We start from the raw sequence: 54,294 nt of genomic DNA on the forward strand, positions 1-54,294 counted from the left end.
AGACCATGTTCACTTACTGGTGAGACTTCCGCCAAGCTTGAGTGTTTCGGAGTACGTAGGTTTTTTAAAGGGAAGAACGGCGATAAGACTGTTTAACAAATTCCCTTACTTACGAAAGCATAAATTATGGGGTAACCACTTTTGGCAAAGAGGCTACTTAGTAGATTCAGTGGGAGCAAACGAAGAGATCATTCGTCGATATGTAAGGTATCAACAGAAAGTAGAGGCAGAGGAATCAAACGGTCAGATCAAGCTTGGTTTGGATGGGTGATTCTTTTAGCCCCCTTCTAGGGGGCTGTTCAAAGCCACCTGCTATGCAGGTGGATTTTTTACACCTCAGATAAGATGATAAAAGCTATGGAAGCTATTCGTTATCCCATCAAGGGCAGTTGCCAGTGCGGCGCTGTCAGTTATCGCTTGTTGGCGCCGCCGCAGATGGTGGTGGCCTGCCACTGCAAGGAATGCCAGAAGCTGTCCACCAGTGCCTTCAGCATCACGGCGATTGTCAGAGCCGAAGATATAGAATTCAGTGGCGAACTGAGCCATTGGCAGCGTGGTTCGGCCAGCGGTAATATCAGCGCCGCCAAGTTTTGTGGTCGCTGCGGCAATCGTATCTATCACTACAACCCGGCAGAGCTGCAGAGTATCAAGCTCAAGCCCAGCAATCTGGAAGATACCCGTATCATTCAGCCGAGTGCCCATGCCTGGGTCAGTGAAAAGCAGGAGTGGTTTGTTATCCCGCCCGGAGTCAAGCAATACACCGGCCAGCCTTGAGAAAGCCCAGCCCTGAAAAAGAATTCAAAAAGCCGTTCACTGAGTGAACGGCTTTTTGATTGCGCTGCTGGACATTGCTAATCCGGCAAGCGTTTATTCCGCCAGCAGGCCGCGACTGCGCAGCAGTGGCTCAATGGCGGCTTCCTGACCACGGAATGCCCTGTAAAGCGCCATAGGATCTTCACTGCCACCGCGCTCAAGGATGTTGCTGCGGAACGCCTTGGCGGTAGCCGGGTCAAAAATACCGTTTTCCTTGAAGGCCTCAAAGGCATCGGCGCCGAGAATATCAGACCAGATATAGGAGTAATAACCGGCCGAATATCCTCCGGAGAAGATGTGGCTGAAGTAGGTGGAGCGATAGCGCGGCGCTATCTCGGGGATCAGCCCCATCTTGCTCAGCGATTGCTGCTCGAAGGCGGCCGCATCCTGAGGTTCGGTGACGCTGCTGCTGTGCCAGTCCAGATCCAGCTTGGTGGCTGCCATGTATTCCACCGTGGCGAAACCCTGGTTGAACTTGCTGGCGGCGCGGATCTTGTCTACCAGGCTCTGGGGGATCACCTCACCGGTTTGATAGTGCTTGGCAAAATGCGCCAGCACATCCGGTTGAGTCATCCAGTTTTCCATCACCTGTGACGGGAACTCCACATAGTCGCGGGGCACGGAAGTGCCGGACTGGGAACGATACTCCACCTTGGACAGCAAGGCGTGCAGCGCATGGCCGAATTCATGGAACAGGGTACCGGCTTCATCGAAGGTCAGCAGCGTCGGCTCATCGCCACTGGGGCGAGGGTAATTGAGTACGTTGACTATGATGGGCTGCTCGTTGACGCCATCAACCACCGCCTGGCGGCGATAGGCATTGGACCAGGCGCCGCCGCGTTTGCTGTCACGCACATAGTAATCGCCAAAGAAGATACCGATAACGCTGCCATCTTTATCTTTCACCTCGAAGGTGCGTACATCCGGGTGATACTTGGGCAGATCGTCACGCTCGGTGACACTGATGCCATAGAGGCGGTTGGCGGTGTAGAACACGCCCTTGAGGGTGTTTTCCAGCGAGAAGTATGGCTTGGTCTGCTGTTCGTTGAAGCTGTACTTGGCGACACGTATCTTGTCGGCATAGTACCACCAGTCCCAGGCGGCCAGTTTGAAGTCTTTGCCTTCGCTGTCGATAAGCTTTTGCATCTCGGCCTTTTCGGCTTCGGCCTGGGCCAGGGCGGCGGGCCAAATTTTATCCAGCAGGGCGTAGACATTTTCCGGAGTCTTGGCAGTACGCTCTTCCAGCACATAGTGGGCGTGGCTCGGATAGCCCAGAAGCTGGGCTCGTTTGGCTCTAAGAGCCGCCAGCTCTGCCAGCACCTTCTTGTTGTCGTGGGCGTTGTCGTTGTTACCGCGCTCGATATAACCCTTGTAGAGTTTTTCTCTCAGCTCACGATTATCGGCATAGGTCAAAAACGGGGTGACGGAGGGGCGTTGGGTGGTAAATACCCACTTGCCGGGATGGCCGCGCTTGATGGCCGCCTGGGCGGCAACGTCAATCACATCCTGCGGCAGACCGGCCAGATCGGCCTGCTTGTCTATCACAAGTTCAAAATCGTTGGTTTCTGCCAGCACATTATCGCCGAACTCCAGGCTCAGCTTGCCAATCGCTTCATTGAGCTTTCTAAGCTCCGCCTTACCGGCTTCATCCAGGTTGGCACCGCCGCGGCTGAAGCGTTTGTAGGTGTCTTCGAGCAGTTTCTGCTGCGCCGGGTTAAGTACCAGCTGATCTTTTTGCTGATAGACAGTCTTAACCCGCTGAAACAGGGCGTTGTTGAGGTAAATATCATCGCGGCTGGAAGACAACAGCGGGGATACTTCCTTGGAGATCTTCTGCAGCTCGGCAGAGGTGTCGGCGCTGGTGAGGTTATAAAACACCCCTGACACCTTGGTCAACAAGGCGCCACTGCGCTCCATGGCTTCTATGGTGTTGGCAAAGTCAGCGGCGGCCGGATTATCTATGATGGCCTGAATCTCTGCCTTGCGCTCGGCAATCCCTTGTTTGAAGGCCGGCAGGTAATGCTCGGACTTGATGCGATCAAAGGCGGGGATTTCAAGGTAAGTATTCCAGGGCTGGAAGAAAGGGTTGTCCCGGGTTTGTTCGGCCTTGGCTGCGGCTGGGTTTGTGCCTGTGCCATTTTGGAGAGCAGGCGCTTGAGTTTGGGCAGATGTGTCGCTCTGGGATACAGGCTGGTTGTCGCAGGCGCTCAGTGTCAGCGCCAATCCCAGGGCCAGAGCCACTGGAGAGAGGGTCATTCCCTTCATTGTTATTCCTCTATGCTGGTGTTTATCTCCCGTATGGCGCGGCGGGCCGCGCCGAAGCCGTCCTTAGTAACATGCCGTATTGAAAAAGGCCAATTTTGTCCTGTTTAGTTTGTAACAAAATTTAGCGAATGCAGTATCGAAACTGTATCTGTGGCACACTCTCAGGCCTTTGATAATAAAAGATAACAAAAGCTACCCTGCCATGACGATTAGAACACTTTCCCGTTTATCCCTGTCGCTGTCCCTGTGCTTGTTTGCTCCTTTTGTAAACGCAGAGAGCGGCCTTACGGCTCAGCCCTCGAGCCAGGTTTCAAGCCATATTTCAAGCGTAAGCGCTGCCCAAGGTACAGAGTCTGCATTGAGTAAAGTCTCGCCACTGTCGAAAACCTTGGCCCAGTACAGCCTTGACCGCTATGGCAGCGAGATGGAACAGAGTCTCGCCGAGTTGGTGCGCTTCAATACCGAGGCTATCCCAGGGTTGACACCCGACACCAATCCGGAATTCATCGGCTTCAAGCAGGCGCTCAAGGCCCAAGCTGAGCAGTTGGGGCTGGATTATGCCGATCACGGTTATGTGCTCTTGATAGGCCTTGGCGAAGACAGGGGCGGCGGCGCTAATAAGCTTGGCATCATTACCCACGGGGATGTGCAACCGGCCAATTCAACGCTTTGGCACCAGAGTCCCTATCAACTGGATACTCAATCGCAACCGGGCAAGCTGATAGGCCGCGGCACCGAAGATGATAAGGGGCCGATAGTCACCGCCATGTACGCCATGAAGGCGCTCAAGGACAAGTCGGTAAAACTGAATCGCCGCATTGAGCTCATGGTATATCTGGCCGAGGAGTCGGACTGGGAGCCGCTGAAAGTGTTTCTCAAGGACTATCAGGCGGGGGATATGAATATCACCATAGACGCCGAATATCCTGTAGTCACCGCCGAGAAGGGCTGGAGCCAGATAAAACTCACGATACCTGAACCCAAAGTCAAGGCGCCTAATTTCGATAAACCGCAGCTGCAGCATTTCAGCGGTGGCTCCTTTGCCAGTCAGATCCCCCAGCAGGCCTTGGCCCTGATCCGCGGAGCCGACAGCGCCATGGTCAGCCGTTTGCAACGCGCCGCAGAAGCCCAGCAGGGGATGCGCTATGATTTTACCCTGGATTTCGACAGCCTGGAGATCGCCGCCAACGGTAAATCGGCCCATTCCTCAACCCCTGAAGATGGTGTCAATGCCGTGACTCATCTGGCTGCGCTGTTGGAGTCTGAGACATTCGCGCCGAGCCAGTCGGCATTAACCTTGGCATTTATCAATGAAATGATAGGCTTGGACCTCTATGCCGAGCGCTTTGGCGAGCTGGGCTATAGCGATGATTTTATGGGGCCTATGTCGCTGGCGCCGACTGTGGTGGAGTGGGGGCAGGGGGGGACCAGCATTACGCTTAACCTAAGGCGCCCCATAGGCAAGAGCCCGGAAACCTTGGATAAACAGCTGTCCGCGGCGCTGGCCGGTTGGCAGCAATCCCACGGCGTGACTCTGGTCGATGTCAGCAGCTATTGGGGCGAGCCCAAGGTGATGGATAAGGCGCCGCATCTGCAAACCCTGCTCAATGTGTTTGCCGAGTTTACCGGTATTGCCGACCCTAAACCTGTTGCTATTGGCGGCTCCACCAACAGTAAACTGTTTCCCAATGCCCTCAGTTTTGGTCCGGCCATGCCGGGTGTCGAGTATACAGGCCACAGCGAACATGAGTTTATCACCCGCGAGCAGTTGCAGCTGAACCTTAAGATGTACACCGCTGCCATGGTGGAGTTGGCGGTAATCTAAGGAAGGTGCGAACAAGCCCCATGTGTGCTCTGCGTCGGCTTACAGGCCTAGATGCAAGGCGTGGTTCGCAGCAAATGGCCCTAGTCCTTTGCAAGAAGCACAACACAGCAGGCAGGCCTGTAAGCCACGCCCTTCGGGGCTTTCACAGCAACTGGCTCTCTGCGTTATCCGACTTCGACAGGCCCCGGCATGCCTTCAGTCAGATGCCTTGAACGCCAATTGCTGTGTAAGCCAGAGTGCCACGAGGACTTATTCGCACCTTCCCTAAAGGGATGAAGACTCGGTCTTTTGATGTTGATCTTAAGTCTCATGTGGGCTACTGAAAAATGTATTTGAAGTTAAGGCAGGTATGATTTTTGTGAACTCATCATAATTGTGAAAATATTGTTATCTATACGATGCGCATGCGTTACGCTTAAAGGACGATTTCCTCTAATTGTCAAGAGAGCATGAATGAAAACGCAATCCATGATGAGCCTTGTTTTTGGTGCTATATGTGCGAGCGCCTTGTTAACCTTCATCTTCACTATGAATGAATCGGCTAAAATTGTTCAGTTAGGTGATGCGGCGAATATTCGATATAAGTCTTATCAGGTGGCTGATGAACTGAGACAAAGTTCAGACGATCTTACACGGCTTGCCCGTACCTATGCTATTACCGGCGAAGAGAAATACGAGAAGATGTATCAGGATATTCTTGATATTCGCAATGGAGAGAAACCTCGGCCGCAGCACTACCACCAAATATATTGGGATTTAGTATTGAATTATGGTGACAAACCCAAAGCGGATGGCGAAAGTGCTGCAATTAAAGACACGATGAAGTCTTTGGGCTTTAGTGCAAAGGAGTTCGACTTCCTGGATCAGGCCCAAGCGAATTCTGATGCCTTAGTGGCGTTGGAAGTTAAGGCAATGAATGCGGTTAAAGGCATATTTTTGGATCCGACCAGTGGCAAATATAGTGTTCGGGGAGAACCAGATCTGGCGCTGGCAAGAGAACTGCTTCACAGTCCTGCTTACCATAGGGAAAAAGCCAAAATTATGGCACCAATTGACCAGTTTTTTTCGGCTCTGGATCAGCGTACTGGTGCAGACTTTATCCAGCGAATGGAGGATCTCAGAAGCGCTCTTTTCTGGTCGCAGCTACTGCTGGCTATAGTGATCTTGGTCAGTATTGTTGGTTTCGTGATGGTTAAATATAAAATTGCCAATCCAATTGTACTCGTATACGAACAATTGATGGACATTCAGAAAACGAAAGACCTAAGTAAACGGATTCAGGTTACAGCCAGTGGTGAAATTGCCCAAATAAGGGAGCAGATTAACGCTTTTATAAGTTCATTGGCAACCTCCTTGGCTGTAACAGACAGCGTTTCTAAAGAGGTTGCAAAGTTGTCGGAGGAAGCCAAGTCAGCAGTAAATGAGTCAAGAGCCAGCTCTCAAAAAGTGGCCTCTGAGTTGGATTCAAGTGCTAGTGCTATGGAAGAGATGACGACGACATTGATGCATGTCAGCGAAAATACCCAAGAGGCTGAAGCTAGAGCCGCGGAGAATGAATCCAATGTATCCTTAGGTCAGAGGACTGTACGGCAGGCACAGTCTGCAATGAGCGTGTTAGCACAGGAGTTTGCAAAAACAAAAGTAGCTATGCAACATTTGGTCACTGAAAGTGATCAGGTAAGCAATGTCCTGGAAGTTATCAAGGCTATTGCTGAGCAAACCAATTTACTGGCTTTGAATGCAGCAATCGAAGCGGCTCGCGCTGGAGAGCAGGGGCGAGGTTTTGCGGTTGTTGCCGATGAAGTACGTTCGTTGGCACAGCGTACTCAGGACTCTACAAAAGAGATTGACGACATAGTCGCTAGTTTACAACAACGGACAACCGAAGTTGGCGGTTCTGTGACTCAAGCTGCTGAATTGATGAATAAGGCCGATGAAGAGTTTGGCGGGATTATTTCAGTTTTTGAGAACATTCTTGTGAGCACTGAGGCTATTCATAATATCAATACGCAGGTGGCCTCTTCTACAGAGGAGCAGTCTCTGGTATCACGTGATTTAGCAAGCAGCATGACAGTGATTAGAGATAACTCCCGTAATACGGCAGATGTGATAGAAAGACTGCTCAATACTGCAGAATATCTGGAGAATAAGGCGGCAGAGCTCAGAATGCACGCTAAAGAATATAGCTATTAGCTGAATTGGAGATAGTATCGGGTCTTTTCAAAGCGTAAATCTCCTACTCGATAATGGTTACACCAGAGCGTAATTGTAAGTTGATAGTGCCAATGGGAGAGTCATCAGTAAATCATATCTGAATGAGTAAAGCTAAATATCTGGTTTATCAGCGCATTGCGGCACAGTTCCCAATTCACTATCCCAAGCGGCACGCGTCTGACAAAAAATGTGCGCCTGGGGAGTTAGACCCGGCTCATCATCCAGGCTGCCTGCGGGTATTTGCAGCAGGTGGCCACCTTCGACCGCTTTGGGCAGCGCCGAGCCGCAAACGGCGCAAAAATGGCGGCTGTGGCGGGTACCGGGCAGGGTAAACGCAGTAATGGCGTCCTGGCCACTGAGCCAGGTTAACTCGGCGCTGTCTGAAAACAGATTGGCACTGTGGGCCGAACCTGAATCCTTGCGGCAGCGACTGCAATGGCACAAAAAGAATTGCTGCAGCTCAGCGCTGATTTCAAAACGAACCTTGCCGCAAAGGCAACTGCCTCGATAGAGCTTCATGTTCCCTCCTTGGTGTTGATAGGTTACTCCCTTTCGAGCTCGTCCCAAAATCTTGGCTGCCCCTCCAGGCTCCCTGGCTCAAGGAATAAGCAAACGAGTTTACTCTAATGGGATGGACCGGGAAACAGCAAATCCTGTTGGCACCATAACCAGCGCGATTTTGCACCCAAAGAAGCGGCTTTGGCCTTCGGGAAATCTTCTTGTAATCTGTGACTTGCTTGGGTATGGTCGCCATAACTATCAATGAGATACAGTACAAGCTCCTGGGGTATTCAAGGATGTTTCAGCGACGAAAAGGATTGTCGGTTCCGCGGTAGCTATCGCCGATTGAATTCAAGGTTCGGCGCGCTCTCTTGTTTACTCTTTACCGGATGTTGATTCTCCAGCACATCAAACTCGTGCGCTTGGGTTATGGTGATGATTTGAGCTTATCGCTTATCCATATTTGCCGGGTTTGCAGCCCTATATCAATGACAATGATTGGCAGATTTGAATGGATTAAGGTTTTTGACAGTTTTATCAGTTCAGGAATAAAAATGGATAATTATTTTGTGTATTTCGGTGTGGCCATGGCCACCATTCTCTTGCCTGGACCGGCGGTGATGCTGACAGTCAATAACTCGATTCAACGCGGCTTGCTCAAGACCTTTGCCGGTATCTTTGGGGTCGCACTGGCTATTTTGTTTGTTGCCTTGATCTCGGCCACCAGTTTGGGGGTTGTGTTGGCCAGTTCAATACTGGCCTTTACTGTAATTAAGTTTATTGGCGCCGCTTATCTTATCTATCTTGGCCTGAAAATGTTCCGAGCCAAGGGTGGTGGCACCAGCAGCGCTCATTTACAGCAAGGCAGCGCTCGCAAGTGTTTCGCCGAAGGATTTTTAGTCTCCATCTCCAACCCCAAGGCGATCGTGTTTTTTATGTCGATATTCCCGCAGTTTATCGACCTGCAGCGGGAATACGCTCCTCAGTTTGCCTTACTCGCCGCAACCTTTAGTGGATTGGTGATCCTTATTCACACTCTGTATGCCCTGTTTGCTTCCATTGCCAAGACCAAGCTGGCTTCCGGTAAGGGAAGCTCAGTGCTGAATAAGCTAAGCGGCGGCGTCTTTGTCTGCTTCGGCATAGGCCTCGCCGCATCAAGCCGCTAGTGTCACAGGGGTTTATGGCATGAGCTTTTAAATAGGATGATCTCAAGCGGGTTGTTGGTATCTTCAACAAGCTTGCAGAATAAAAGGGATTTATGAAGAAAATCATAGTGGTATCAATTGCGCTGTTGCTGTCAGGCTGCGTAACTCAAGTCGATAAGTTTTCCTATCTGAAGCAATGGAATGATAGCTGGCAAGCATGTGATCGTCAGGGCAAGACATCGACACTCACATTCCCCGCCAGCCCTTGGTTCAACGCTCTGGCACGTGAAGACAAGATAGCAGTGTTGATTTACCTGAATGAGTTAAAAGACTATCAGTGTACTGAGGATGAAGCACTGAGACTCAAAGCGGTACTCGCCGATGCCGATATCACCACACTCAACGACTTGCTCAAAGGTTTTATCTATTTTGAGGCGCCGGACAAAGAGGCGATACAACACCTGGATCAGAGTCAGGTTGAGGCGCTGGCAAAGGCTATCGACGGGCCTTTTAACCCGCTGAAAGTGGCTGAAGATTTAGGCATGCTACAGCCCTGAGTGTTCAGGCATCACAGGCGTGGCATTTAGATATAAGAGGCAAAACCACCAAGAGCCAAGCTACAACAGGGAGGTTTTATGGCGCTTATTTATGAGGTTCAGGTTCGGGGAGCGGCCAAGGTGCTGGTACATGAAGTCAGCTCCCGCGCGGCCGCCGATCTATTGGTTTATCGAGTCGACAGCCGCGGCGCTACACACAATCAGGATAGTCTCTGGTGTCAGGTGGCGAGCCGCTCAATGGCTACGTCACTCATTCATTGGGTCAGCCATCGTGGCGCGGCCGATCTGCTGGTGTATTTTGTCAGCAGCCGCGGAGCCAGTGGTTGGCAAACTCAGCACCCGCTCAAAGGCCGTTTGTAACCCGGCTGCTTTTAAATCCACTTTTAAATCCAGGTAAAGAGGACGCCGGAAAGGTGAAAGAATGGATATTGGAAAACAGCTTTGGCTGCTCTGTGCGTTTTCATAAACCCGAGCTGGACACCAGTGGTTGGTTTGAACACTATTGCGTGACCATCTCGGGAGAGGGCATGCAGGCAAGTGTGAGGGTGGATAATCTTCCCTACGGACGGAACCCGGCGGATTTCTTTGAGGAGCTTGCCCGGCAGTGGCAGGGTTGGCAAGGCGAGCAAAGCTGGGCTGCCATAGAAGGTGAGTACAGTCTTGTGGCAACGACAGATGCCTGTGGCTATCTGGTTTTGACCGTCAGCCTTTTAGCCAAAGGTGGTTTTCCTGCCTGGAGCGCCGAGGTGAGCCTGGCGATAGAAGCCGGGCAGTTGCAGGCATTGGCTATGAACGGCAAAGATTTCTTTTATCCCGCGCCGGCCGGCCTTTGAATGCCCTTTAAAGACGTTTTACTGACAAGGATTTCCATGAGATTCGTATTTTTGCTTTGTGCCTTGCTGTCGTTGACTGTATTGGCCGAAGAGCAGCGTTTTACACTTGCGGCCGGGCTTATCGATGAAGTTGTGACAGTTCAGGTTGCTTTGCCCGAGAGTTATCGACATTCAGACAGTTTTCACTACCCCTTGCTGTTGGTACTTGATGGTTCGACTCAGTTTCATCATGTGGCATCCAGCGTCGGCTTTCTGAGCACATACGCCATAGTGCCGGAAATGATAGTGGTGGGCATAAGCACCCGCGACAGACTCAAGTACTTTACTCCCACAGAGCCGGAAGATTTCGCCGCAAGGGCGGGAAAGGCTGATGTTTATAACCGTTTTATCGCAGAGGAACTGCTGCCTACATTGGGTGAACGTTACCGTCTGGCGCCTTACCGGACGATATTTGGCCACTCTTTGGCCGGGCTTTACAGCAGTTATCAGGCGCTCGGTCCGGCATCTTCCTTCAATGCCGCGATAGCCATTAGTCCCAGCCTGTGGTGGGACGATGGTGCCTTGATTACAGATTACGACAAATACCAGACTCGCGAGCGCAAAGCGCCCATGCGCTGGTTTCTCAGTATGGCGAGTGAGCCAGGCGAGATGGCGCAGGCCTTTGACGCCATGCTGCAAAAACTGGAAACCAAGAAGCCGTCAAAGCTACAGGTTTTCAATGCCCGTTTTGCCCGAGAAACCCACGACAGCACTCCCTTGATTGGCAATGTCGAGGGGCTTAAAGCCATCTTCAGTGCCTGGAACGCGGTACCACAAGTCGATGTGATGTCGCTGCAACAACTGCTGGCGTTCTACAGGGGAAAAACTGCCGAGTATGGCTATACCTTTCCGTTGTCGGCACATCAATTCAATGTATACGGCCTAAAGGCCGCCTATGAGGGCCAAACTGCCTGGGGCGTTGCCATATTGGAGCAAGGAGTAGAGAAATTCGCTCGCTCGGAAATCCTTTGGGACAGCCTGGCAACGGCCTATACGCTTAACCAACAGCTCGATAAGGCAATGGCGGCTTCTATCAAGGCGCTGCAATTGGCCAGGCTGCATGGTTCGGTTTTTCTCGAAGAGATTATGGCTCAGAACCGGGCGCTTGAGCAAAAACTGAGTCAGCCCTAACTCAGGTCTTTTACCTACCTGGCCCGGGATTTCCCGGAGAAGATTTACACCTGTTATGAGAGGAATGCCGTGTTTCGTGGATTAAATGAGATAAAACAACATATTGAAGAAGGCAATCTGGACTATTTGCGCCAGCACATGCCGAAAGCCTGGTCCCAATATATGTTCAGGATAGAGAAAGACCCGGCCTGGCTTGAGATCATCTCTTATCTCAGAGCGAACGCCGTTATCAAGGACTATCAAATCTATTACCTTATGTATTGCCGTGTGGCGTATTATTCCGAGCCGAAGCAGTTTACGCCGCTATTTGACATCATCAGAGTCAACGGCCCGGATGGCAGCTTGGTCGAAGACGACCCTGAACATCTTTACCGGCTGTGTCACGATGTTTATCTCGGTTTTATTAGCGCGTTTATTTCAGTGGGTGGCCGCTTGGACCATAACCGGTTGTTGGCATTGGTCTTCGCAGGAGAGTCTGACGCTTACGCCATTTTTAATTTTCTACTGCCCAGATACGCCTTCTCCCATGAGGCACTGGCTACGGCGGCGGCTTGTTTGTTTTACAATGAATACCATTTGAATGGAGCCGGTGAACAGGCTTTGGCTGCCTTGCTAAGTCGGGGCATAGCGTTGGATTACTGCTTTGATGATGACAGTGAATTCGGCGAATATGCTTGCTTGGCGGCATTGATCTTCGGTCACAACCCAAAAAGGTTTAACCAGCTGTATGCCGATGGTGTCGAGCAGGCGCTTGTCGACAGTTTCGATTGGTCGTTCTTGCTTACCGAGCATGAACTGACTCTTGAGCATATTGAAGCCCTTAAGCTGTTGTCCAGCAGCGCTGCGTTACCCATAGATGAGATTGGCGAGTGCCTGTTAGAAAGAGAAGATGAAGCACTGCTGGCTGCTTTTGACTCCCTGCGCTGATGTCTTAGGCTGAAGAACTTTATCAATCACGGCGTGAATGGCCGTTGAGGCTGTGAGCAGGAAACTTTGGGTGTTGCAAGAAACTGCCGACTTTCAAGGAGCGAAAAAGTATGAATCTACTGCTGCTCAGTAATCACCAAAGCGCAACCGGCCATAAGGCGCTAGCGTTTGTTATTGAGGCTTTGGGGCTTAAAGGACAAGCGGGTGGTTACATAGGTTCAGAGCCTGACCCCGAGGGGGATTTCTACCGGGCAACACAGGCGTTTTATCAAGGCCTTGGCATAGGTCTCAACACCTACCTGGATTTTGAGCAGGGTTTTAACGACACTGTGATGCAGACGTTACTGGATAAGCCTTTAGTGCATCTCTCGGGCGGGGATACTTACCGTTTTTTGCGCGGCTTGCATAGTCGCAATCAACAGCAGGAACTCAAGAGTTATGCTGCATCCGGACATCTCCTGGTTGGTGTCAGTGCCGGTGCCATGCTGCTGACCGCCAACATAGAAACCGCGGCGCTTTGTGGTGGCAGCAATACAGTGGGCCTTGAAAACCTGAAGGCGCTTGGCTTGGCCGACCTTTTATTTGTGCCCCATGTGGTTCATTCGCAGAGCCGAGACCAATCCCATGGCCTCAGCCAAAAACAGCGTGCAAAGCAATTGGCTAAGCGGCATGGTTTGCCCGTTTATCTCTGCTCGGATGAAGACGCTCTGGCCATTATTGATGGCTATCTTCACTGTTTTGGCGCGCCGGAGCTCATCCTGCCAGAGGCTATCGCCTGAGCCCTGCAGTGCAGCAGTGCCCGTTCATCGGGATGACAAACCTCATCTATTGAGGTAGTTTGAACATTACTGATGGCTTATGCCGACAAGGCCTTAAGGAAGCAAGGCATTACCCAAGAGGAAGCAAGGATGGCAGCAGAACTGATCAAATCGTCAATGACTACAGTGCAGAATGGAGTGGCCAAAGCCGATGGCAAAATCTCCTTGACCGGCAATGAACTTAAGTTTGTGCCTTTCAATCAGCAACTGGGGCTGGGGCCCTACACACTCAAGCGTGATGATATCTGCGCGGTAGAAAAGTGTCTGGCTACTGGCGGCGGTATTTTCCCTATATCGGCAGATGCGCTGCGGGTCATTCTCAATGATGGCAAACGCTATGAGTTTATTCTGGCAGATACCTCAGAGTGGCTTACGCTGCTGTAATTTAGTGCCTCTTTCGGTAAAAACGGCATAGTCGGGAGCTGGGTATGAAAGTATTGGCAATGTCTCAAGCGCAATGGTACCTGTTGGAGCATGAAGGACAACTATATCTGGATGTGCTTTGCCGACATAATAACTGCTTTATGATCCAGCTCAATGGGCAGGAAATGGTGGAATATCGCCGTTCCGGCAATCTATTTCTCGGGCAACTGGCCCGTGATATTCAATATGCGGTACCTATCCTCAAGGGGGCTCGTTCCAGTTTCCAGGGGCGGGATCAGCGTCGTCAACTGGGAGAATTGGCCACCACAGCCGAATGTGAGTGGCTGGCGGCCAAAGAAGCTGAGCAGTGACCAGCTGAGAAACAGCCTCAAAAAAGAATTTTATAAGGAAAACCGTGCAAGCAGTATTTAAGCAAACCGAGGGCGATTACCTCGAAGCCGTTATTGAAGTGGCGGGGCAGCCGCTTACTGTGATGGATGAATTCGGTGGTGACAGCCTGACTTATGGTGAGATCATTGATATTGAGCTGAGCGTCGGTATCGCCTGTGAACAGGAGGATCAAAACACCATGTTGGCCGGCAACCCGGAGGGGTTAAGGCAGCTGCAGCATATTCAGGGATGGAGCTACCGCGCATTTGGCACCATAACCGATATTACCCAAGGTGCTGTTATAGATGTCGGCCTGTGTCGGCTGGAGGCACCTTTCGATAGCAATATTAGCGGCGAAAGCATCGCCTTCACCATTTTACGGCTCGATGCCAGGGCTGTACCAAGCTCAGACTGATACCTTAAAGCTTGTCGCCGAGAGTTTTGCGATCGAATAGATATTGCGGACAAATATCGATACTGTCTCAGCGATTCTTGGGCTCTGTGTATAGCCGGTGTGTCTCTCGGGATTGCAATCATGCTATCAAAGGCCGCATAATCGGCAACGGGCTTATCCACGCCCCATGTCATACCTAAGTGCCTGCTAAGGCTTTCAAATCAAGGTCACGGAAAACCCAAGGTTTTGTGACAGTTATTCTGATAGGAAAAGGAATTTTACCTCAATGCTTTTGCAATCTTTTATCGACCATCTGCCACCCGGCGCAGATATCAAATCAGTATCGGCGCCAACTCTTGCCAAATATCAGGACCATTTGCCCGAGTGCTTATTGGAACTGTGGCAACAACATGGCTTTGGCCACTATGGTGATGGTTTAATCCAACTTATTGATCCGGATGAATACCTGGACAATCTCTGGGGCTGGCTGATGTTGGATGAAGAGATGAGTCGCATCCCGTTCGCTATCAGCTGTTTTGGCGACATTTTTTATTATCGGCTCCTGAGCGATGAAGGGGATGAAGATATCGCCTTTATCGATCCCCACACTTCGCAGACAGATGTGCTCACCTGGAGCATGGAAGATTTCTTCAACGACTGGTGTTGTGATGATGAAGTGCAAGCCAGCTTCTTCAGGAAGAAGGATTTTCAGCAAGTCAGTGAGCAGCAAGGCAAGCTGCAGCAGAACCAGATCTACTTTTACACCACGGCACTGCGTCTCGGTGGTGAACCTGCCATTGATAAGACTCAAAGAGGCGATGCCAGGGTTCAGCTGGACTTACTACTGCAATTGGCACTTGAAGCCTAACTGCGAGAACAGGAGGAGAAATTGAATCGGGCAGCAGTCATAGTCTACTGGTTGGTCTGTTTGTACACGCTTGGCAAGCTGGTTTTGTCGGCGCACTGGGTCATGTTTATCGATTTCCCCTCCATGATTGGCGTTATTGCGCCCGCCCTGGCTTGTTGGTTTACCCCTTTGGCTGCGACAAGGCGCGCCAAATTACGGGGTGCCATCAAAGTATGCTGGTTGGCCGCCGGGCTTATGTTTATTTACGGTTTGCTGCGGGTTTTGATGCAAAGCTTAGGCGGCGCCGAAACCATCATGGCCGGTTTGGGCGTGGCCTTGTTGCCGCTGTTTTACAGCTTAATCATCAACTTATTTGCCGCGCCATATCTGTTCTTTGGTGCCGCTCGGCAAGTGGGCTCCAATCAGCCTTTGAGCACAAAGCGGCATATTGGAGAAGCGAGCCAAGCAGAGTGAGTTCTTATGTTTGCCCATCTGTTTCGAAAACGAAAGATAAGGCAATATGCCCGTAAGCTATCCAGGGATTTGCTAAAGCATTATGGCAAGAAGAGATATTACTCCAGAAATCAGCTGGAAAGGGCCTTAATCAGACAAAAGCTCAGGCGTCCTCCCAGAGCCGGTGATAGCAATGGCGGGATTTCGACCAATGAATATTATGCCTATGCCATGTACTGCTCACCGGCCGAGTTTTCCCGCATTTCGATGCAAACTTCCATCGTCCAAGGTTCCAGTGAGCCGGACTATGGGCAACTGAGAAGGGAAGCAGCGGAGGTTATCTTTGGCCGGCCACAGGATTTTTCTATCACGAGCCTGCATGATGCCAGCACAGACCATAGTGCAGCGGAAACCGCCGCTGCGGAACCGGGATGTGATTCTGGTAGTGATTAAGCTGAAAGTGAGCGAGCTGGTCGTGGGCGCTTGGCCTTTGCTTCTGCGATGACCACTCCTGGCTGACAGGAGAGCTCCGGTCAGCACTGTAAATCGGGCAAAAGGGTTAGAAGCTTATACTCAGGGAGAGGGCAATGCCGGAACTATTGATCCAGCTTGTGCTGGGTTTTGCGCTGCTGACGGGCGTTTTGGGTTGGTTTGCCTTGATGTTTGCCTCGCTTCCCGGCGCCGAGATGCGTCGCAGTTTGTCTATGCGTCTGGTGCGAGGGTTGTTTTACAGCTATCCCCTTTGGGTGTTGGTGCCGGTATATCAGCTTAAATACACCTTGGTGGCAAGTTCTGTGGATTTGCTTTGGGGGATAGTCCCAATGCTGCCTTTGTTGTTGGTCTGGTCGATATTCACCCTTCAGGGGCGGGAGCTTAAACGGCGGCAACAATCAAAAGTGGTATCAAAGCCCACGACCAAACAGGAGTAGAAGGGCAAACAAGGCTAAACCAGAGGCTGCCAATGTCCAAGTAATACCCATGCCCATTGATACCCGCAACGAGTAGCCTAACAATCAAGGAGGTTTAGATGGTGACTATCGCCGAGCTGCAAGCTTTTATTAACTATGAGCTGCCACATAGCGGCATTGTGATTGAACATCTGGGAGATAAGTCGGCCAGAGTGCGTAAGCCGATAACTCAGGCGCACCTGCGCCCCGGTGGTACTGTTTCAGGGCCGACCATGATGGAGCTGGCGGATATTGCCATCTATGTCGCCTTGCTGGGGGAAATAGGCATAGTGCCGCTGGCGGTAACCACTAACCTGAATATCAACTTCCTGCGTAAACCCAGTGCCGAGTGTGACATTGTCGCCGATTGTAGGCTGCTGAAACTGGGTAAATCACTGGCGATTGCCGAGGTGTCTGTGTTTTCGGTCGGACACAGCGACCTGGTGGCCCATGCCGTGGGCACTTATTCCATTCCGCCGGCGAGCTAGCCTCTAACACTATTCAAAAACAGTTGTTGTCCTCCGCGCTGATAGAGATGTCGCATAATGTATATTCCTCCTGAAATCAATCTATTATCACCTTTTGCTGCGGACGAGCAGCCCATGGGACCCTATCCTTCATTGGGCTTTCTGCCTCTGTTCGATGCCGAGCTCGGCAACGGTGATTACTTTGGGCTCTATTGGCCCTTGGGCCGGGAGACAGAGGCGCCGATTGTCTGTGACATGTGGCACGATGAGGCCAAGTTGGTACCGGCCTTTTCCGGCGCCGGTAAGTTTGTTGCCTGGCTCGAAGCCAACGACTGGGAGCGCGGCGATGAAGAGCCGCAAGACGCAGACTTTGCGCCAATGTTGGTTCAGAGCGCCAAGGCGTTTTTTCGTGTAGCAGAGGAGGGGCCAGCCACGCAGAACGATATTGAGGCAGGTATTATTTTACTGCAGCAGGCCTGCGAGCAACTGCCGGAAGTGGGTGACTATTGGTTTGCACTGGCATCGCAGTTGAGGCGTTTGGGGCGAAATGAACTGGCGGCTCATGCTGCTCTACGGGCGTTTCACAGTAATTGGGCCTTCGGCATCCCCTCCGATGGCGTAATGCGAATGCTCAGCCAGGTGCAGTTGCAAACTTATCTTGAAGATGATCCCTTCATCCGCCGGCTCGATGGCTTTAAGCTGGGATTCGGCGGTGAAAAGCATAACGACAACTATCCCATCATGCTGGCGGCATCCAGGGAGTATCTAGAGGCTGGCCAAGTGCTGCCTGGATTGATGCTGTATCAAAACTATGCCTATTCCATGTACTTTGAGACTCAGGCCTTTCAAGAACGCTATGGGTTTGAGCTGACCCGTTGGCAAAGCGAGTTTTCCGCCTTGTGTTTAACGCACTTAGGGGATGATCGCCGCGTGAGACTCAGTCATGAAACGGCTTTGAAGCCGTAACCCTTGGTCAAAGGGGCTTCAATAAAATTAAAAAGGCTCCCTTGGGAGCCTTTGGGCTTATCTAAGGCTAAAACTGGTAGGTGACAGAGACCCCAAAGTTACGGGGATCGACTATCGCCGCATAGCCATCCGGGTAGTTACGGGCTGCCGGAGAGCGGCTCAACACGGCTTTCTCATCAAAGGCGTTGTTGACGAAGGCGTTGAAGATCCAGTTGTCTGTCTCATAATTGAGCGACATACGTGCCAGCACATAGTCACCGGCAACTCTTTCCTCTGTGTTCTCAAAGTCACCATAGTACTCACCGACATAGTTGGCGGAGACACTGAAGGTAAGCTGATCTGTCAGCCAATACTGGGCACCGAGATTGGCGGTCATTGAGGGGGCCGAATCCAGTTCATTGCCCTTGGCAGAGGCATAACCTTCTCCAGGTTCCTTGATTTCCGAACTCAACAGCCCAAGGCCGCCGTGCAGGCGCAGATCCCGGGTCACCATGGCTGAGGCTTCAAACTCGGCACCATAGGTAATCACCTTGTCCATGTTGATAACCCGTCTGGCAGAACCTGTGGCCTGATATCCGTCGTAGTCGTTGTAGAACAGGTTGGCGCTCAGGTTGATATTACCGCCATCCAGGCTGGTTCTCAGCCCAAGTTCATAGGCGTTAACGTACTCTTCATCGTAGAAGTAGAACTCATTCTCCGGAAAGCCTATCGCCGCACCGGCGGCGTTGTAGCCACGGCGACCGCTTAAGGAGACTGTGGTCTCGGCATTGATATCGTACTGCAGCACCAGCTTGGGCAACTTGATGGTCTTGCTGTTGTCCAGGGTATCTTCTATGGGCGTTTGCGGCTGCTTCATCCAGAAATTACGCAGCTGAGATTCCCGTTCGACCCGGCCTCCGGCGGTGATCCTGAAGTCATCGGTGAAGTTATAAGTAAATTCGCCGAAAACCGCCTTGGAGTCACTATTGTCGTCGCCGCGATAAACCGAACCACCGATACTGTTGAAGTCTTGATCGCGCTTGAAATAGTAGAGGCCGATAAAGCCGCTGTAGAGTTCGCTGTTAAGGCCAAAATGCAGCTTGGTTTCAGCCGTGGTGTTGGACTCCTCCATACTCACCACTTGCTCGGTAGCAGGATCCTTGTCATAGGTATCCATCACCCAGTTGTAGTTCATTCTGGCCAGCAAGAAGTCGACCGAGAAATTGTCACTGATCCTGTAGTCCAGCTTGATGCTGCCGGTATCTGATTCAGTGTCCATGTTTCTGGGATTGATGGGCTGATACTTCCAGGGATCGTCACCACTGAAGTACTGCCGTCCCGTGTTGCCGCGCTCATGGTTTTTGGCATAGCTGAGCATGGCCTTGAGGCCGTCAATGGCTGCGGGCTCCCACAGAAGTTTGGCTCTTATTCTGTCTGTGTTGAGCTTATTCAGATCAAAGCCCGGCGGATTAGCTTCATGGATAACCGGGTTGGCGTAAGTTTCGCCATCGGTATGCTGCGCCGACAGGCGAAAGGCCAGCTCATCTTCAATCAAAGGGCCGGAGATAGCGGCGGCCGAGTCTATATATTGGCTCTCACTGCGATAACCCACACGAGCGGCACCCTGCCAGTCAAAAGTCGGATCCTTGGTCTTGATAAACATGGCGCCGCCTATGCTGTTGCGGCCATTGCTGGTGGACTGAGGACCACGGAACACTTCAATCTGCTCTATGTCCCACATGCCGGTATCGCCGGTCAAATCCGCCATAAAAGGTTCTGCCACTCCATCGGTTATGGTAGATACCCGGGTCTTGGCGCCGCCGGAAACCCCACTAAAGCCGGTGGCGGCTCCGTTACCGGAAACTCCGCGGATATTGGGCATCTGCCCGGACAGCACTACCAGGTTGGGTATTTCAGAGATGGCGTCATGCACCGACAGGTATTGCAGCGTCTTAAGCTGCTCTTCCGTGATGACAGATACAGATGAACTCACGTCTTTCAATGATTTCTCTGTCTTTTCCCCCAAAACGACAATTTTTTCGATTGATTGATTTCCGCGCTCGACAGCATCGTCGGCAAAGGCCGGTGATGCCAGCATAGCGAGCAGCAGGGCGTTGAGCTTAAACTTGTAGCTAGGCATGAGTATCTGTCCTGATTAACAAATGAAGCGATTGAGAAAATAAGCTTTAAGTGGGGGGCAAATTTATATTGTTACAAATGTGAGTGCAAGTGATAACTGTTATCATTTAATAAATTGTGATCGAATGCAGGGAAATCTTTTATAAAAGGGACAAATTGGATACACGAAATGAGTGGCCGCAGACGTTGGAATAGATGGGGCAAGTATCTGAGCGCTCACAAGGTGAGTTGTCAGAGTTAAGTTTGCTCTTTGAGGGAAGATACGAACAAAAGGCTTGCCGTCGCTTTGATAAACTGGCCTTTACAATTAACCGGGCGCAGTTGAAGTTTACGGCTACTTGAAAGCCACACTCCGGATAAGTGAGCATGGCTTACCTGAGGGGTTATAGTCGTTTGGCGCCCGAACTCCATTTCGGGGCAGGCCCAAGGAAAACAGACAGTTATTAAACCGTCTGCTCGGTCTTGGGCGCGCGTTTGTGCCGTTTATGCCTTGATTGTTTATCATTGGGAGGCCGATTCTTTGACGGTTTTCCCATTGGTCTGTTGGGTGAATGTGTCGCTTTTTTGCCTGTAGCTTGTCTTGGGCTTTTGCCGTCGGCATCCGGTTTTCTTCGTAATCGGCAATGTTTGGGAATTCTGGCTATCACTTCGGCAAACAGGTTTCTGTATTTCCCGGCGGCGCCAGGGCGACTCAGAAACTCGAGATCGCCGAAGAAGAGCAGGCTTTGCTTGGCGCGGGAGCAGGCCACATTGAGTCGTTTCCAGTCGAGAATAAAGCGCAGGTTGCCCCGGGTTCGCACTGTGGAATAACAGACTATCTCATCTTCGCTGCCTTGAAAGCTGTCCACTGTATTGATGCGGATATTGAACTGACCCAGGCGATATTCCCCACTTGCCGCGGGCGATGATAACTCGCTCATCAGGGCACGGAACAGTCGTTTTTGGGCGCCATAGGGGGTGATGACGGCGATGCCCAGAGGCGTGGCAGGCTGATGAGTCACCCGGCTCTCAGTGGTGCTTTCCTGGAGATTATTTTTGTCTGCCAGATTCTTGATAAAGGTGACTATCGCCTCGGCTTCTTCGCGATTGTACTTACTGGTGCCTTCTTGTTGCTGTTGACCGGCGACATCTTTCCAAATCAAGGTGTGCGGCAGGACGAAGTCTTGTTCATTCAGTTGTCGGCCGTTGAACAGTTGTCGCTCACCGTCCGGGCTGTAAAAGAGCTCGGCGACCAGATCGCCTATCTTTTCCGGCATTCTGAACTGTTCAGCCAAAAAGCTTTTGCTTGTGGGCGGCAATTGTTCATAGAGGCCTTCAAAGAAACTGGTTTCCAGGAAACATTCGTTCAAAAAGGGTAATTCGTCATTGGCTTCATCTGTTTGCAGTAGCGGCGCAACGCTGGGAGGCAGTTGGAAATGATCGCCAATCAGTATCACCTTGCGGGCTCTGAGCAGAGGGATCATGAGTTCGGGTACCGTGGAGCGACCGGCTTCATCAATGATCACGAGGTCGAACCTGAGCTGATCTATGCTTTGACGTCTGGAAGCCAGTCCAACGCAAGTCGCGCCAACTAGATTATGATCTGCCAGTAACATCCAGTTGAGCTCTTTATCAAGCCTTTGTTGTTCCTGCTCTGTGCCCAAAACGCCGTAAAGCCAACGGTGAGCCAGCTCAGGCAAAGGTTCGGCTTCGGTTGTACAGGCCAGGGCACTGCGGCGACTTCGCTGTTCAAAGTCATTCAGTTTTTGTTTAATGGTGTAGTCGCCGAGTTTGCCACTGACCTTGTCATCGGCCCCAATTCTCAATAGCCGTACCTCTTGCTGCTCCAGCAAGGCTTGGTGTAAATCAATAAAGCGTGCCAGGGCGTTGTCCACCGCCGCATGTTGCTGCGATACCAATAATACCCGGGTCTCTGGACTATGGTGGAAAATCTGGTGCAGCATCTCCACTATGCAGGTGGTCTTGGCGGTACCGGGTGGCCCCTGGATCAGAGCAAGATACTGCTCACTGAGTGCTGTGCGGATAACCTGCTTCTGGCGTTCGGTCAGTTGGGTATTTTGCCAGCAAAGATCTGCGCGCAATCTGTGTTGCCAGAATGGATCCTGTTGCGGCGTATAGCTGCCCGGTGCCAGAAGTATCTGCTTTAGCCTGGGCTCGACCAAGGCATCGTTACGAAATGCATCCAAAGCCGCTTGTTGTCGCTGAAGCGCATCGTCAAACAGCTTGAGACTGAGCCGCAGGCATGTTTTTGTTGAACCGACCTGAGTGGATTGCAGCTCTTGTGCCCATTTTTGCGGCAACCTCAGCTGCATACTACCGGAATCGATAGTCACTTCGAGGCGGTTTTGTTGCCGGGCGGGAAGGGGATTGAGCCAGACAAATTCGCCTGCGGCGGTTTCGCCCCAGTATTCGAGGGTGCAACGAGGCGAAAAACCACTGCTTTGCTGCGCTTTGAACCCGGCTTTGAAATCCGCCAGCAGCTGGTGCTGACTGCCATCGACGATAAAGTGCAGCAGTAAGTCCTGCTCTTGCTCCTGCAGCTTGTCGGCCCGTCCCACTAAGGTGATATCCAACTGCGCCTGCTGATAATCGAGCACGCTTTGCCACTGACACAGCATTTTCAGTTGCGCCATCCGCGTCTGGCTGTCGGCTTCACTGCTGCTCAAGTGGTTGATAAAGGCGACAAGGGCACTGATACCATCCGGATTGGCCAGCACACTGGACTCAAGAGCACTGTCTGCCGGGATCAACATAAAGGGCAGCTCATACCCCTGACCTCTGTCTTCAAAGTCTTCGACATCGCTGACCCGCAAACAGGCTTGCTTGGTATCAATTTGGCAGTTCAGCGCCAGAGTGTGGCGGGCCAGTCGCAAGTCACCGCTGTGCTGTTCCATATCGGAATGGAGCAAGCGCCAGGGCGTTGGATCATCCGCCCGCAGCGCCATGAGCTCCTGCTCAGAAAATAGCTCTGAAGGCAGGTAAAGATAGAGTGAGCCTTCATCTGTGCCGCCGAGTTCGGCCGTGTCCAGCATATTGAGTTGAATTCTTCCCCGGGATTGCTGCTGGCCAGGGCTGGCGTCCAGCGTCAGGTTGTAAAGCTCTGGCCAGGCTTGTATCTGTTGGCCCGGTAGCAGTTCCAACATGGGGTTGGGGGTCATCTGCCTTGGCAGAAAGGCGGATATGGCCTTGCCTTGAGTATGGGCCAGATAACCTTTGGCTACCCGGCGTTCAATTTCGAATGCCATTGGCCTGGCAGACATTATCGCCTCTACCCAGGCGACACCTCTGGCGACACAGGCATAGAATAACCGGGTGCCATTCTTGCCGCTGCGTTGGTGAGTTATTTGCAGCGGAATGGCTTGTGGATCGTCATAGCTGAAAAACAGCTTGCGCTGCAGGTCGTTGCTCCAGCCCTGCAAGCCCAGGTTATTGCCAAGATGCAGCCTGCTGTTGAAGGGCAGGTCTGTATCCAGTTCATCTTGCTCTACCAGCACCACTTTCCCGACATAGAGCCATTCTGCGGGTAAGGTCGGGCTCGGTGGCGTAAGCTCATCCAGGTGTTTTTTGAGTTCAGATACCGAAGGCTCGGTGTCGAGCGTATCCCGCACGGCTTTGAGTTGTGCCAGATACCAGTCGAGATAGTCTTTGTAGGCAACCAGGCGGCTGCGGGCATCTTCTACCTGACAATAACTTTGCTGCAGCGCCCGGCGCCGATAGGGGCTCAGCCCCTCATCATTGAGCTCTGTGGCTATTTGCTCGGGTAACAGTTGGAGTTCGGCGTCTATCAGGCTGACTTTATTCAGCAGCTCATGATATTGAGCTTCCATTTTGGAGAAGAGTTGCTGCAACGATTGACTCAACTGTAGAGCTTGCTGCCTGTCGTGCTCTGCCGCCATGCGGCTATAACGCCGATTGAGAGCGTCTATGTCTCCGCGCAACTCGTCGTGGCGCTGATGCTCTTTAGCTGTGGCTCTATCGAACAACCAAGCGGTCGCAGTTGCTGTGACAGTAACCCCTATGCCTATGATGATGGCTGGCAGCACTCAATAAACTCCTGGATTAAAGGTTTGGCAATTTATGCAACAGTTGCAGCAGCTGATATTCTTCATCGCTGGCTTCACCCAAACTCACCTTACGGCGCAAAATCTCAATCGTTTGCTCGCGACTTTGATGATTCTGTTGCCAGCGTTGATGGGCCTGTTCATTGAGTTGATGTTCATTGTCGGCCTTGAGCCTGTCGAGGGCGATTTCCTGACAGCGCTCCTGATGTTTGAGTTGCGCCTGACGTAATTCGTTGTCGGACAGCTCTATCTCTTTTAACGCTTCGGCTTTTACTCTTTCAGTTTCCGCTCTGGCAGTTTCCAGTTGGTTGTAACTCTGATAAGCACTGACCGCCTCTTTGGCTAGTGCAACGACTTCTGCGCCGCTTAGCTCCGGGGTTTTGCTTTGTGGTTTGGCCGGGGACTTGGTGCCAATTCGGCTGGGAGTTTTCATTTGTGTATGCCCTCTGAACTTCAATAGCCTTGATTTAGGTGAATTAGGGTTGACGATAATGAATCGCAAATCTTTAACTAAGCTTGGTGTTACTCAAAAGCGCTGACCAAGCACAAGAGTTGTGCCTTCATTAACTCATCGGTCAGTCTGCTGAGTCGTCTGAGCTCTGGGCACTCACGGCGAGCGGTACTTCTCAGATGCTGCAACTGTCCAAGAAATAGCTCCAGACTCTGGCGGCGACTCTGTAGTTCTGCGACAAGTTGAGTCGTCAGGTGATTGTCGTGCTGTAATCTGTGTTGCAGCAGTGTCATGCGCTCCTCGGCCTCCATTTGCCAGAGCGTTTGCTCCAGTGCCATCTGTTTGCTGAGGTTTTTGAGTTGATGCTGCAACGTACGTTTTTGTGCTTGCAACTGCTCGGTGACTTCTTTGGCACGCTGCAGCTTAAAATAGGAGTTGAGGCAGTCAAGTACCGAAATGGCGGCATCGACCCACACCAATACAGGGTTAACCCCTTTGGCGCCGCGCATCAGTTGGTAACCTATTCGGCCAGCCTGGTAGAGCCTCGCCTGCCGGGCACTGCCAATTTCCAGGGTCTTACTGGCAAACAGTGAAACAGTTTTCATTGGTTTGGCTCCAACGAGGTTTCAAATTGTGCCTTGAGTGCCGCCATCAGCTGCGGCTTGTCGAGTCGCAGTGGGCGCAGGCTCTGGTTCAGCGTGATGTGACGACTAATGCCGGTATCAAGGGGCTCATCTTTCGTGCCGATGACCTGCAACAGTTCGCTTATGGGCTTTTCAGCGCTCTTGGGCCAACTAGCGTTGCCTTCAACTCGCTCGCTGGTGTTGATAATGGCGCCGCTCAACTGGCACAAGTGGAGTCGACTGGGAGGGGGACTTGCCAGTGTTGAATCGAGCAGGGGCGGCACAGTGTAATTAGCTTGATATTCGAGTGTCGGGGCTTTTAATAGCAGTGTGCCGCGTTTTTCCGAAGTTAATGATGTTTCGCTATCAAGCTCGACCCAGGCATAACGAAGCTCTGTTTCATCGCCGATAATCTCAAGCAGTGGCTGCCAGGCAGTACGCTGCTCCTGGAGCATTCTGTGATACTTGGTCGGACAAAGCTGTTGCATCAGCTCTGTTAGCTCCCCTTGATTTTCCAGGCTGGAGGCCAATCGGCGGTTCAGTCTTTGCTGTTGCAGCACCGTCTGAATATTCCAGTCTGTTTCGTACTCTCTCAAGGTCATCCAGGGTTCGGAGGGGTTATTTTTCAATAATAGTTGTTCATCGTGGCACCAAACGGGATTGAGTTGCGGATCCATCACATCAAGCCACAGCACAAAGCTCAGCTCGGTCAGCTCACAAGCCAGCGCCATCTGACTCCCTTGTGGGGTCAATTGGCGCAGATCATCTTCCAGCCAGCCGAGCGCACATAAACGTTCGAGTAGTGGCGTCAGTTGTGAGCTTGTCAGTGCCGTAACTTGCTGGATCTGTTCCTGGGTTACACCGTATAAGGTAAAAGATTGCAGCAAAAAACGTGAGACCTTACCCAGGATATCCAACTGTTGATGACGAAAGCTCAACCGATAACGACGCATGGGCAGAAGAATATTCAAAGGGGCTGGAAGGCTATTTGTATGGGCCACTGTTGGATCTTACTTATCTGTTTGAGCTGGAGGTTTATGTCATGAGAGACGGCGCAAACCTTAACACGAAAGTTGAAATAAAAAACCAGATATTGAGTGTTTTTTTGAAAAAATATTAATATATGCAACAGCTTGCATAAAATTGATTCAATATGATTTCAAAGCTTGTCAGCGAGTGTGTTATTGCGCCGGCTTTGGATCTGCAGCGACAAGAGTTGCCAATGAGGCGTCAGGTAACGGGCGAACATTCTTTGTGCCAGGCGCTGCTTCAATCTTTGCCAAAGGCCGGGAGGAGTAGTGAACTGCAACATAATACTCTCCTTGAGCCACTGCTCATCGAAACCGGCCCATTCGCCACAGACATCGAATAGATTGGGGCCGCACACAGGGGCAACTTCGCGGTAGAGAATATGCTCCAGTTCCGGCAGGGAATAGGGTGAAAGTGCACATACTCGGGTGATGCCGGGGTAGTGCAGGGCGACATCTGTATCAAGAAACAAGTCCGACAGTGCGCTCCATACCGCCTGGCGGGTGTGGAGCGTTTCTGCGTCTTCAAGCATGATCTGTGCGGGGGATTCAGCCATAGGGTCCTTCCTTTGGGGCTGCAGTCTGTGCCGTGAGGTTAACCAAAGCGGCAATCGACATCAAGTGTTGGCTGCCTGTGGTTCGCGGCGCCAACCCAGACTCATGGCGAGGAGCAAAGCCATCAGCGCCAGCAAGGCCCCGGCCAACGGAAGCTCTTTCAGTCCTGTGCCCAATGCCAGCAGAGTCCCGGCAATCCAGGCACCGAGGGCATTCCCCAGATTAAAGGCACTTTGGTTAAAGGTTGACGCTAACAAAGGCGCCTTGGCGGCACTCTTGACCACTAACATCTGCAGCATGGGGCAAAGCGCAAAGCCGACAACTGACCACAGCATCAGCAGCGGCACGGTTAACAGCAAGCTGCCGAGGCAAAAATGCAACAGGGTTAGAATGCCAATCAACGCCAGACTCAGGAATGTGAGCGAGGGCAGAAGTTTTCTGTCGCCGAGAAAGCCGCCAAGCAAACTGCCAAGAGACAATCCCAACCCCAAGGCAAACAGTACCAAAGTGATCTCCTTGGGAGAGGCGCCGCTAACTTGTCCCAAGGTTGGGGCAATATAAGTGAAAACACTGAAGAGGCTGGCGTTGGCCACCACGGATAAGGCCAGGCCGCTGAGGACTTTGCGGTTCTTTAGTACCTTGAGTTCATCTTTAAACCTTACCGTTTGCTGAACCAGATTGGCTGGCAGGTAAAACCACAACGCAACGAGTGCCAACAATCCTATTGCGGCAACTCCCCAAAAGGCGCTGCGCCAACCCAGTGCCTGACCTATGGCTGTACCCAGGGGCACTCCCAGGATATTGGCCAGGGTAACGCCCATAAAGACCAACGCAATGGCTTGGGTCCGTTTTTCCGGCCGGGACAAATCGGCAGCCACTATGGAAGCCAAACCAAAGAACGTGCCATGACATAAAGCGCTCAGTACGCGGGCCAGCATCAAGGTTTCATAGCCATTGACCAAGGCGCAGCAAAGGTTACCGCCAATAAACAGCAACATAAGCCCGAGTAGGGTGCGCTTGCGTGGGATCCGGGCAGTAGCCATCGCCAGTACAGGGCCACCGAATACTACGCCAAGGGCGTAGAAGGTCACCAACAGGCCGGCCTGAGGCAAGCTGACATTGAGTGACCCGGCGACTTCGGGCATTAAACCCATAATGATAAATTCGCTGGTTCCGATGGCGAAACTGGCGAGAGTTAACGCAAGAATAGCCAGTGGCATCTTGACTCCTGTGGATAGTGGCAAGCGACGAAAGATAGTGCTGCAGTCATAGTTCAGAAATAATTCAGCAAATGCGATTTTACGACCCGTCTGTGCTGCCACGCTCATGAAAACTTGTTATGGGGCTATGCCATGCGGGAATTGAAGGGTGGGGGCACCTTTGAAGCGACACAAGCGGGCTGCGCTTATGTCAGGGCCGGGGAATATTTTGATAAGGGTTAAAGCGATAAAAAAGGACCAGCATTGAGCCAGTCCTTATTAAAGGGGTTAACGGGTTATTTACGCACCCACTTGCCGGAAGCATCCTGCACTATATGACCTTTGTCGGCGGCAGCAATCGCCTTGGCGCCGGCGAGTTTGGCAACATCATCCACGGAAATCCCGTTTTGACGGGCGATTTTTTCATAATGTGCCCGACGTTTGGCATTGATATCCTTAACCAGTGCCGTCACCTCGGCGCTGGATTTGACCACACCCAAATAGCCGTTTTGCTGTTCACCCACCAACCCTTGGCTCTTGGCGTCCTGCAAACCTATGGCAAAGACGCAGAAACTCATCAACAGGGCGGCAGTCAGGGTCATCAACTTGGTTTTCATCTGTGTTTTCCTTTCGCGAATTCTGGCACCTTAGAAGAGTTCATCATTGGTCAGCAGCTGATCCAACTCTTTATCGACCTTAATGCGAATTTCATGTTCGATTTTCACATTCAGGTTGATAACGATTGGCTTATCCGGTGGCTCAATCTTGACCGTTGGGGTACAACCTGATGCCAGCAGCAAGGCTGCAGCCAGCGGCAGCAGAAATTTAATCTGTTTCACATTCATGTCCTTTTGTGTCCTCACTGCATGGAAGCTTCAATTTGGGTTTGAAGCTTGTCACCTATGGTCAGACTCCTGAGGAGCTGCAGCATGTTCTCCTCATGAGAGTAGTTCAAGTGGATAGGGCGTTCAATCCCCTCGGCCTTACCTTTTACTTCAACCTTGAGCCAGGCCTCACCATCCGGTGCCATATCGTAAGTGCTGGCCAGGGTAGAATATTGCAAGTGTTCGAGGGTGGAAAAGGCAAAGTCCAGATAGGGTTGCCCAGCGCGCATTTGGGCGACAGCCGGATTATTGCCGACCTTGATAAGTCCGCCTGGGGCACGGGCCGCCAGGCGGCCGCCTTTGACCGACACCTGGCCGTCGGTAATAAATACCGGCAAGACACCATCGAAAATACCGTCGGCGTAGATGCCTTCCTGAGGCTGGATGGCCAACAGTTCTTCCAGGCTCAGGCCCTGCAACACCAAATAGGCATTGGATGGCGCGTTGAGCCGCAAGCGGAAGCTGGGCAGCAGCATTTGTCCCTTGAGTAACTCGCCTTGGCCGCGCACCTGGATATCGGCATCCCGAAACCCGGGCAACAGCTTGGCTTGAGTGCTTTGGTTGCTGTCGAGTTCAGGGGTCAGGCTGAGCTGGCCTTCTAAACCCAGGTTGGTCAACAGCACTCCGGGGTTGAAGGCCTGTACCGAAGCCTTGAGCTGCTGACAGTTGAGCTCGGCCTCTGCCGGCGCCTTGGCTTCCTTGTCAAGGGTCAAACGGCACAATGCCGACAGGTTGGCGCCTTCAAATGGTAACTGACTGATACTGCCAGAGAGATCCGACAGCAGCGGGTTGAAATCCAGTTGCAATTGCAATGCTCGTCCAAGCCCTTCGAGCTTGAGGTCGGCAATCATATGGGTCTCGCCCCTGAGTACCAACTCAGGAGGCAAGGGCAGGTTCTTGGCCGCCAGCGCCTTGATATCTGCGAGATCCGTATCCAGGGTCCAGCGACTGTTCAAGCGGTAGCCAAGCGGATCTTTGGCCCGCTTGGGCCAGATGGGCATAAAGTCGTGGCGGCTGTGAAGCGGGATATTATCCAGTTGCCAGTTTTCTTCACTGATAAGACGGTTATCCTGCCAGTCAATGGTTTGGCTGAAGCTGCCATAGCCCAGATTGAGCAGGGTTTCGGTGCGAGGTCCGAGCTTGGTATGCCGGGTTTGGCTTAAGTTGAGCCCATCGAAGGCCAGATTCAGACGACTGGCAAAACGCTCATCCAAGAGTTGGCTCAAGAGTGGCAGATGCCGTTTTTGATTAAGGCTGGCATCCAGGGTTCGACTGAGCCCAGGGCTCAGGAGTGAGGTTTGGGCAATCGACAGTGCCAGCGGCCCGCTTTTAGCCTGCAATTCACCCAACTGGCTGCTGACCGCGGGCAAAGACAGCTTAAGTTTACCTTGGTTGAAGCTGCCACTGAGAGGGGCCAGCAGTGACAACTTAAAGCCCGAGAGTTGGATACTTTTATCCTCTATACCGGCTTGAATGGCGCCAGTGCTGAACCCGGGATTGGCCGCGAGGCTAAAGTCCAGTTGTTGCCCTTCGCTTGTCGGCTCCAGTGCCAGCTTACCGCTAAGCGCCATTGATGCGCCCTCATTGAGTTGCAATTCAGCTGCAGCCGACTGCCAGCGAAAACCGCTCGGCAGGGAGGCTTCAAGGCGCCAGTCTGTGCGTGCTTGTTCCAGTGGCAACTGCTCAAGGCTGAGTTGCAGCCCCTGAATGGCCTGTTGCAGCGCCAGTTCGAGTCGCTGCTCGGCCGACAAGGGCTTTGAGTTTGAGGAGTTTGGTGAGCTTGAGCCTGATGAGCCAGAGCTTGATAAACCAGAGCTTGAGAAGTCAGATCTTGATAAGCCAAAGCCCGGCGAATTTAACCCTTGAGGCTTGGCGCTTTGCGGCAAAGAAACAGAAGTGTCTTGCTGTGCTCTTGCGGCCTTTGGCAGTTGCAATTGCAGGTTTTCAAAGGACAGCTGCAAACTCGGCCGCTCGCCATTACTGAGCGCTGCCGGGCTCAATTCCGCAACACTTCGCCCATTAATTGGCGCACCGAACGACGCTTGCTGCTTCTCTGTCATCAGGGCGGGCAGTAACGGCCGCACTGTCAGACTCAGCAGCGATACCCGCATGGATGTCTCATTGCCCGTTGCCGCATTGTTCTTTGTATCAGTGACCTTGGCGGGTTTGAGCTCGGCGCCGAGGCCCTGATCAAGCGCCAGCTCAATTGCGGCGATAAGGGGTTTTACTTGTTTTTTTTCAGCTGACTCTTGCGCCAAGACTTGCTGCAGCTGCGCCAGTTGTGACTCGAGTTCCGCTGCCTTGGCTGCTGATGCTTGCGCGGGTGTTGCTGCGAGCAAGGCAAGCAGTGCTTGGCGCTGAGCCGGAGTGGTTGAAAGCGTGAGTCTCAGCGGCGCCAGCTCAAAAAACTGCTCGCTGGTGGAGCCCGAAAAGCGAAAGCGCAACCCTGCGCCATCACTATCCTTAACCTCAGCCTTGGCATTTGCACTGGCCTTGGGATTGGCATTGAAACTGGCAGCAACGTTGGAACTTGGGCACAGAGGGCTATCGGTCAATGAATTGTGTGCCTTAGCTTCCAGAGGCAGCGGCGTTATTTTAAGCGCCACTTGCTCGAGTCCCGGCATGGCAATAGTCGGCGTTGACCAGCAATGGCGCGAGTCTATGTTGCCTTGGGTCAAATCCAGAGTCAGTTGCGAGAAGAGATCTCCGCCAAGGCTCGGCATCAGCTCGGCATTCACTATTTCATCAAGTTTAAAGGCGCTGATGAGGGGCGCTGCGGCCGGGTCCTGCTCAACACTTGCCAGCGCCTGTTGCAGCGCTTTGAGATGCAGTTGACTGGTCAGTCGCCAGGCGGGGGCACCGTTGGTGAGTTTGGCTTTCAAGTCGGCGGTTAATGCCAGCAGCGGCGTCTCTTGTCTTGTTTGAGTTCCTGAGTGAGCCTCTTGTTGCCCTCCTTGTAACCGGGTGGCCAGCTCAGTAACCAGTTGCCCGGAAGGGCTGAGCTGCAACTTTTGCAGCACCAGAATAAAGCTTGGGGTTTTACCTGCCTTATCCAAGGTCAGCGACGTACTGGGTGTATCGGATACGCCGGCTTCGGGCAACAGGCTTATTCGGGTCGGCCCCAGGGCTATTTCGGGCACAGAGTTTAAGTCCAGCGCCAGACTCTGACCGCCATCATCACCGCCGGGCAAGAGTAGCTCAGGCGTCAAACTAAAACCGGCGTCTTGATAGCTGACTTTTTGAAGTTGCGCCATCAACCAGTCGATGGAGCCAGGGGGCGGCGTCGATGCTTCGCCTGTCAGCAATTGCCAAATCCGTTTTGCGCTGACAGGCGATTTGAGCTGGAGCCTGAGTTGATGAAACTCAAGCTCGCTGCCCCGGTAATCAAGCTTGAGATAATCGAAGCTCAGTCTGTCCCAGCCTTCAGGCGCCAGGCGCAACTCGTCGATACGAATATCTTGCGCAGCCAGGTATTGATTAATATGCGGCAACAGCCACTGCGGCCTTTCATACAGGGACCAAGCCAGCCCCATCAGCAGGGCACCCGGAAGCAGCACCAGCAGAAGCAACAGGCCAACAGCCCATACCGTCAGGCGTTTCTTGCTTGGGAGTCGATACCTCATTGGTGTTTCCCGGCCTTGGCCGCTCACTCCTGCCAGCGGATTTCTGTGGTCAGAGTGTGGCTCTGTTTGGGGCCTAGCACCAGTTTATCTTCCAGCACATTGGCGGCTTCCAGGCAGACCATGGACAGGTAATCCTGCTCTTGGAAACGGGCCAGCCGCTTGGACTTGTCTATCCAGGGATTCCAAAGCACCGCCGAGTGGCTCTGCTCACGGCTGACAAGAATAGTGCCGTTGGGGGTATGCAGCTTTTGCAGCTCGGACAAGCCGGTGTAAACCCGGTCGGTTTCGCGCTCAAAGCGCACTTCGTCCTCGACTTGTGCATACGGGCCTTCACCAAACTCGATATATTGGCTGCCGGTAAAGCCTGTGGCGCGCAGCTGGTGGATATCGCCGATGGGGAAATAAGTGTGCAGTGCCTGGGTCAGCGTCACGCTCTGCTCACCCAGGTTGCGGTTAATCAGGCTGACCCTGAGGCTGTCGCTGAGGACAAAGTCCAGCCGCACCTCGGTATCGTGGGGCCAGTAACCTTTGTCCTCGTCGCTGAGTTTAAGGACAAAGCTCAGCTCTACCCGTTCATTACTGATATGAGTTCGCTCAAGTTGCCACAGCCGGGTGCGGGCAAAGCCATGCTGGGGCCAGCCCTCATTGGCATGCATGCCAAACCAGGGCCAGCAGACGGGAATACCGCCGCGAATACCACTGCCCGGCAGATAGTCATCGGCAGGAGAAACCCACAGCAGCGGCGCCTTGCCCTTGGGCACAAAGCTATCTATCTGGGCACCCTGTAAAAAAATACGGCCGTAGCAGAGTGGGGTGTCGATTTCGATATAGTCCAGACCATTGGGGTGTTTGCGGGTGTTGACGCTGGCCATGCAGGATTCCTTTAGCGGGCGAACAGGATAATGCCCCTAGCTTACAAAGTTTTACAGCCCGAGATAAGGGGCTGTTCAAGCGAATTTACGCAGAGCGCTGTTCTTGTATTCAAAAAAAGTGATATAAAACTGGTCAGAGGTGCTGAGTTTTTACTCAGAATTGGCTAAGGTGAGACATCAATCACAGGGAAAAGGAAATAAGCATATGGCAAGTTATCAGCCGCCGATGCGGGATTACCGCTTTATTCTTGAACAGTTACTGGATATTTATCAGCAGCCAAAGCTGCAGGGGTTCGATGAAATCGACCCTGAGTTGGTCAATGCCATTCTCGAAGGCATGGCCGATTTCAGCACTGGGGTGATGCTGCCGCTCAACAGTGTCGGCGATCTGCAGGGCTGTCGTCTGGAAGCCGATGGGGTGAAAACCGCCGAGGGCTTTATCGATGCCTACCGCCAGTATGTGGATAACGGCTGGCCGACGCTGACCTGTGATCCCGAGTTCGGCGGCCAGGGCCTGCCCGAAGTGGTGGGTATCTTTGCCACCGAAATGCAGACCTCCTCCAACATGGCCTTTGCCATGTATCCCGGGCTGACCCACGGTGCATACAGCGCCATCTTTGCCCATGGCTCCGAGGCGCTGAAGGCCAAATATCTGCCCAAACTGGTGAGCGGCGAGTGGACCGGCACCATGAATCTGACCGAATCCCATGCCGGTACCGATCTGGCGCTGCTGCGCACCAAGGCCGAGCCCAGCACTGACGGCTGCTATCTTGTCAGCGGTGAGAAAATCTTTATCTCCAGTGGCGATCACGATCTGGCCGAAAACATAGTGCACCTGGTCTTGGCCAGGTTGCCCGATGCCCCGGCCGGGGTGAAGGGGATCAGTTTGTTCGCCGTGCCCAAATACTGGGTCAAGGAAGATGGCAGCCTGGGTGAGGCCAACAATGTCAAGGCCAGCGGCCTCGAGCATAAGATGGGCATTCACGGCAATTCCACTTGTGTGATGCTGTTCGACGGCGCCAAAGGCGAGTTGGTGGGCGAACCCCATCAAGGACTCAGAGCCATGTTCACCATGATGAATCAGGCGCGCATGGGCGTTGGGGTTCAGGGGCTGGGCGTCTCTGAAATCGCTTACCAGAACGCGCTGGCCTACGCCAGAGAGCGGGTTCAGGGGAGGGCACTGTCCGGCACCAAGGCGCCGGAGCAAAATGCCGATCCTATTCTGGTACACGGCGATGTACGGCGGATGCTGTTGTCGCAAAAAGTCTTCAATGAGGGCGCCCGCGCCCTTATCGGCCAGCAGGCGCTGTGGCTTGATGAAGCCGAGCGGCATCAGGATGCCGAGCAAAAGGCCAGAGCCAAAGCGTTGGCGGCGTTGTTTACCCCTGTGGTCAAGGGCTTTATCACAGATAGAGGCTTCAGCGCCTGTGTCGATGCCCAGCAGGTGTTTGGCGGCCATGGTTATATCCATGAGTGGGGGATGGAGCAGTTTGTCCGTGATGCCCGTATCGCGATGATTTATGAAGGCACCAATGGCGTGCAGGCGCTGGATCTGGTGGGGCGTAAGCTGATGGGTGACAAGGGTGCGGCGCTGAAACTCTGGGCCGCAGAGGTGGAGGCCTTTATTGAAGGCGCCAAACCCAAGGCCGCTCAAGATCCCCGGCTTGCCAAAGTGCTCGAAGGTTTGGGCCAGGCGGCAACGGATCTGCAGCGCGGTACCCAGAGCCTGATGGAGTTGGCGATGAAGAATCCCGACAACCTGGGCGCGGCCTCCATGCCTTATATGCAGCTGTTTGGCACAGCTGCGCTGGCGTGGATCTGGGCGCGGATGGCCGAGCTGGCGCTCGATGGGCTGGCAGATGATGCCGACGGTTTCTATGCCGGCAAACTGGCCTCGGCGGGTTTCTTTATGGACTACTATGTCAGCAGCGCCAGTGGCTATCGGCGTCAAATCGCCGCGGCCAGTGAATCCATCATGGCCTTCGACGACAGTTACTTCGGCTAAGCTTCAATACCAAAGGGTCGGTGCAACCGGCCCTTTTTTGTGGTACACCAATAGCTTCCAAGCCAATCGGTTCGTCAGTATGGAGTGACAAGATGGATCTGAATTACGACAACAACAATATTTTCGCCCGCATTCTTCGCGGCGAGTTGCCCTGTATCAAACTCTATGAAGATGAGCATACTCTGTCTTTCATGGATATCATGCCGCAAACCAAGGGCCACTTATTGGTGTTGCCCAAAGAGCCGGCCGTGACCCTGTATCAGTTGTCTGATGAAGCGGCGGCGGCCTGCATGCGTACCGTCAAACTGATGGGCAAGGCAGTGGAAAAGGCCATGGGTATCCCGGGCTCCACTGTGTTGCAGCACAACGGCAGCGCCGCCGGTCAGAGTGTGCCCCATGTACATTTTCATGTATTGCCCGGTCCGCTCAAAGGCCTGATGGAGCACGCGGCCCATCAGGGGGATATGGATGAGCTGCACACCATAGCCGACAGAATTCGCGCTTGTATCGGATCTTGAGTTGTTTTCCCCCGCCAGACAGCCGCCACAGGGCGGTTGTTTACTATTAGTGCTATCTCAATCTGCTTAAAGTCAGTTTGCCGTTGATGAGCAAAGAGAGGTTTGATTGCATAATCGCATTGTATTTACCGGTGGGCCGGGTTCAGGCAAGACGTCTGTCATCGACTTTTTGCAAAGCCTGGGTTACCCGAGTGCGCCGGAAGTCGGCCGTAAGGTGATAAAGGCTCAACTGGCGCAAGCTGGAAGGGCGCTGCCCTGGGATGACAAGAGCGCTTTTCGTGATGCCATGGTTGATGAAGAGCTGACGCGTTATCAAACCTTCAGCGGCGATGACGGCATTATCTTCTTTGACCGCAGTATGCTGGATTCCTACGGTTATAGCCTGCTTGAGAACTTAACTATTCCCGAGAGTTTGCTGAGTCATTGCCGTGAGCTCGTTTATCACCCAAGGGTATTCATCTTTCCGCCCTGGCAAGCCATTTATGCCAATGATATGGAACGTAAGCAGGACTTCAGTGAAGCGGTGGCGACTTATCATGCGATGCAAAAAGCCTATGAGGCTTTCGGTTATGAGTTAATTGAAGTGCCCAGATGGTCGGTTGCGAAGAGAGCCGGTTTCATTTTGGCCAAAGTGAGCGAGGCACTGCAAACGCCCTAAGCCGTCGCTCACATTTTCTCCGTTACTTTCTGTTTCCCTGCCATTCAACCTGAGGTTCCGGTTTAATCCCCGGGCCGACCCTACCAAACGCTCAGTTTAAATATTGCTAAAATCACAGCACAGGTCAGCAGTCCAAGACCGCCCAAAACACAAACCACTTTGTCAGGGTAGCGTGAACCCAGTTCGGGAAAGAGGATAGCGCCCAGGCTGAAGCTTGGGATCATCTCGTACAGTAACCCCATTCTCTGGTTGCTTGCCGGTGCAAATGGCGGCAGGTAGAAGTAACAGAGCAGATAAATAGCCAAGGTGACAATCGCGAGCCATTCATAGCCCTGAAAGGGCTCATCGGCCTTGAGCAGACGGCGCAGCAGGACAATCATAATCGCCGCGATTAAAAGTAGCATGACACTTCCCTGTAAATAAATTGGCCGCCACAAACTAAGGGATCCGAGCTGAGCTGACAAGCGCAAAAGAGAAAAAGCGCCGCAGGGGCGACGCTTTTTGAGGTCATTTACCAGCTCAGGTGGTAATTGATGGCAAAAGTGCGGCCACGGCCGTGATAGTCAAACATCTTCTCCGGGCCGTAAGTCGGGCTGTAGAAGTAAGCGGCTCGCTGGCCCCAAAGGGTGCTGTAGTCCTTATCAAGCAGGTTTTCGATGCCATAGCTCAGGGTGCCGACTGCCAGTTCGATGGAGCCGAGCAGATCCAAAGTGGTATAGCTGCCTAACTCACTTCTCTGGCCATCATTTGCCTTGAAGCGATAGTCAGAGTCGGCGCTGAAGCTGTGCTCGGCCTGCAATCTTAACTGTTGGCTGTCACCGCGCCAGGCGATAAAGGCCGTGGCCTTGGAAGGTGAAGCATAGGTGACTGTCTCATCAATCCAGTCGGCGCCATTTTTGATTTCACTGCGAACCAGATGCAGGTTGCTGCCCACCTGCCAGGCGCTGCTGATATCGAAGTTCAGCTGGGCTTCCAGGCCATAGGTGCGTTTATCCTTGTCCTTGACTTCTATGGTCAGATCGCTGCGATTGACCTCAATCACCTTATCCGAGATGGCGTAATACAGACTGGCCTGGGCCTGCCAACGGTCGGCCAGATAGCGCCAGCCCAGCTCAAAGGAGTCGGTCTTGATGCCATCGAGGCGGGAATCATTGATATTAATGCTGTTGGTCAGCTGCAGATAACCATCGGCATTGGCCTGATAGCTGCCGCGACCATAGTATTTGGACAGATCCGGCAGCTCAAAGCCCTGTGAGTAGGCAAGCCACAGTTGCTGATCCCGACTCAGTTTAGCCACCAATCCCAGGTTAACCAGGCCGACATGGTAGTCTGTGCTGCCGCCCTTGATAACATCGGCGCCCGGCGCCTTACCTTGGGCAATCGCCACCTGTTGGTTATAGCCGATAAAGTCATCGACGCTGTTGTCCATCTGCTGATAACGATAACCTGCGTTGAGCACCAGATAGTCGTTGATATCCCAGCTGCCCTGCAGGAAGGCTGCGATGGACTCGACACTGAAGTCGACATATCGGCCTGTGGTAAACAGCTCCTTCATGGTCAAACCGCCACTCTGGTTGGCGGCGTCGAGATCAAAACTCATCTGATCCGAGTCGAAGCTCTCCTTGTCCCAGTCGATGCCCCAGGTGAGTTTGAGGCTGTCGCTGGGCTTGGATTCCAACACGGCTTTCAGGCCATAAATGCCGGTGTTTTGTGACGAGGCCGAGAAGTTGTAAACCCCGAGGGTTTCACTGACGTAAGGGAAGGGGTGAAAGTCGAGATCTTCCTTGCGATAAAAGCCTTGCAGGTACAAGGTTTGGCCGAGAAAATCAGCCTGGGTATAGCTGAGGTTAAGTAAGGTACGATCGGTTTTGGGACTGCGATCGGCATTCAATCCCTTGCGGCTTTCGAGCAGGGAAGCATCTGAGGTGACACCGCTGAAGTTTTCCCCCATATAGAGGCCGTGGTCGCCATCGGACTCATTGTTGTAAAACTGCACCATGGCACTGAGGGTGGCATTGTTTGGTAGGCTCCAGTCCAGATTGGCCATCAGATCATAACCTTGGGTGTACTGCATGCCGGTTTGGGTGATATCCGGCATCACCTGATTGCCGCTGCCGTCGAACCATTGGCCATTTTTCTGCCAGGCGGCACTGAAACGTCCCTTGAGGGTATCACTGCCTCCGGCCACGGCAAAGGCGGCGCGGTAATCCAAGTCATCACTGCCGTTAAAACCCGATTTGAAACCTGCTTCGGCTTCAAAGGTATCCTGGCTGTCGGCGGCTTTTTTGGTCACTATATTGATAGCGCCGCCCAAAGCTCCACCGCCATAGAGGGCTGAGGCGCCGGCCAAGACTTCAATGCGGGCGATGTTAAAGGGATCTATGCTGTCCAACTGGCGGCTGATCCCTCTGGAGGTGTTCATGGATACGCCGTCTATCAGCACCACCATGGCGCGGCCGCGCATGTTCTGACCAAAGTTGGTTCGGCCCTGGCTGGATACGTCCATGGAGGGAACCAGGGCGGCCAGCATTTCTTTCACGCCTTTGCCGCTGTCTATCTGCTCGCGGATGCTGTTTTCATCGATTAACCAAACCGTGCTGGAGAGCTCGCTTATCTGGGTAGGGGTACGGTTGGCACTGACCACCATGCGCTCCATCTGGGTTTCTTCGGCCATGGCGGCCCCCATCAGCAGCAATTGACTGCTGACAGCAGCGGCGACAAGGCTCATCCGAACCATGGATTTGGGCATAACATTCTCCTAAACAACTCAAGGGGTTAAATGAGGCACCAGACAGGGATCCAGCAGGCAAACACCAGGCTGAGCGTCTTCTTGCCGGGTTGGTATCCCAAGGCTAAAGACAGCACCAAGCCTGGTGCCAACAGCAGGATCAACAGCCGGGCATCCAGCCCAAAACTGGCCAATACCAGCATGATTGCCAGCAAGACCAATCCCTCACACCAAAGCAGTTGGTTACAGCGCAACAACAGCGGGGACGTTTCCATATTATTTGGCCTCCTGAAAGATGTTGCATTTTAATTGCAAACAAGAATAGTTCGCAATTGAATTTACGCTGAGTGATGGAAAAGTGAGCTTATGGAGGTATGAATATTTCCATAATTAAATCATGGGTATGTGAAGATATCTTCGAATAATGCTTTGAAGGAGGACCGCAGGTGGGACACTTGGTTTTGACTGTCGGAAAAATAGGGGCTTGCTATTGGCCTGGAAAGTCTCGGCCGGGCTTTCATGGTTGATTTCAGCCGCTGATAGGGCATAGATTACGGCAAGGTAGAAAGGGAAATACTGAGAAAGGTTGTATTCAACACTATGGACAAGTTACTGGAAAATCTGTTTTCAAAGCGCGCTGATGAGCTGGATGCCTTGCTGGATAAAAGGGATGAAGCGGCATTCGATAATGCTTGGGTGCATTTAAATCAGCAAGTAGGCGAGGTTGATGCTCACTTGGATAACAGCTTGGATAACAAATTTGATAGCAAAGCGTTGTTTATAACATTGTCCGAAGCGACCAATTGCCACGAGATATGCTGTTATATCGCAGATGACCTGGAGCTGATTGAGAAAGCTCGGACCATGGGCTTGGAGTCAAAGTTTCTGGATTATTTAAAACAAAGCTATCGGCAAGGTCAGGTGCCATGCGAATGGTTAGGCTAAAAAACAGACTCGCTCTTTCGTATCGGCGGCGTTGCCGGCTTGAGCAGATTTCAGGAGACTTGCTTGATGAAAGTGAAACGAATCGTAGCCAATGTGGCCGCTGCCGACCTGGACGCAGGCCAAGTATTTTATGAATCGATTTTTGGTCTTGAGCTGGTTATGGACCATGGCTGGATTAAAACCCTTGGCTCAGCTGAAGAGATGAAAATTCAAATCAGTTTGGCAACCGAAGGCGGCTCAGGGACGCCGGTGCCAGATCTCTCTATTGAGGTGGACAATCTTGATTTGGTGCTTCATCGGCTGAAAGCGCAAAACATAGAGATTGAATACGGGCCAATCTCAGAGCCTTGGGGGGTGCGCCGCTTTTATATCAGAGATCCATTTGGGAAATTGCTCAATGTACTTCAACATGATCCGGATATACTCCTAACTTCAAATTGAATAGTGGATGATTTTACTTAAATAACCCATTGATTTCACTATGGTAAATCCAGGTGAATTGCTTTTACCCCGGGGCAGAGCGTCGGGCCAATAAGGAATTAAGCAGATGCAGTTACCCATAGAGTATTGCTGGTTGAGAGCGCATAAATTTGCAGGACTCATGCCTTGGTGGTTTATCGATGAACCCGGCGGACCCGGGCTGAGAATGGAATACCAAAAAGAAACCGGGGAGGACTTCTATCCCATCGCCAGGCGGCAAGACAATGACAGCGTGGCCGGGTTTAAAGTGATTGACGGCGAAATACAAAAAGAGCTGGTCTCTGTCCATTTAACCTGGACAGGAAAGCGCGAACAGCAAGGTTTTCCGGCCAGGGCCGTGTACAAGGATATTTTTTCCTGGTTGTCAGAAGAAGTCCTTCCCGAAACGGCTGACTGGGTAAGTGAAGAATTCCTGGCGGAGCTTGAGGAGGAAAATAGATAGCTGCGCTGTGTTTAGTTGCATTGTTTAGTTGCCTTGTTCAATCACCTTGTTCTATCAACTTTGCCCAATCAAGCTTAGTTAATCATGCCATTACCCACAGAGGGTTTGCAGCCGACAGATGACTTGGCTAGAATTACTGTAATTTTATCCAGTAATACTGTTCAGTGACAGTCAAAGGACGCAGTGGATGATCCTCTATATCGCCGAAAAGCCCAGCCTTGGGCGTGCCATCGCCGAGGTGCTCCCCAAACCCCATCGCAAACATGAGGGCTATATCGAGCTTGGCAACGGTGATTGTGTTTCCTGGTGTATAGGTCATCTGCTGGAGCAAGCTGAGCCGGATGCTTACGATCCCGCCTACAAGTCCTGGCAGTTGGAACATCTGCCGATTGTCCCGTCCGATTGGCAGATTAAACCCAAAGCCAGCAGTCGCGGCCAACTCAGTGTCTTGCGTAAATTGGTCAAGCAGGCCAGTGAGTTGGTCAATGCCGGCGATCCTGACCGGGAAGGGCAGTTGTTGGTGGATGAAGTGATTGCCCATCTTGGGGTCAAGGGCGATAAGTTGGCAGCGGTTAAACGCTTGTTGATAAGCGACCTCAACCCGCAGGCGGTAAAACGCGCCCTGGGGCAGATGCGCAGCAACCGCGAGTTTGTGCCATTGTCGACTTCGGCACTGGCGCGTAGCCGAGCCGATTGGCTCTACGGCATGAATATGACCCGTGCCTATACCTTGCAGGGGCGCAAGGTGGGCTATCAGGGTGTGCTGTCGGTCGGTCGGGTGCAAACCCCTGTGCTTGGTTTGGTTGTCCGGCGCGATCTGGAAATCGTGGCCTTTGTGCCCAAACCTTTTTATGAAGTACTGGCCCATCTTAGCACCCAAGAGGGGAGCTGTTTCAGCGCCCGTTGGCAGCCCAGTGAGGCCTGTCAACCTTGGATGGATGAGGAGGGGCGGGTGCTCTCCCGCGGTTTGGCGATGAATGTGGTCGGCAGGATCACCGGCCAACCCGGCCGGGTTGACGAGCTGGAGCGCAAGCAAAGACACCAGGCACCGCCTTTGCTCTACAGTCTGTCTGCGCTGCAGATTGATTGCGCCAAACGCTTCGGTATGAGCGCTAAAGAGGTGCTGGATACGGCGCAGTCCCTGTACGAACGGCATAAATTGATAACCTATCCGCGCTCCGATAGTCGTCACCTGCCCAAGGCGCAGTTACAGCTGGCCCCGACAGTCTTGAATGCCATTACCCAAGGGGCGGCAGAGCTGCTGCAAGGCTGTGAAGCGCCCAATCCCGCCCTTAAGTCCAAGGCCTGGAATGATGCCAAGGTGGACGCCCATCACGCGATAGTGCCTACGGAAAAGACGGCTAACCTCGGTGTGTTGTCACAGCGTGAGCGTCAGGTGTATTTGCAGATTGCCCGTCAGTATTTGGCGCAGTTTTACCCTAATTATGAGTACCTTGAAACCCGAGCTGTGATCGACATTGTCGGAGGTTGCTTCATGGCCAAGGCCAAACAGCCATTGAAACAGGGTTGGAAGCAATTGTTTGGCAAACAAAAAGCCGACGATGAAGCGGAAGATATTCAAACCAGCTTACCTGAGCTGACTCAGGGGCAGATACTGGATTGCCTTAAGGGTGAATTAGTGGAGAAGATGACCCAGGCCCCCAAGCATTTTACCGATGCCACACTGCTGGCGGCGATGACAGGAATAAGCCGCTATGTGAAAGACCCAGAGATCCGCAAAATTCTCAAGGAAACCGATGGTCTGGGCACAGAAGCGACCCGCGCCGGGATCATTGAACTCTTGTTTAAACGCGGCTTTTTGAAACGTCAGGGCAAGAGTATTTTGGCTACCGAGGCCGGTAGCGGGCTTATTCAAAGCCTGCCTGAAGTGGCCACCACGCCGGATATGACGGCGCTGTGGGAAAGTAGCCTGGATGCGATTTGTCACCGTGAGCTTAAATATCAGGCCTTTATGCAACCCTTGACGGCTAAACTGGGCGAGCTTATTGAGCAGGCCAAGGCACAACTGCCTACGGCCTTGAGTGGCGTGAAAAGTACAGGCTTCAAAGGACGTAAACGTCGCAGTGGCGCTTATGCCGGCAAGGCCGGTGCCCCCAAGGGCACAAGCACCAAGAAGAGCACTGGCGTTAAGACCGGAACTGGCAAGCGCAGCTATCGCTCAGCGACCAAGAGCAAAACCAAAGCCCAGTCCGCAACGTCCTGAGAACTTGGGGTTATTTCAAGCGTCGGTATTGGTTGGACAGGGCATGGTACTCGTATCCCAGTGCACTGAGCTTATGCTCGAGCTGGGCAGGTGACAGGTCAAGTTCGTAATAAAGTGCATCTCTGTCCGGGCAGTGCAGTCTCAGTTTCTCATTGACTATGCCCAGCAGTATTTCGGCGGGCAGATGTTGCAGGCTTTCCATATTCCCTCCAGGTGTCAGCGGTTGACTGTTTCATAATGCAATAGAGTTAGCTTGGGTTGCAAATCTTGCCTGAGTATATTTAAAGTTTCATAAAATCAATATCTTAATAAAGCAATTTCATTTTCTATTCCCGGTGGTTTTGCCTTTGTTTTATCCCCCCCTTTTTATCAACTCTTGTTACATCAAGCATTCGTGATGATTCGAACCGAGTCAGCTTTAACCGTATAAAAATCAAACCATTACTCTTGCCTGTGTGGCAGTAGACTCTGCTCTTGTCGATACGCATGCATCTCTTTTGCTGCATAAACTGCTCGCTTGTTACAACGATATTTAATTCTTCTCACGGCATTTAACGCCCGCCAACCGCGATATTTCACGATTTGTCGATCCAGCTCAGGAAACCAGGGGTTGGGATTGGCTTTTTAACAGCTGGCACGCAAACTGCAGCCCTCGAGTAACACATAGAAATATGTCTAATAAATCAGCGTATTAAACGCGTTTTACTTATAAAAGGGTAATGAATATGAACAAGAAGATCCTGGCACTTATGATCCCGGCTATGCTGGCGAGTGGCGCTTCTCAGGCTGTGGAACTGTATAACGATCAGACCAACAGTGTGAACATGATAGGTTGGTTGGGTTTTGCCGCCTTCAATGATGGTCATGAAACCTCTGTTATTGATAACTTCTCTCGCGTAGGTTTCCGTTTTGACCGTCAGGAGCGTAACGGCTGGCGTGCCTTTGCCCACACAGAGTGGGGCATCAACATGGTGACCAGCGATGACGGCCTGATCTACACCCAAGGCCAGGGCGGCGGTCAGATGCGTGCCGAGAAGAACAGTGACTTCTTGTTCAACCGCTTGGGTTATGTGGGTATGGCTCACGATAAGTGGGGTACTCTGACTTTCGGTAAGCAGTGGGGTGCATACTATGATGTGGCTTACACTACCGACGTGCTCAATGCCTTCACAGGTTGGTCTGTAGGTGCCTACACCTTTGGTGACGGTGGCCTGACCGGTGCCGGTCGTGCCGATGCTGCCTTCCAGTATCGCAATACCTTCTTCGGCAAGCTGCATATCGCCCTGCAGTATGCTTCCAAGCAAAATGACGATGTTGCCCTGTTTGACGAAAACGGCGCCGCTCTGAACGATGGCTCCGAGCTGAGCTTTGACTCCAGCTATGGTGCCAGCGTGACTTACTATGTGACCGATAAGTTCAAGGTTCTGGCCGGTTTCAACCGTGGCGACTTTGAAGGCAACCTGGCCGGTGTTGCCGTTGATGATACCAACCAGATCGTCGGTATCGGTGCCCAGTACGGCAGCTTCTACCAGTATGCTCCAGGCCGTGACGCCGATGGTCTGTACGTGGGCTTCAACGCTCACAAGAGCAAGCAGAACGAACTGGTTGGCGGCAGCCTGTACGACTCCACCGGCGGCGAATTCATCCTTGCTTACCAGTATGACAACGGCTTCGTTCCTTCTCTGTTGCTGAGCTATCAGGATCTGGACACAGATGCCAACACCGCCATCCAAGGCGATTGGACCCGCCAGTTTGCGGTTCTGGGTCTGCACTACCGTTACAGCCGTGACACTGTGATGTATGCCGAAGCCAAGATTGACTTCAGCAGCATGGATGACAAGTCCTGGGAAGATCTGCAGGACAACAACTATGCGGTAGGTATCCGTTACTTCTTCTAAGGGGCTCCCTGTATTTCCCTGCACAGGCCACCTTATGGTGGCCTTTTTTTACTTTATTCACGAGCTTATCCATTGCATTGGGCAAGGGAAACTAGATGCCATCACGGACATGAGTCCAGGGTGTGAAGGAGACTCTGATTGAACAAGGAAAAGATGAAACTCAATAGTAAAATAATCGGGTTGGCCGTTACTTTGCTTGGCGGTTTTAGTACGACTGATGCCGGCGCATCGACTCAAATAGAGGCCGGTTATCTGGGGTTTACGAGTGCCACCCGTGACGATAATCCCGGGGCTTTCAACCAAAGCTTTGCCGCGCTCAGTCATTTCAGTCGTGACGAGCGCAATACTTTTTATCAGATGCTCAAGGTGGAAAACCCCGGTAAATGGGTGGCAGATAAACGGGTCGCCTTCAAGTCATTGACGGTTTGGCATTATCGGCTCAACGAAGAGCGTACCGCCCTGTGGCTGCAAAACTTTCTCGGCACCCATAAGCACCTGACCGAGGACAATTTTTATCTCGGCTTGAAGCAGCATTTTGACTGCGGCGCGCTGCGTTTCAACCTGGGGTTGGCGGGGCATTATACTGTGAGTCAGTCTAATCTGACCGATAAAGATTACTCAGGATTATCCGGCGTAGTGCTCAATGGCAACAGTTATTACGATTTGCCAGTGCTCACCAAGGGCTGGAAACTGAACTTGGATTATACTGCGGCTTTTGGCCGTGACCGCGAGCATGCGGCTGTCTTTGGTTATGACGACGATTATGGTCATCAATTGTTTGCCGCTGTTTCCGGCCCATTGGCGCAAGACTTGAGTCTCAAGCTGCAACTGACGCACTACAAGAGTTGGGGCACTGCACCCAACGATGGCCTTGAGTACAGCTTCTCGCTGCGCTACGCGTTTTAACGCCACTGGTATATGCGCTTTCAAGCCCGTTGATGCGACAAGATGCAACGGCAGCAAGGTGCAATAAAAAGGCCGAAAGTGATGACTTTCGGCCTTTTATGTTATTTTTCCCCGCCGGAATGAGCTTGCTCCTGTCCAGAGTCGTTTGCTATGTCCTGTTTCTAAACGATCCCCAGTTTTTTCATCTTGCTGCGCAAAGTATTGGGGTTGATATCCAACAGCTCGGCAGCGCCGCCGGGGCCGTAGAGCTTGCCGCCGGTCACTTTAAGGGCGTGCTCTATGTATTTACGGGTCATGGTTTCCAGCGGTACCAGTTGATTGCCCGCATGGCTGGGGTCGACCACTATGGTCTGGCCGCTGGCGGTGGCCACGGCTTCGGTTTGTGGCGCCAGGAAACTGAAGTCCAGTGGTCCGGCCGGGTTTTGAATGATGGCCCGCTCCAGCACATTGATCAGCTCTCTGACATTGCCGGGCCAATTGTACTGACTGAGAATGGCCAACTGCTCAGGGCGGATACAGGGCAGTTTGAGCAATTGGAATCGGGCACTCAGCTGTTCAATAAAATGCTGCACCAACAGAGGGATATCTGTGCGCCGCTGGCGTAAAGAGGGGATGTCTATCGGGAATACCGCCAGCCGATACCAGAGATCCTCACGAAAATCCCCCTGATGCACCATGGCTTGCAGGTGCCTGTGGGTTGCCGCTATCACTCTGATGTTCAGGTGTACCTGTTCATGGCCACCGACCCGGGTAATGGTGCTGTTTTGCAGTACCCGCAGCAGTCTCACTTGAGCCGAGAGTGGCAGTTCACCTATCTCATCGAGGAAGATGGTGCCGCCGTTGGCCTGTTCAAAATAACCGGCCTTGCGCGATTCGGCGCCGGTAAAGGCGCCTTTCTCATAACCGAACAGCTCTGAGTCGATAAGGGTCTCGGGAATGGCGCCGCAGTTGACTTTGACAAAGGGTTTTCCGGCCCTGGCCGAGAGTTCATGAATGGCGTTGGCAATCACCTCTTTTCCGCAACCGGTTTCCCCCAGCATCAGTACTGTGGTGTTGAGATGGGCGATGGATTGCACTTGTTGCATCACCTGTTTCAGCCCCGAGTTGGCACCGACCACACCGTTTTGCACATCCAGCGTGCGTTTGAGGCTAACGTTTTGTTTGGCCAGCGCCTGATTTTCCAGCAGCAGATTACGACCTCTGAGATTGAGAGCAGTGATCAGGGCAAAGGTACTCATCTGCGGCGCCAACATATCTGCGTGTCGGGGGCGGAAGGTGCCGGCACTCTTGGAGTAAAAGCCTACTATGCCCAAATGGGTATCTTCCATCGACATACGTAAAATGATCAGCGAGCGGATCCCGGGGATCACCTTGGGGGCAACCTGGGATGTCACGGGATCATGATCAATGTCGTTAACAATCCTCACCCTCGGCCTATCGGGATCTTCCAGCGTTTTGGCCAGTCCCTCTGGGAGGGAAACCTGGACATCAAGCGTGCTTGCCTGCGTTTCGCTGGCCTGGGCGATAAATTGTATATCATTGAATTCTTTTCGATAAATATTAATGAACAGGCCATCGAGTGGCACTGAGTCACGTACATAGTCGAAGTAGTGTTTAAGCGAGGTTTCCAACTGCAGGCTACTGCAGAGCCGCCTGGTACACTCGTAATAAAAGTGTTTTTCCATTGATATTTCAAATAAACCGCGAAGTTTCGTGATTGTAGATCTTTATATTTCGTGATTCTGTGGCCGTAATCATAAATCTCCCCCTGAGCACCTCTTTTTGGTTAGTTGGCATGGCCAGTGCAACTGGTTGACTGAGTTCTTTCCCTGCATGAAAGGAAAATAAGTACATGACAGAAAAACAGAAAATAGACAGTGGTCGTCGTCAGTTGCTCAAGGGCGGCGCCGCTCTGGCAGTGACCGGGGTGGGGATGGCTGTCAGCAGTGGTGCCATGGCCCAGTGCCGCGAACAGGCGCCGGAATCCTTTGATGAACTGGTAGACGTATTGGTAGTCGGCAGTGGCTTTGCCGGTATGGCTGCGGCCCTGCAGGCCCGTGAAACCGGTGTCAGCGTAATGGTTATCGACAAGATGCCGGTTTTTGGCGGCAACTCAACCATTAATGGTGGTGCCATGGCGGTTGCCGGTTCTCCGTTGCAAAAGCAGGCCGGTATTGAAGATTCAGTAGATGCCATGGTGGCCGACATGTTGCGCGCAGGTCGTGGTATGAATGATGTTGAAATGCTCAAGCTGGTATGTAACGGCACGGCAGAATCCTGCCAGTGGCTGATTGACTACGGCGTCAAGTGGAAGCCTTTCGTACAGCATTTCGGTGGTCACAGTGTGCAGCGGGTACTGCAGACAGTAGAAAGCTCCGGCGCCGGTATCATACGTCCGCTGGTCAAGGCTGCCCGCGCCAAAGGCGTGATCATGAAAAATCAAACAAAGCTCGAATCTTTTATCCGTGATGCTGAAGGCCGCGTGATCGGGGTCGAGGTTCGTGAAGGTTATTATTTCCCACGGGAGCGGACAGGTAAGATACGCACCATAGGTGCCCGCAAAGGGGTGATCATGGCGACCGGCGGCTTTGGTCGGGATATCGAATATCGCATGATGCAACTGCCTGAGCTGAACAATGACCTGGACTCAACCAACCATCCGGGTGCGACCTCTGAAGCACTGAAGCAGATGATGCTTCTGGGGGCCAACCCTATCCATCTGGATCAAATTCAGCTGGGCCCATGGGCATCACCCGATGAGAAAGGTTTTGGTACTGCATCCCAGTTCAACACCATTGCTACTTATCCTCACGGCATAGTGGTGGATGTGCGCACCGGTGAGCGTTTCTTTAATGAGCTGGCCGACCGTAAGGCGCGTGCCGATGCCATCATGACCCGCAGAGATGAGCACAATAACCCTGTGTATCCCATTGGCTTTACCAATGCCGAAGGTGCCAAGAATGCCCAGACACTGGATTGGGGTATCAAGTACAAGGTGATCACCAAGGCCGACACTCTGGATGAACTGGCCAAGGCCTATGGTATGCCGGCCGACAAGCTCAAGGCGCAGGTGGCCCGCTGGAACGAAGCGGTCAAGAGCGGTGAAGACAAAGAGTTTGGTCGTCCAATGCAGGAAGCCATAGTGCTGGACAAGGGCCCATGGTACGCGGTGCGTATGTGGCCGAAAGTTCACTACTGCATGGGTGGTGTCAAGGTTAATACCAATTCTGAAGTCCTGCATCTGGTCAGTAACCAGCCGATTGCAGGCTTGTATGCGGCCGGTGAATCCACCGGCGGTATTCACGGTGCCAGCCGCCTCGGTGCCTGTGCTGTGGCTGAAGGTATTGTCACCGGCCGTAACGCTGGCCGTAACTGTGCCGCTGCCAAGCCGGTAGCACTGAAGCAAGCGTAACAAATTCAATAACAAGGAGTAAGATGATGAACAAATCTCTAATGCTGGCGTCGCTGACGCTGGGCCTGATGTCAGGCAGTGCTCTGGCAATGGAACAAGTGGTTCTGGATGGCAAGCACATGACTCAGGAACAAGCCTGGGCCATTGCCGATGGCGCCAAAGTCAAAGTAGCCGCTCAGGCACGCACCAAACTGGTTAAGTCTCACGAGTTGCTGATGGAAGCTGCGCGTCTGGGTAAGCCGGTTTATGGTCTGACCGTAGGTGTGGGCCTGAATAAAGACCACAAGCTGTTTGATGCCAATGGTGAGCTGAGTGCCGCCGTTATGGATGCTTCCCGTAGCTTCAACTACAGCACGCTGCGCGCTCACAGTGCCGGTGTCGGCGAGCCTATGCCAGTGCGTCTGACCCGTGTGGCTCTGGCCGTGCGTCTGAACACCATTCTGGCCGGTCAAACCGGGGTTCAGCCTGTGGTTGCCGACCTTTACGAAGCCTACCTGAACAAGGGTATTACTCCTGTCATTCCTTCACAGGGTACTGTGGGTGAAGCCGACATCCTGCTGGCCTCTCATGTAGGTCTGGCGATGATTGGTGAGTGGGAAGTGTTCTACAAGGGCAAGCGTGTCAGCAGCCGTGAAGCCATGGCCGATGCCGGAGTTCCTTTGCTGGAGCCTATGGGTAAAGATGCCCTGTCTATCCTGTCCAACAACGCAGTGGCTGTAGCCTATGCGATGAAGGGCTATCAGGATGCCAAGCACCTGCTGGAAGTGTCTCCAACCGTATTCGGTCTGAGCCTTGAAGGTTTGAATGGTAACGTGGCACCTTTCCTGCCACAAACCAATGATATCCGTCCTTTCCCTTATATTCAGGCAACGACTCAAGATATTCTGGCGCAACTGGATGGCAGCTATCTGTGGCAACTGAATGATGAGCGTCCGCTGCAGGATCCTCTGAGCTATCGCACCACAGCCTACACTCTGGCCAGTGCCAAGAAAGCCCTGGTGGATCTGGGCGAAGTGATCGATATCCAGATCAACCACTCAGACGATAACCCAGCCGTAGTACTGGGCGCATCCAAGGACTACAGCCAGTTCCCTCAGGTAGCCAAATACATGGTTGAAGGCAAGGGTGGTGTGTTCCCAACCACCAACTTCGAGCCTCTGCCTGTTGCCTTGGCGGTACAGAACCTGAGCACTGCCCTGACTCACGTGTCTCATAACAGTGTAATGCGCACTATCCACCTGTCTGATGCCCACTTTACCCGTCTGAGCCGCTTCCTGGCCGGTCCGGAAAACAATGGTCATGCTTTCGGTGCTATCCAGAAAGCCTTCGTTGACATGCAGGTGCGTAACAAGCAACTGGCTAGCCCGGTTTCATTCGATGGTATCCAAATTGCCGGTAACATCGAAGACACGTTCACCAACCTGAAACTGGCTTCTGACAACCTGATCCAGATTGTTGACAACACCAACACCATCTATGGTCTGGAGCTGTTGCACTCTACTCAAGCTATCGATCTGCGTAAGATGCACGACAAGAGCCTGAAGCAGGGTAAAGCCACAGGTGCCATGTATGAAGGTTATCGTCAGAAAGTGCCTTTCGTAAGCAAAGATCGTCCTTTCACTCCTGACATTCAGGCGTCACACGACTTTATTGCCAACTACTGATAGAAGAGCGGGGCAGGTTACTGCCCCGCAACAGGAAGCCCAAGATGTTGAAGATGATATCCACTGTTCTTGTAGCCTGCGCCTTGTTGCTGCCTGGAGCGGCCAACGCCATGAAGATCAAGGACTACCACAAAGAAGTCATGACGGCTGAAAATGGTCGTGTCGATTGCGCCGCCTGCCATGGTGATGCCAAGCGCAAGACCATTCCCGATGCGACAGCCTGTGAAGCCTGCCACGGCACTCCTGAAGATGTTGCCAAGCAGACAGCACGTCCGGCCAACGCCGGTCATGATGTTGAACCCAACCCCCATGACAGCCTGCACTATGGCACGGACTTGCCATGTACTTACTGCCATCAGGAGCACAAAGAGAGCAAGGTTTATTGCAATCAGTGCCATGAGTTCACCTATCCAGCAATGAAGCGCTAAGTCGGCGGTTCGAGTCTCCCTGTATTCTTTGGATTGGACCCAGTCCGTTATTTCCACCGCAGCCTTGGCTGCGGTTTTTTTTGGATAAAAAAAGGTCTGCCAAAAGGGCAGACCGGGACGACACCGAAACAAGCGTTTAAGCAAAGCGTCAATGGATGTGGAACCAAGTTCAGTGTGCGCTTTTAAAATTAACCCAAACTGAATTCACCTGAGCGCCTGGCCGCGATTGAGCGCAATCAGCTTATCGAGGATCCGCTCACCATCCATGCGTATGCCATTGTGCTCATATTCAGAGGTCAACCAATACTTGAGGTTGCCGACTCTGGCGGCGGTTTCCAGGCTGTAGGCCTGCTCGACATACATGTCTTCGCTGTAGATGGCAGCGGCGACAGGTACACGGTTATTGGCGAGAATGTTAGGGTCATAGAGTGAGGGCCAATCGGCTTTGGCGGCCAGCAATTCGGCGCAGGCTTTCAGCGGCTTGAGGTTGGCAAACTGTTCGAACATCCAGGGATAAATCATCTCACCACTGAAAAGCAGCTCTTTGGCGTCCGGGGCAAAAGCCGGATATTCGGCTCGCACCCTGTGGGCAGCCCAGTTGGCGGCTTGCTGCTGGCAGTAGATGGACTCGTGCATGATGGCAAACAGTGGGTTGGTATTGTAATCCAGCATTTGGCAGAACTGCGCCTCAAACAGAGGATTCAGTGCCTTGCCACTTGGGGTATCTATCAAGGCTTGCTCCAGCAGATAGTAGACGGCCTCCGGCCCTTGCTCCATGCCTAAGTTGACCCCCAAAAGTTGCAGCATTTCCTGGGTCAGCCGCTCTCCTGTAGCCAGGCGCGCATCATGGTTATTGATAAAGTCTCTGAGCTCGACCAATAGGGCTTTGGCATCCTTGAAGCGGGCAAAGAAATCCTGGTTTTTGGCCAGCAAGCGCTGATAAGTTGCCCGGTAAACTTCGGCTGCGGTGCGCTCAAGGGAAGGGATACCGCCGGTAATATAGGCTTCCTTGAGTCCTTGCGGTGCGGCGCTCAGGTATCTGAGTACGCAAAAACCACCGAAACTCTGACCAAGAATGCTCCAGGGAGTATCAGGACTAAGTTGCGCCCGAATCGCCTCGGCATCGCGGATGATGTTGTCGGCGCGAAAATGGCTCAGATACTCGGCCTGCTCGTCAGGCGTCATGCCGTCCAGCGTCTTGAAGCTGACCGGACTTGAAAGACCAGTACCGCGCTGATCCAACAAGAGTACCCTATACTCCTTGAGTGCTCTTTTAATCCAGCCACCATTGGCAAGGGGGCGGGCGGCACCAAAGCCAGGGCCACCCTGAAAGAACACCAAGAGTGGCAGGGTCGCGGCGTTATCTTGGGTGCCGATAAGCTCCCGGGCAAAAATTTGCAGTTGTTCCCCGGTGGGATGCTGATAATCCAGTGGCAGAGAGAAGAAGTGTTTGCGGCTCAGGATGCCAGCAAGACGGCTGTCTGTTATCATGTAGGGCCTTGGGCTTGACAGTGGATGGCTCAAAATTGTATACAAAAATCCCTGCGCTGCAAACCGGCGCCAGAAAAGCCGCCTATCTGGCGCTTTCCTGCCCGGGATCAATTTTTCTGTTGCAGGGTTGATGGATCATGCACCGAGACGATCTATCGATCATGGAACGATAACAGCCTGCGAGTGTGTGTAATGAAATACCAGATCATCCCAGTGACCCCTTTCCAGCAGAATTGCAGCCTCATCTGGTGTGAGAAGAGTGGCAAAGCCGCTGTGATAGATCCAGGTGGTAACCATGAGCGCATCATGGATGCCCTGGCGCAGCACGGCCTGCAGTTGCAATATATTCTTTTGACTCACGGCCACATAGATCATGTTGGTGCCGCCAAGGCTTTGGCCACCGAATGTGACGTGCAGATTATTGGCCCGCATATCGACGATAAATTTTGGCTGGAGAACCTGCCACGCCAAAGCCAGAACTTTGGTTTCCCGGCCTGCGCCGCCTTCGAGGCTGACCGCTATCTGGAAGATGGCGAAGAGGTTATCTTGGGCGAGCAGGCATTGCAGGTGTTTCACTGTCCGGGGCATACACCCGGGCATGTGATCTTCTTTGACCGCGAAGAGAACCTGGCTTGGGTGGGAGATGTCCTTTTCCGTGGCTCTATAGGCCGTACTGACTTTCCCGGCTCCAACTATCAGCAGCTGATTGACTCCATTCGTTACAAACTCTGGCCTTTGGGCGAGCAGGTCAATTTCATTCCCGGCCACGGCCCTATGTCGAGCTTTGGTGAAGAAAGGCGTAATAACCCCTTTGTTGCCGATCAGCTACTGGCCGATTGAGGCATTCCAGTCGCAACAGACCCGGGCATGCCCGGGTTTTTATTGTTACCCCAAAACCACCTCCTATGGAGGTGGTGATCGTCAAGTCGGGGCTCAGCCCGAAGAGTGCCCATACTGCATACTGACTCGGTTTGTTACCAGCAAATCAAGGAGTAAGCAGTATGAGCCGATATGAAAGTGCATCGCACGTCTTCTATCGCTGTCAGTATCACATTGTATGGACGCCAAAGTATAGACACAGGATCTTGAAGGGCCGAGTTGGGCAGGAGGTTTGTCGCAGTATTTATATCTATAGCGGCATGAAGAAGTGTCGGATAGTAGAGCTAAATGTCCAGATAGACCATGT

At 52.6% G+C, this 54,294-nt stretch carries 53 protein-coding genes; 34 read left to right on the plus strand and 19 right to left on the minus strand.

The features are described from left to right. Positions 1-271: IS200/IS605 family transposase (gene tnpA / locus N512_RS0116725; RefSeq protein ID WP_028781050.1), on the plus strand; the 271-nt coding region annotated here is incomplete at its 5' end. Between the two features lie 86 nt (positions 272-357). Further along, the gene (locus tag N512_RS0116730; protein ID WP_037475359.1) at positions 358-774 is read left to right on the plus strand and encodes a GFA family protein; all 417 of its coding nucleotides are present in this window, start codon (positions 358-360) and stop codon (positions 772-774) included. A 93-nt stretch (positions 775-867) separates the two neighbouring features. Here the strand turns inward: N512_RS0116730 and N512_RS0116735 are convergent, their stop codons facing one another. Further along, positions 868-3,078, minus strand: coding sequence for a M3 family metallopeptidase (locus N512_RS0116735; protein WP_028781052.1), 2,211 nt, complete (start codon positions 3,076-3,078; stop codon positions 868-870). A gap of 202 nt (positions 3,079-3,280) precedes the next feature. Here N512_RS0116735 and N512_RS0116740 point away from each other — a divergent pair, with 202 nt between their 5' ends. Further along, positions 3,281-4,903 carry a dipeptidase gene (locus N512_RS0116740; RefSeq protein WP_028781053.1) on the plus strand — a complete coding sequence of 541 codons (1,623 nt, stop codon included), beginning with the start codon at positions 3,281-3,283 and terminating at the stop codon, positions 4,901-4,903. 453 nt (positions 4,904-5,356) lie between these two features. Beyond that, entirely contained in the window at positions 5,357-7,096 is a 1,740-nt protein-coding gene (locus N512_RS0116745; RefSeq protein WP_028781054.1) for a methyl-accepting chemotaxis protein, read from the plus strand. A gap of 132 nt (positions 7,097-7,228) precedes the next feature. Here N512_RS0116745 and N512_RS0116750 read toward each other — a convergent pair whose 3' ends face one another. After that, a complete protein-coding gene (locus N512_RS0116750) occupies positions 7,229-7,636 on the minus strand; it encodes a GFA family protein (protein WP_028781055.1) in 408 nt (135 codons plus the stop codon). 536 nt (positions 7,637-8,172) lie between these two features. Here N512_RS0116750 and N512_RS0116755 point away from each other — a divergent pair. The 16 genes from N512_RS0116755 (at position 8,173) to N512_RS23235 (ending at position 17,895) form a co-directional block, all read left to right on the plus strand. Further along, positions 8,173-8,784, plus strand: coding sequence for a LysE family translocator (locus tag N512_RS0116755; RefSeq protein WP_028781056.1), 612 nt, complete (start codon positions 8,173-8,175; stop codon positions 8,782-8,784). A gap of 92 nt (positions 8,785-8,876) precedes the next feature. After that, positions 8,877-9,320: a hypothetical protein gene (locus N512_RS0116760; protein WP_028781057.1), complete on the plus strand. Its 444-nt coding sequence runs from the start codon at positions 8,877-8,879 to the stop codon at positions 9,318-9,320. A 78-nt stretch (positions 9,321-9,398) separates the two neighbouring features. After that, positions 9,399-9,680 carry a DUF6150 family protein gene (locus tag N512_RS0116765; RefSeq protein ID WP_025010474.1) on the plus strand — a complete coding sequence of 94 codons (282 nt, stop codon included), beginning with the start codon at positions 9,399-9,401 and terminating at the stop codon, positions 9,678-9,680. Positions 9,681-9,733: 53 nt separating this feature from the next. After that, positions 9,734-10,153, plus strand: a complete 420-nt coding sequence (locus N512_RS0116770; protein ID WP_156029251.1) for a DUF6228 family protein — start codon at positions 9,734-9,736, stop codon at positions 10,151-10,153. Between the two features lie 36 nt (positions 10,154-10,189). Next, positions 10,190-11,323 carry an alpha/beta hydrolase gene (locus tag N512_RS0116775; RefSeq protein WP_028781059.1) on the plus strand — a complete coding sequence of 378 codons (1,134 nt, stop codon included), beginning with the start codon at positions 10,190-10,192 and terminating at the stop codon, positions 11,321-11,323. Positions 11,324-11,392: 69 nt separating this feature from the next. Continuing rightward, complete coding sequence (locus N512_RS0116780) at positions 11,393-12,250, plus strand: hypothetical protein (protein ID WP_028781060.1); 858 nt, start codon at positions 11,393-11,395, stop codon at positions 12,248-12,250. 110 nt (positions 12,251-12,360) lie between these two features. Continuing rightward, entirely contained in the window at positions 12,361-13,029 is a 669-nt protein-coding gene (locus N512_RS23220) for a Type 1 glutamine amidotransferase-like domain-containing protein (protein WP_051472843.1), read from the plus strand. Between the two features lie 129 nt (positions 13,030-13,158). Beyond that, on the plus strand, positions 13,159-13,452 hold the full coding sequence (locus tag N512_RS0116790) for a hypothetical protein (RefSeq protein ID WP_025889069.1): 294 nt from the start codon (positions 13,159-13,161) through the stop codon (positions 13,450-13,452). Between the two features lie 44 nt (positions 13,453-13,496). Further along, positions 13,497-13,802, plus strand: a complete 306-nt coding sequence (locus N512_RS23225; RefSeq protein ID WP_037475362.1) for a hypothetical protein — start codon at positions 13,497-13,499, stop codon at positions 13,800-13,802. Positions 13,803-13,846: 44 nt separating this feature from the next. Beyond that, on the plus strand, positions 13,847-14,236 hold the full coding sequence (locus tag N512_RS0116800; protein WP_025010480.1) for a hypothetical protein: 390 nt from the start codon (positions 13,847-13,849) through the stop codon (positions 14,234-14,236). Between the two features lie 265 nt (positions 14,237-14,501). Beyond that, on the plus strand, positions 14,502-15,083 hold the full coding sequence (locus N512_RS0116805) for a GAD-like domain-containing protein (RefSeq protein WP_028781061.1): 582 nt from the start codon (positions 14,502-14,504) through the stop codon (positions 15,081-15,083). 21 nt (positions 15,084-15,104) lie between these two features. Then, entirely contained in the window at positions 15,105-15,536 is a 432-nt protein-coding gene (locus tag N512_RS23230; protein WP_051472844.1) for a hypothetical protein, read from the plus strand. Between the two features lie 6 nt (positions 15,537-15,542). Beyond that, the gene (locus tag N512_RS0116815) at positions 15,543-15,968 is read left to right on the plus strand and encodes a DUF6559 family protein (protein WP_028781062.1); all 426 of its coding nucleotides are present in this window, start codon (positions 15,543-15,545) and stop codon (positions 15,966-15,968) included. A 134-nt stretch (positions 15,969-16,102) separates the two neighbouring features. Beyond that, entirely contained in the window at positions 16,103-16,444 is a 342-nt protein-coding gene (locus tag N512_RS0116820) for a hypothetical protein (RefSeq protein ID WP_028781063.1), read from the plus strand. A 98-nt stretch (positions 16,445-16,542) separates the two neighbouring features. Continuing rightward, positions 16,543-16,950 carry a PaaI family thioesterase gene (locus tag N512_RS0116825; protein WP_025889080.1) on the plus strand — a complete coding sequence of 136 codons (408 nt, stop codon included), beginning with the start codon at positions 16,543-16,545 and terminating at the stop codon, positions 16,948-16,950. 114 nt (positions 16,951-17,064) lie between these two features. Beyond that, positions 17,065-17,895 (plus strand): tetratricopeptide repeat-containing protein, encoded by an 831-nt coding sequence (locus tag N512_RS23235; RefSeq protein ID WP_156029254.1) that lies wholly within the window; start codon positions 17,065-17,067, stop codon positions 17,893-17,895. Between the two features lie 67 nt (positions 17,896-17,962). On the opposite strand, the gene N512_RS0116835 is transcribed toward N512_RS23235, so the two are convergent. From N512_RS0116835 to N512_RS0116890, 11 genes are all read right to left on the minus strand, one after another. Beyond that, on the minus strand, positions 17,963-20,014 hold the full coding sequence (locus N512_RS0116835; protein ID WP_025889083.1) for a TonB-dependent receptor: 2,052 nt from the start codon (positions 20,012-20,014) through the stop codon (positions 17,963-17,965). Positions 20,015-20,456: 442 nt separating this feature from the next. Then, entirely contained in the window at positions 20,457-24,056 is a 3,600-nt protein-coding gene (locus tag N512_RS23840) for a DEAD/DEAH box helicase (protein ID WP_051472846.1), read from the minus strand. Positions 24,057-24,072: 16 nt separating this feature from the next. Then, positions 24,073-24,507: a hypothetical protein gene (locus N512_RS0116845; protein ID WP_028781064.1), complete on the minus strand. Its 435-nt coding sequence runs from the start codon at positions 24,505-24,507 to the stop codon at positions 24,073-24,075. A gap of 89 nt (positions 24,508-24,596) precedes the next feature. Then, positions 24,597-25,130 (minus strand): hypothetical protein, encoded by a 534-nt coding sequence (locus N512_RS0116850; protein ID WP_025010489.1) that lies wholly within the window; start codon positions 25,128-25,130, stop codon positions 24,597-24,599. Next, complete coding sequence (locus N512_RS0116855) at positions 25,127-26,149, minus strand: hypothetical protein (RefSeq protein ID WP_129978998.1); 1,023 nt, start codon at positions 26,147-26,149, stop codon at positions 25,127-25,129. The genes N512_RS0116850 and N512_RS0116855 overlap by 4 nt, the downstream gene beginning before the upstream one ends. 158 nt (positions 26,150-26,307) lie before the next feature. Further along, complete coding sequence (locus N512_RS23845; protein ID WP_025010491.1) at positions 26,308-26,733, minus strand: DUF7079 family protein; 426 nt, start codon at positions 26,731-26,733, stop codon at positions 26,308-26,310. Positions 26,734-26,793: 60 nt separating this feature from the next. Then, the gene (locus N512_RS0116870) at positions 26,794-27,951 is read right to left on the minus strand and encodes an MFS transporter (RefSeq protein WP_028781065.1); all 1,158 of its coding nucleotides are present in this window, start codon (positions 27,949-27,951) and stop codon (positions 26,794-26,796) included. A gap of 275 nt (positions 27,952-28,226) precedes the next feature. Continuing rightward, positions 28,227-28,547 carry a YdbL family protein gene (locus N512_RS0116875; RefSeq protein WP_025890142.1) on the minus strand — a complete coding sequence of 107 codons (321 nt, stop codon included), beginning with the start codon at positions 28,545-28,547 and terminating at the stop codon, positions 28,227-28,229. A 30-nt stretch (positions 28,548-28,577) separates the two neighbouring features. Continuing rightward, the gene (locus tag N512_RS0116880; protein ID WP_037475381.1) at positions 28,578-28,769 is read right to left on the minus strand and encodes a YnbE family lipoprotein; all 192 of its coding nucleotides are present in this window, start codon (positions 28,767-28,769) and stop codon (positions 28,578-28,580) included. Positions 28,770-28,789: 20 nt separating this feature from the next. Continuing rightward, entirely contained in the window at positions 28,790-32,437 is a 3,648-nt protein-coding gene (locus N512_RS0116885) for a YdbH domain-containing protein (RefSeq protein ID WP_028781067.1), read from the minus strand. A gap of 23 nt (positions 32,438-32,460) precedes the next feature. Beyond that, positions 32,461-33,309 (minus strand): D-hexose-6-phosphate mutarotase, encoded by an 849-nt coding sequence (locus tag N512_RS0116890; protein ID WP_028781068.1) that lies wholly within the window; start codon positions 33,307-33,309, stop codon positions 32,461-32,463. Positions 33,310-33,514: 205 nt separating this feature from the next. Between N512_RS0116890 and N512_RS0116895 the strand changes: the two genes are divergently transcribed. From N512_RS0116895 to N512_RS0116905, 3 genes are all read left to right on the plus strand, one after another. Continuing rightward, entirely contained in the window at positions 33,515-35,314 is a 1,800-nt protein-coding gene (locus N512_RS0116895; protein WP_028781069.1) for an acyl-CoA dehydrogenase C-terminal domain-containing protein, read from the plus strand. Positions 35,315-35,406: 92 nt separating this feature from the next. Continuing rightward, positions 35,407-35,832: an HIT family protein gene (locus N512_RS0116900; protein WP_197021467.1), complete on the plus strand. Its 426-nt coding sequence runs from the start codon at positions 35,407-35,409 to the stop codon at positions 35,830-35,832. Between the two features lie 106 nt (positions 35,833-35,938). Continuing rightward, positions 35,939-36,490 (plus strand): AAA family ATPase, encoded by a 552-nt coding sequence (locus tag N512_RS0116905; RefSeq protein WP_028781071.1) that lies wholly within the window; start codon positions 35,939-35,941, stop codon positions 36,488-36,490. Positions 36,491-36,570: 80 nt separating this feature from the next. Here N512_RS0116905 and N512_RS23250 read toward each other — a convergent pair whose 3' ends face one another. From N512_RS23250 to N512_RS0116920, 3 genes are all read right to left on the minus strand, one after another. Then, positions 36,571-36,894, minus strand: coding sequence for a hypothetical protein (locus N512_RS23250; protein WP_156029257.1), 324 nt, complete (start codon positions 36,892-36,894; stop codon positions 36,571-36,573). A 107-nt stretch (positions 36,895-37,001) separates the two neighbouring features. Then, positions 37,002-39,239 (minus strand): TonB-dependent receptor, encoded by a 2,238-nt coding sequence (locus N512_RS0116915; RefSeq protein ID WP_037475365.1) that lies wholly within the window; start codon positions 39,237-39,239, stop codon positions 37,002-37,004. A gap of 26 nt (positions 39,240-39,265) precedes the next feature. Next, positions 39,266-39,493, minus strand: a complete 228-nt coding sequence (locus N512_RS0116920; protein ID WP_025010500.1) for a hypothetical protein — start codon at positions 39,491-39,493, stop codon at positions 39,266-39,268. Between the two features lie 325 nt (positions 39,494-39,818). On the opposite strand from N512_RS0116920, the gene N512_RS0116925 reads away from it, so the two are divergent. The 4 genes from N512_RS0116925 (at position 39,819) to N512_RS0116940 (ending at position 43,309) form a co-directional block, all read left to right on the plus strand. Continuing rightward, the gene (locus tag N512_RS0116925; protein WP_028781073.1) at positions 39,819-40,163 is read left to right on the plus strand and encodes a hypothetical protein; all 345 of its coding nucleotides are present in this window, start codon (positions 39,819-39,821) and stop codon (positions 40,161-40,163) included. Positions 40,164-40,229: 66 nt separating this feature from the next. Next, positions 40,230-40,604, plus strand: coding sequence for a VOC family protein (locus tag N512_RS0116930; protein WP_028781074.1), 375 nt, complete (start codon positions 40,230-40,232; stop codon positions 40,602-40,604). Between the two features lie 106 nt (positions 40,605-40,710). Next, complete coding sequence (locus N512_RS0116935; protein WP_028781075.1) at positions 40,711-41,085, plus strand: hypothetical protein; 375 nt, start codon at positions 40,711-40,713, stop codon at positions 41,083-41,085. 187 nt (positions 41,086-41,272) lie between these two features. Continuing rightward, positions 41,273-43,309: a DNA topoisomerase III gene (locus N512_RS0116940; protein ID WP_028781076.1), complete on the plus strand. Its 2,037-nt coding sequence runs from the start codon at positions 41,273-41,275 to the stop codon at positions 43,307-43,309. A 10-nt stretch (positions 43,310-43,319) separates the two neighbouring features. Here N512_RS0116940 and N512_RS0116945 read toward each other — a convergent pair whose 3' ends face one another. Beyond that, complete coding sequence (locus tag N512_RS0116945; RefSeq protein ID WP_025889513.1) at positions 43,320-43,511, minus strand: DUF4250 domain-containing protein; 192 nt, start codon at positions 43,509-43,511, stop codon at positions 43,320-43,322. 523 nt (positions 43,512-44,034) lie between these two features. On the opposite strand from N512_RS0116945, the gene N512_RS0116950 reads away from it, so the two are divergent. Together N512_RS0116950 and N512_RS0116955 are read left to right on the plus strand one after the other, a co-directional pair. Continuing rightward, complete coding sequence (locus N512_RS0116950; RefSeq protein WP_025010504.1) at positions 44,035-45,207, plus strand: porin; 1,173 nt, start codon at positions 44,035-44,037, stop codon at positions 45,205-45,207. A gap of 153 nt (positions 45,208-45,360) precedes the next feature. Continuing rightward, the gene (locus tag N512_RS0116955; RefSeq protein WP_197021468.1) at positions 45,361-46,113 is read left to right on the plus strand and encodes a hypothetical protein; all 753 of its coding nucleotides are present in this window, start codon (positions 45,361-45,363) and stop codon (positions 46,111-46,113) included. Positions 46,114-46,274: 161 nt separating this feature from the next. On the opposite strand, the gene N512_RS0116960 is transcribed toward N512_RS0116955, so the two are convergent. Next, positions 46,275-47,798 (minus strand): sigma-54-dependent Fis family transcriptional regulator, encoded by a 1,524-nt coding sequence (locus N512_RS0116960; protein ID WP_028781078.1) that lies wholly within the window; start codon positions 47,796-47,798, stop codon positions 46,275-46,277. A gap of 167 nt (positions 47,799-47,965) precedes the next feature. Here N512_RS0116960 and N512_RS0116965 point away from each other — a divergent pair, with 167 nt between their 5' ends. Genes N512_RS0116965 through N512_RS0116975 form a run of 3 tightly spaced genes read left to right on the plus strand, consistent with a single transcriptional unit; the run spans position 47,966 to position 51,617 of the window. After that, a complete protein-coding gene (locus N512_RS0116965) occupies positions 47,966-49,525 on the plus strand; it encodes a flavocytochrome c (RefSeq protein ID WP_028781079.1) in 1,560 nt (519 codons plus the stop codon). A gap of 26 nt (positions 49,526-49,551) precedes the next feature. After that, on the plus strand, positions 49,552-51,189 hold the full coding sequence (locus tag N512_RS0116970) for an HAL/PAL/TAL family ammonia-lyase (RefSeq protein WP_028781080.1): 1,638 nt from the start codon (positions 49,552-49,554) through the stop codon (positions 51,187-51,189). 44 nt (positions 51,190-51,233) lie between these two features. Then, a complete protein-coding gene (locus N512_RS0116975) occupies positions 51,234-51,617 on the plus strand; it encodes a cytochrome c3 family protein (RefSeq protein WP_025010509.1) in 384 nt (127 codons plus the stop codon). 204 nt (positions 51,618-51,821) lie between these two features. Here the strand turns inward: N512_RS0116975 and N512_RS0116980 are convergent, their stop codons facing one another. After that, positions 51,822-53,108: an alpha/beta fold hydrolase gene (locus N512_RS0116980; protein ID WP_028781081.1), complete on the minus strand. Its 1,287-nt coding sequence runs from the start codon at positions 53,106-53,108 to the stop codon at positions 51,822-51,824. Positions 53,109-53,300: 192 nt separating this feature from the next. On the opposite strand from N512_RS0116980, the gene N512_RS0116990 reads away from it, so the two are divergent. Both N512_RS0116990 and tnpA (N512_RS24170) read left to right on the plus strand, forming a co-directional pair. Then, a complete protein-coding gene (locus N512_RS0116990) occupies positions 53,301-53,948 on the plus strand; it encodes an MBL fold metallo-hydrolase (RefSeq protein WP_028781082.1) in 648 nt (215 codons plus the stop codon). Between the two features lie 161 nt (positions 53,949-54,109). After that, positions 54,110-54,294 (plus strand): IS200/IS605 family transposase (gene tnpA, locus N512_RS24170; protein WP_028781083.1); only part of this gene is annotated, 185 nt, incomplete at its 3' end.

Origin of the sequence: Shewanella sp. 38A_GOM-205m, from assembly GCF_000518445.1 — a bacterium.
Lineage (GTDB): Bacteria > Pseudomonadota > Gammaproteobacteria > Enterobacterales > Shewanellaceae > Shewanella > Shewanella algae.

Coding starts and splice junctions, on each gene's coding strand:
- N512_RS0116730 (WP_037475359.1), top strand. CDS start 358: ATGGAAGCTATTCGTTATCCCATCAAGGGCAGTTGCCAGTGCGGCGCT.
- N512_RS0116735 (WP_028781052.1), bottom strand. CDS start 3,078: ATGAAGGGAATGACCCTCTCTCCAGTGGCTCTGGCCCTGGGATTGGCG.
- N512_RS0116740 (WP_028781053.1), top strand. CDS start 3,281: ATGACGATTAGAACACTTTCCCGTTTATCCCTGTCGCTGTCCCTGTGC.
- N512_RS0116745 (WP_028781054.1), top strand. CDS start 5,357: ATGAAAACGCAATCCATGATGAGCCTTGTTTTTGGTGCTATATGTGCG.
- N512_RS0116750 (WP_028781055.1), bottom strand. CDS start 7,636: ATGAAGCTCTATCGAGGCAGTTGCCTTTGCGGCAAGGTTCGTTTTGAA.
- N512_RS0116755 (WP_028781056.1), top strand. CDS start 8,173: ATGGATAATTATTTTGTGTATTTCGGTGTGGCCATGGCCACCATTCTC.
- N512_RS0116760 (WP_028781057.1), top strand. CDS start 8,877: ATGAAGAAAATCATAGTGGTATCAATTGCGCTGTTGCTGTCAGGCTGC.
- N512_RS0116765 (WP_025010474.1), top strand. CDS start 9,399: ATGGCGCTTATTTATGAGGTTCAGGTTCGGGGAGCGGCCAAGGTGCTG.
- N512_RS0116775 (WP_028781059.1), top strand. CDS start 10,190: ATGAGATTCGTATTTTTGCTTTGTGCCTTGCTGTCGTTGACTGTATTG.
- N512_RS23220 (WP_051472843.1), top strand. CDS start 12,361: ATGAATCTACTGCTGCTCAGTAATCACCAAAGCGCAACCGGCCATAAG.
- N512_RS0116790 (WP_025889069.1), top strand. CDS start 13,159: ATGGCAGCAGAACTGATCAAATCGTCAATGACTACAGTGCAGAATGGA.
- N512_RS23225 (WP_037475362.1), top strand. CDS start 13,497: ATGAAAGTATTGGCAATGTCTCAAGCGCAATGGTACCTGTTGGAGCAT.
- N512_RS0116805 (WP_028781061.1), top strand. CDS start 14,502: ATGCTTTTGCAATCTTTTATCGACCATCTGCCACCCGGCGCAGATATC.
- N512_RS0116815 (WP_028781062.1), top strand. CDS start 15,543: ATGTTTGCCCATCTGTTTCGAAAACGAAAGATAAGGCAATATGCCCGT.
- N512_RS0116820 (WP_028781063.1), top strand. CDS start 16,103: ATGCCGGAACTATTGATCCAGCTTGTGCTGGGTTTTGCGCTGCTGACG.
- N512_RS0116825 (WP_025889080.1), top strand. CDS start 16,543: ATGGTGACTATCGCCGAGCTGCAAGCTTTTATTAACTATGAGCTGCCA.
- N512_RS23235 (WP_156029254.1), top strand. CDS start 17,065: ATGGGACCCTATCCTTCATTGGGCTTTCTGCCTCTGTTCGATGCCGAG.
- N512_RS0116835 (WP_025889083.1), bottom strand. CDS start 20,014: ATGCCTAGCTACAAGTTTAAGCTCAACGCCCTGCTGCTCGCTATGCTG.
- N512_RS0116845 (WP_028781064.1), bottom strand. CDS start 24,507: ATGAAAACTCCCAGCCGAATTGGCACCAAGTCCCCGGCCAAACCACAA.
- N512_RS0116850 (WP_025010489.1), bottom strand. CDS start 25,130: ATGAAAACTGTTTCACTGTTTGCCAGTAAGACCCTGGAAATTGGCAGT.
- N512_RS23845 (WP_025010491.1), bottom strand. CDS start 26,733: ATGGCTGAATCCCCCGCACAGATCATGCTTGAAGACGCAGAAACGCTC.
- N512_RS0116870 (WP_028781065.1), bottom strand. CDS start 27,951: ATGCCACTGGCTATTCTTGCGTTAACTCTCGCCAGTTTCGCCATCGGA.
- N512_RS0116875 (WP_025890142.1), bottom strand. CDS start 28,547: ATGAAAACCAAGTTGATGACCCTGACTGCCGCCCTGTTGATGAGTTTC.
- N512_RS0116885 (WP_028781067.1), bottom strand. CDS start 32,437: ATGAGGTATCGACTCCCAAGCAAGAAACGCCTGACGGTATGGGCTGTT.
- N512_RS0116890 (WP_028781068.1), bottom strand. CDS start 33,309: ATGGCCAGCGTCAACACCCGCAAACACCCCAATGGTCTGGACTATATC.
- N512_RS0116895 (WP_028781069.1), top strand. CDS start 33,515: ATGGCAAGTTATCAGCCGCCGATGCGGGATTACCGCTTTATTCTTGAA.
- N512_RS0116900 (WP_197021467.1), top strand. CDS start 35,407: ATGGATCTGAATTACGACAACAACAATATTTTCGCCCGCATTCTTCGC.
- N512_RS23250 (WP_156029257.1), bottom strand. CDS start 36,894: ATGCTACTTTTAATCGCGGCGATTATGATTGTCCTGCTGCGCCGTCTG.
- N512_RS0116915 (WP_037475365.1), bottom strand. CDS start 39,239: ATGCCCAAATCCATGGTTCGGATGAGCCTTGTCGCCGCTGCTGTCAGC.
- N512_RS0116920 (WP_025010500.1), bottom strand. CDS start 39,493: ATGGAAACGTCCCCGCTGTTGTTGCGCTGTAACCAACTGCTTTGGTGT.
- N512_RS0116925 (WP_028781073.1), top strand. CDS start 39,819: ATGGACAAGTTACTGGAAAATCTGTTTTCAAAGCGCGCTGATGAGCTG.
- N512_RS0116930 (WP_028781074.1), top strand. CDS start 40,230: ATGAAAGTGAAACGAATCGTAGCCAATGTGGCCGCTGCCGACCTGGAC.
- N512_RS0116935 (WP_028781075.1), top strand. CDS start 40,711: ATGCAGTTACCCATAGAGTATTGCTGGTTGAGAGCGCATAAATTTGCA.
- N512_RS0116940 (WP_028781076.1), top strand. CDS start 41,273: ATGATCCTCTATATCGCCGAAAAGCCCAGCCTTGGGCGTGCCATCGCC.
- N512_RS0116945 (WP_025889513.1), bottom strand. CDS start 43,511: ATGGAAAGCCTGCAACATCTGCCCGCCGAAATACTGCTGGGCATAGTC.
- N512_RS0116950 (WP_025010504.1), top strand. CDS start 44,035: ATGAACAAGAAGATCCTGGCACTTATGATCCCGGCTATGCTGGCGAGT.
- N512_RS0116955 (WP_197021468.1), top strand. CDS start 45,361: ATGAAACTCAATAGTAAAATAATCGGGTTGGCCGTTACTTTGCTTGGC.
- N512_RS0116960 (WP_028781078.1), bottom strand. CDS start 47,798: ATGGAAAAACACTTTTATTACGAGTGTACCAGGCGGCTCTGCAGTAGC.
- N512_RS0116965 (WP_028781079.1), top strand. CDS start 47,966: ATGACAGAAAAACAGAAAATAGACAGTGGTCGTCGTCAGTTGCTCAAG.
- N512_RS0116970 (WP_028781080.1), top strand. CDS start 49,552: ATGAACAAATCTCTAATGCTGGCGTCGCTGACGCTGGGCCTGATGTCA.
- N512_RS0116975 (WP_025010509.1), top strand. CDS start 51,234: ATGTTGAAGATGATATCCACTGTTCTTGTAGCCTGCGCCTTGTTGCTG.
- N512_RS0116980 (WP_028781081.1), bottom strand. CDS start 53,108: ATGATAACAGACAGCCGTCTTGCTGGCATCCTGAGCCGCAAACACTTC.
- N512_RS0116990 (WP_028781082.1), top strand. CDS start 53,301: ATGAAATACCAGATCATCCCAGTGACCCCTTTCCAGCAGAATTGCAGC.